The 57,671-nt window shown below is 56.2% G+C and carries 44 protein-coding genes (2 of these 44 running past the window's edge); 21 read left to right on the top strand and 23 right to left on the bottom strand.

The window, feature by feature from the left end; genetic code table 11:
• From LKO31_RS01075 to LKO31_RS01045, 7 genes are all read right to left on the bottom strand, one after another.
• Nucleotides 1-294 carry the 5' portion of a lysozyme inhibitor LprI family protein gene (locus LKO31_RS01075; protein WP_227688225.1) on the bottom strand. 108 nt of this gene lie to the left of the window's left edge, so 294 of the gene's 402 nt are visible here — the first part of the coding sequence; its start codon is at nucleotides 292-294; its stop codon lies off the left edge, out of view.
• The gene (gene bioB / locus LKO31_RS01070) at nucleotides 291-1,346 is read right to left on the bottom strand and encodes a biotin synthase BioB (RefSeq protein ID WP_227688224.1); all 1,056 of its coding nucleotides are present in this window, start codon (nucleotides 1,344-1,346) and stop codon (nucleotides 291-293) included. The genes LKO31_RS01075 and bioB overlap by 4 nt, the downstream gene beginning before the upstream one ends.
• Nucleotides 1,343-2,620, bottom strand: a complete 1,278-nt coding sequence (locus tag LKO31_RS01065; protein WP_227688223.1) for an O-acetylhomoserine aminocarboxypropyltransferase — start codon at nucleotides 2,618-2,620, stop codon at nucleotides 1,343-1,345. Before LKO31_RS01065 ends, bioB begins: the two co-directional genes overlap by 4 nt.
• A gap of 25 nt (nucleotides 2,621-2,645) precedes the next feature.
• Nucleotides 2,646-4,790 (bottom strand): methylmalonyl-CoA mutase, encoded by a 2,145-nt coding sequence (gene scpA / locus LKO31_RS01060; RefSeq protein WP_227688222.1) that lies wholly within the window; start codon nucleotides 4,788-4,790, stop codon nucleotides 2,646-2,648.
• A 1-nt stretch (nucleotide 4,791) separates the two neighbouring features.
• Entirely contained in the window at nucleotides 4,792-5,232 is a 441-nt protein-coding gene (gene mce, locus LKO31_RS01055) for a methylmalonyl-CoA epimerase (RefSeq protein ID WP_227688221.1), read from the bottom strand.
• Between the two features lie 66 nt (nucleotides 5,233-5,298).
• Entirely contained in the window at nucleotides 5,299-6,063 is a 765-nt protein-coding gene (locus LKO31_RS01050) for a hypothetical protein (protein WP_227688220.1), read from the bottom strand.
• A 21-nt stretch (nucleotides 6,064-6,084) separates the two neighbouring features.
• Nucleotides 6,085-7,617, bottom strand: coding sequence for an acyl-CoA carboxylase subunit beta (locus LKO31_RS01045; RefSeq protein WP_227688219.1), 1,533 nt, complete (start codon nucleotides 7,615-7,617; stop codon nucleotides 6,085-6,087).
• A 243-nt stretch (nucleotides 7,618-7,860) separates the two neighbouring features.
• Between LKO31_RS01045 and LKO31_RS01040 the strand changes: the two genes are divergently transcribed.
• On the top strand, nucleotides 7,861-9,270 hold the full coding sequence (locus tag LKO31_RS01040; protein ID WP_227688218.1) for a helix-turn-helix domain-containing protein: 1,410 nt from the start codon (nucleotides 7,861-7,863) through the stop codon (nucleotides 9,268-9,270).
• A 106-nt stretch (nucleotides 9,271-9,376) separates the two neighbouring features.
• Here LKO31_RS01040 and gorA read toward each other — a convergent pair whose 3' ends face one another.
• A complete protein-coding gene (gorA, locus tag LKO31_RS01035; protein WP_227688217.1) occupies nucleotides 9,377-10,723 on the bottom strand; it encodes a glutathione-disulfide reductase in 1,347 nt (448 codons plus the stop codon).
• A gap of 145 nt (nucleotides 10,724-10,868) precedes the next feature.
• Nucleotides 10,869-12,377, bottom strand: a complete 1,509-nt coding sequence (gene pgi, locus LKO31_RS01030; protein WP_227688216.1) for a glucose-6-phosphate isomerase — start codon at nucleotides 12,375-12,377, stop codon at nucleotides 10,869-10,871.
• Between the two features lie 236 nt (nucleotides 12,378-12,613).
• Here pgi and lepB point away from each other — a divergent pair, with 236 nt between their 5' ends.
• The 3 genes from lepB to era are packed head-to-tail and all read left to right on the top strand — an operon-like array spanning nucleotide 12,614 to nucleotide 15,077.
• Complete coding sequence (gene lepB / locus LKO31_RS01025; RefSeq protein ID WP_227688215.1) at nucleotides 12,614-13,507, top strand: signal peptidase I; 894 nt, start codon at nucleotides 12,614-12,616, stop codon at nucleotides 13,505-13,507.
• Nucleotides 13,504-14,187 carry a ribonuclease III gene (gene rnc, locus LKO31_RS01020; protein ID WP_227688214.1) on the top strand — a complete coding sequence of 228 codons (684 nt, stop codon included), beginning with the start codon at nucleotides 13,504-13,506 and terminating at the stop codon, nucleotides 14,185-14,187. Before lepB ends, rnc begins: the two co-directional genes overlap by 4 nt.
• Nucleotides 14,184-15,077, top strand: coding sequence for a GTPase Era (gene era, locus LKO31_RS01015; protein WP_227688213.1), 894 nt, complete (start codon nucleotides 14,184-14,186; stop codon nucleotides 15,075-15,077). The genes rnc and era overlap by 4 nt, the downstream gene beginning before the upstream one ends.
• 106 nt (nucleotides 15,078-15,183) lie before the next feature.
• Here era and topA read toward each other — a convergent pair whose 3' ends face one another.
• Together topA and LKO31_RS01005 are read right to left on the bottom strand one after the other, a co-directional pair.
• Nucleotides 15,184-17,853, bottom strand: a complete 2,670-nt coding sequence (topA, locus tag LKO31_RS01010; protein ID WP_227688212.1) for a type I DNA topoisomerase — start codon at nucleotides 17,851-17,853, stop codon at nucleotides 15,184-15,186.
• A 169-nt stretch (nucleotides 17,854-18,022) separates the two neighbouring features.
• Nucleotides 18,023-19,630: a vWA domain-containing protein gene (locus tag LKO31_RS01005; RefSeq protein ID WP_227688211.1), complete on the bottom strand. Its 1,608-nt coding sequence runs from the start codon at nucleotides 19,628-19,630 to the stop codon at nucleotides 18,023-18,025.
• 358 nt (nucleotides 19,631-19,988) lie between these two features.
• Between LKO31_RS01005 and LKO31_RS01000 the strand changes: the two genes are divergently transcribed.
• Nucleotides 19,989-21,326 carry an acetyl-CoA hydrolase/transferase family protein gene (locus LKO31_RS01000; RefSeq protein WP_227688210.1) on the top strand — a complete coding sequence of 446 codons (1,338 nt, stop codon included), beginning with the start codon at nucleotides 19,989-19,991 and terminating at the stop codon, nucleotides 21,324-21,326.
• Between the two features lie 129 nt (nucleotides 21,327-21,455).
• On the opposite strand, the gene LKO31_RS00995 is transcribed toward LKO31_RS01000, so the two are convergent.
• Together LKO31_RS00995 and LKO31_RS00990 are read right to left on the bottom strand one after the other, a co-directional pair.
• Nucleotides 21,456-22,442: a DUF6607 family protein gene (locus LKO31_RS00995; RefSeq protein ID WP_227688209.1), complete on the bottom strand. Its 987-nt coding sequence runs from the start codon at nucleotides 22,440-22,442 to the stop codon at nucleotides 21,456-21,458.
• A 16-nt stretch (nucleotides 22,443-22,458) separates the two neighbouring features.
• Nucleotides 22,459-24,708 (bottom strand): TonB-dependent hemoglobin/transferrin/lactoferrin family receptor, encoded by a 2,250-nt coding sequence (locus LKO31_RS00990; RefSeq protein ID WP_227688208.1) that lies wholly within the window; start codon nucleotides 24,706-24,708, stop codon nucleotides 22,459-22,461.
• A 230-nt stretch (nucleotides 24,709-24,938) separates the two neighbouring features.
• Between LKO31_RS00990 and LKO31_RS00985 the strand changes: the two genes are divergently transcribed.
• From LKO31_RS00985 to LKO31_RS00960, 6 genes are all read left to right on the top strand, one after another.
• Nucleotides 24,939-25,553 (top strand): ImuA family protein, encoded by a 615-nt coding sequence (locus tag LKO31_RS00985; protein ID WP_227688207.1) that lies wholly within the window; start codon nucleotides 24,939-24,941, stop codon nucleotides 25,551-25,553.
• Entirely contained in the window at nucleotides 25,540-27,045 is a 1,506-nt protein-coding gene (locus LKO31_RS00980) for a Y-family DNA polymerase (RefSeq protein ID WP_227688206.1), read from the top strand. The genes LKO31_RS00985 and LKO31_RS00980 overlap by 14 nt, the downstream gene beginning before the upstream one ends.
• Nucleotides 27,042-30,317, top strand: a complete 3,276-nt coding sequence (locus LKO31_RS00975) for an error-prone DNA polymerase (protein WP_227688205.1) — start codon at nucleotides 27,042-27,044, stop codon at nucleotides 30,315-30,317. Before LKO31_RS00980 ends, LKO31_RS00975 begins: the two co-directional genes overlap by 4 nt.
• 214 nt (nucleotides 30,318-30,531) lie before the next feature.
• Nucleotides 30,532-31,653, top strand: a complete 1,122-nt coding sequence (gene rodA, locus LKO31_RS00970; RefSeq protein WP_227688204.1) for a rod shape-determining protein RodA — start codon at nucleotides 30,532-30,534, stop codon at nucleotides 31,651-31,653.
• 145 nt (nucleotides 31,654-31,798) lie between these two features.
• Nucleotides 31,799-31,999: a hypothetical protein gene (locus LKO31_RS00965; RefSeq protein WP_227688203.1), complete on the top strand. Its 201-nt coding sequence runs from the start codon at nucleotides 31,799-31,801 to the stop codon at nucleotides 31,997-31,999.
• A gap of 175 nt (nucleotides 32,000-32,174) precedes the next feature.
• Nucleotides 32,175-34,253: an alpha/beta hydrolase family protein gene (locus LKO31_RS00960; RefSeq protein WP_227688202.1), complete on the top strand. Its 2,079-nt coding sequence runs from the start codon at nucleotides 32,175-32,177 to the stop codon at nucleotides 34,251-34,253.
• Nucleotides 34,254-34,303: 50 nt separating this feature from the next.
• Here LKO31_RS00960 and LKO31_RS00955 read toward each other — a convergent pair whose 3' ends face one another.
• Entirely contained in the window at nucleotides 34,304-35,050 is a 747-nt protein-coding gene (locus LKO31_RS00955; protein WP_227688201.1) for a hypothetical protein, read from the bottom strand.
• Nucleotides 35,051-35,475: 425 nt separating this feature from the next.
• On the opposite strand from LKO31_RS00955, the gene LKO31_RS00950 reads away from it, so the two are divergent.
• Nucleotides 35,476-36,315, top strand: coding sequence for a thioesterase family protein (locus LKO31_RS00950; protein ID WP_227688200.1), 840 nt, complete (start codon nucleotides 35,476-35,478; stop codon nucleotides 36,313-36,315).
• A gap of 90 nt (nucleotides 36,316-36,405) precedes the next feature.
• Here the strand turns inward: LKO31_RS00950 and LKO31_RS00945 are convergent, their stop codons facing one another.
• Together LKO31_RS00945 and LKO31_RS00940 are read right to left on the bottom strand one after the other, a co-directional pair.
• Nucleotides 36,406-37,509 (bottom strand): flavin reductase, encoded by a 1,104-nt coding sequence (locus tag LKO31_RS00945; RefSeq protein ID WP_227688199.1) that lies wholly within the window; start codon nucleotides 37,507-37,509, stop codon nucleotides 36,406-36,408.
• Between the two features lie 171 nt (nucleotides 37,510-37,680).
• A complete protein-coding gene (locus tag LKO31_RS00940; protein WP_227688198.1) occupies nucleotides 37,681-38,661 on the bottom strand; it encodes an NAD(P)H-dependent flavin oxidoreductase in 981 nt (326 codons plus the stop codon).
• Nucleotides 38,662-38,880: 219 nt separating this feature from the next.
• Here LKO31_RS00940 and LKO31_RS00935 point away from each other — a divergent pair, with 219 nt between their 5' ends.
• The 5 genes from LKO31_RS00935 (at nucleotide 38,881) to LKO31_RS00915 (ending at nucleotide 44,620) form a co-directional block, all read left to right on the top strand.
• Nucleotides 38,881-40,041 carry an acyl-CoA dehydrogenase family protein gene (locus LKO31_RS00935; RefSeq protein WP_227688293.1) on the top strand — a complete coding sequence of 387 codons (1,161 nt, stop codon included), beginning with the start codon at nucleotides 38,881-38,883 and terminating at the stop codon, nucleotides 40,039-40,041.
• Nucleotides 40,042-40,255: 214 nt separating this feature from the next.
• Nucleotides 40,256-41,350, top strand: a complete 1,095-nt coding sequence (locus tag LKO31_RS00930; protein WP_227688197.1) for an acyl-CoA dehydrogenase family protein — start codon at nucleotides 40,256-40,258, stop codon at nucleotides 41,348-41,350.
• Complete coding sequence (locus LKO31_RS00925) at nucleotides 41,347-42,555, top strand: acyl-CoA dehydrogenase family protein (RefSeq protein WP_227688196.1); 1,209 nt, start codon at nucleotides 41,347-41,349, stop codon at nucleotides 42,553-42,555. The genes LKO31_RS00930 and LKO31_RS00925 overlap by 4 nt, the downstream gene beginning before the upstream one ends.
• Nucleotides 42,556-42,567: 12 nt before the next feature.
• Nucleotides 42,568-43,350 (top strand): SDR family NAD(P)-dependent oxidoreductase, encoded by a 783-nt coding sequence (locus LKO31_RS00920; protein ID WP_227688195.1) that lies wholly within the window; start codon nucleotides 42,568-42,570, stop codon nucleotides 43,348-43,350.
• 22 nt (nucleotides 43,351-43,372) lie between these two features.
• Nucleotides 43,373-44,620 carry an acetyl-CoA C-acetyltransferase gene (locus LKO31_RS00915; protein WP_227688194.1) on the top strand — a complete coding sequence of 416 codons (1,248 nt, stop codon included), beginning with the start codon at nucleotides 43,373-43,375 and terminating at the stop codon, nucleotides 44,618-44,620.
• Nucleotides 44,621-44,653: 33 nt separating this feature from the next.
• On the opposite strand, the gene LKO31_RS00910 is transcribed toward LKO31_RS00915, so the two are convergent.
• The gene (locus tag LKO31_RS00910; RefSeq protein ID WP_227688193.1) at nucleotides 44,654-45,994 is read right to left on the bottom strand and encodes an alkaline phosphatase PhoX; all 1,341 of its coding nucleotides are present in this window, start codon (nucleotides 45,992-45,994) and stop codon (nucleotides 44,654-44,656) included.
• Nucleotides 45,995-46,234: 240 nt separating this feature from the next.
• Here LKO31_RS00910 and LKO31_RS00905 point away from each other — a divergent pair, with 240 nt between their 5' ends.
• The 3 genes from LKO31_RS00905 (at nucleotide 46,235) to LKO31_RS00895 (ending at nucleotide 49,027) form a co-directional block, all read left to right on the top strand.
• Nucleotides 46,235-47,365, top strand: a complete 1,131-nt coding sequence (locus LKO31_RS00905) for a CaiB/BaiF CoA transferase family protein (protein WP_227688192.1) — start codon at nucleotides 46,235-46,237, stop codon at nucleotides 47,363-47,365.
• Between the two features lie 76 nt (nucleotides 47,366-47,441).
• Nucleotides 47,442-48,245: a crotonase/enoyl-CoA hydratase family protein gene (locus tag LKO31_RS00900; RefSeq protein WP_227688191.1), complete on the top strand. Its 804-nt coding sequence runs from the start codon at nucleotides 47,442-47,444 to the stop codon at nucleotides 48,243-48,245.
• 2 nt (nucleotides 48,246-48,247) lie between these two features.
• Entirely contained in the window at nucleotides 48,248-49,027 is a 780-nt protein-coding gene (locus tag LKO31_RS00895) for a tyrosine-protein phosphatase (protein WP_227688190.1), read from the top strand.
• A gap of 11 nt (nucleotides 49,028-49,038) precedes the next feature.
• Here LKO31_RS00895 and LKO31_RS00890 read toward each other — a convergent pair whose 3' ends face one another.
• The 3 genes from LKO31_RS00890 to LKO31_RS00880 all read right to left on the bottom strand — a co-directional run bounded on the left by LKO31_RS00890 (nucleotide 49,039) and on the right by LKO31_RS00880 (nucleotide 52,537).
• Nucleotides 49,039-49,701 (bottom strand): phosphatase PAP2 family protein, encoded by a 663-nt coding sequence (locus LKO31_RS00890; protein WP_227688189.1) that lies wholly within the window; start codon nucleotides 49,699-49,701, stop codon nucleotides 49,039-49,041.
• Nucleotides 49,702-49,836: 135 nt separating this feature from the next.
• Nucleotides 49,837-51,252 (bottom strand): dihydrolipoyl dehydrogenase, encoded by a 1,416-nt coding sequence (gene lpdA, locus LKO31_RS00885; protein WP_227688188.1) that lies wholly within the window; start codon nucleotides 51,250-51,252, stop codon nucleotides 49,837-49,839.
• Nucleotide 51,253: 1 nt separating this feature from the next.
• Nucleotides 51,254-52,537, bottom strand: coding sequence for a pyruvate dehydrogenase complex dihydrolipoamide acetyltransferase (locus LKO31_RS00880; RefSeq protein ID WP_227688187.1), 1,284 nt, complete (start codon nucleotides 52,535-52,537; stop codon nucleotides 51,254-51,256).
• A 164-nt stretch (nucleotides 52,538-52,701) separates the two neighbouring features.
• On the opposite strand from LKO31_RS00880, the gene LKO31_RS00875 reads away from it, so the two are divergent.
• A complete protein-coding gene (locus LKO31_RS00875; RefSeq protein WP_227688186.1) occupies nucleotides 52,702-53,157 on the top strand; it encodes a universal stress protein in 456 nt (151 codons plus the stop codon).
• A gap of 67 nt (nucleotides 53,158-53,224) precedes the next feature.
• Here the strand turns inward: LKO31_RS00875 and LKO31_RS00870 are convergent, their stop codons facing one another.
• The 3 genes in view from LKO31_RS00870 to phaR are tightly spaced (at most 38 nt apart) and all read right to left on the bottom strand, a layout consistent with a single transcriptional unit that may run on beyond the window.
• Nucleotides 53,225-55,588 (bottom strand): ribonuclease R family protein, encoded by a 2,364-nt coding sequence (locus tag LKO31_RS00870; RefSeq protein WP_227688185.1) that lies wholly within the window; start codon nucleotides 55,586-55,588, stop codon nucleotides 53,225-53,227.
• A gap of 1 nt (nucleotide 55,589) precedes the next feature.
• The gene (gene proS / locus LKO31_RS00865; protein ID WP_227688184.1) at nucleotides 55,590-57,125 is read right to left on the bottom strand and encodes a proline--tRNA ligase; all 1,536 of its coding nucleotides are present in this window, start codon (nucleotides 57,123-57,125) and stop codon (nucleotides 55,590-55,592) included.
• A 38-nt stretch (nucleotides 57,126-57,163) separates the two neighbouring features.
• Nucleotides 57,164-57,671: the 3' portion of a polyhydroxyalkanoate synthesis repressor PhaR gene (phaR, locus tag LKO31_RS00860; RefSeq protein ID WP_227688183.1), read on the bottom strand. Its footprint extends 41 nt past the window's final position; only the last 508 of its 549 coding nucleotides appear in the window; the start codon falls outside the window, past its right edge; it ends in the stop codon at nucleotides 57,164-57,166.

Raw genomic sequence — 57,671 nt, 5'->3', positions numbered from 1 at the left:
TCCTTCGCTGCGGCAATGTGTGTCACGATAGCTTAGCCACGCACGTTGCGCGGCCAGCAAAGTATCAAAATAGCCGGGTCGGCCATCTTTCACGACATCGGGATCCCGATCAAAACCCTTTTGGATTTCTGCGGTGATCTTCCATTGGTCGTTCAATTCGCGGTCAGCCTGACGAAAATCGCGAAAAGAACAGATGTTCATTTCCAACTGGCTGGTTGGATGTTCGCAAGAAACATCGGGTTCATTCGCCCCCGAAACAGCGGCTGCCGCCAGAAAGATGGCCGCGCCAATCATTCAGCCGCTTCCAAAACCGGAGCGGAGGCGCATCCGCCGCCACAGCCGCTTTTTTGGCGCATCGGTTCTTCGCTTTCCATCGGCTTTAAGCCCAGCTTGGCGAACAAAGCCGCGTCAGCATTTTCGCCCGCATTGCCCGTGGTCAGCAGCTTGTCGCCGGTAAAAATGCTGTTGGCCCCAGCCATGAAGCACAAGGCCTGCGTCGCATCATTCATGCTTTCGCGGCCAGCCGACAGGCGCACCATGCTGAGGGGCATGGTGATACGGGCGACCGCCACCGTGCGAACAAATTCAATCTCGTCAATTTTCGCCAGCGGCGTATCGGCCAGCATGTCGCCCAGCACCGTGCCCTTGACGGGGACTAGCGCGTTGACGGGCACGCTTTCTGGGTGCCGTTCCAAGGTCGCCAGCGCGTGAACAAAGCCCACACGGTCGCTGCGCGCCTCGCCCATGCCGACGATGCCGCCGGAACAGACATTGATGCCCGCATTCCGCACTTCGTCCAGCGTGTTGATGCGATCTTCGAAGGTTCGCGTGCTGGTGATATTGGCGTAATTTTCGGGGCTGGTGTCGATATTATGATTATAATAATCAAGGCCAGCTTCGGCCAATTGGGCCGCCTGATTTTTGGTCAACATGCCCAAAGTCATACAGGTTTCCATGCCCATTTGACGCACGCCTTTGATCATTTCGATGATCGCGGGCATATCGCGGTTTTTGGGGTTGCGCCATGCAGCGCCCATGCAGAAACGCTTGCTGCCATTGTCTTTGGCCTCGGCGGCGGATTGCAACACCGCCTGCACTTCCATCAACTTGCTTGCTTTCAGACCCGTATCCGCCGATGCCGATTGCGAGCAATAGCCGCAATCTTCGGCGCAGCCGCCGGTTTTGATGGACAAAAGGGTGCAAAGCTGAACTTCGCCATGGGAATGAAATTGACGGTGCGTGCTTTGGGCACGCCACATCAATTCATCAAATGGCAGGTCGAACAATATCGAAATTTCGTCGCGGGTCCAATCGTTGCGAACCAGCGTCTCGCCCGATGTCATCATAATGCTCCCAGCGCCTGTTCCAGATCGGCGATAATATCATCAATATGCTCGATACCCACCGACACACGGACCACATCGGGACCAGCGCCCGCTTGCAACAATTGATCCGCCGTCAATTGGCTGTGCGTCGTTGAAGCCGGATGGATGATGAGCGAGCGTGTGTCGCCGATATTCGCCAAATGGCTGAACAGTTTAACGTTAGACACCAGCTTGACGCCCGCATCATATCCGCCGGTCAACCCAAAGGTGAAGACCGCTCCGCCCTTGCCGCCCAGATATTTTTGGGCCAGCGCATGATAGGCATTGTCGGGCAAGCCCGCATAGTTAACCCAGCTAATTTGCGGATGTTTTTGCAGCCATTCGGCCAGTTTCTGCGCATTGTCACAATGGCGTTCCATCCGCAGCGCCAGCGTTTCCATGCCGGTCAGCGCCAAGAAAGCATTCATCGGGGCCATCGACGGACCCAAATCGCGCAGACCCAAGGTACGGGTGGCAAGGATGAAGGCCAGATTGCCAAAGCTTTCGGTGAATTTCATGCCATGATAGCTGGCATTTGCTTCGCTGAGCGTCGGGAATTTCCCGCTTTTCGCCCAATCGAAATTGCCTGCGTCAACAATCACGCCGCCAATGGCATTGCCATGGCCGTTCAGAAATTTGGTGGTCGAATGGACCACAATATCCGCGCCATGTTCAATAGGGCGGCACAGCAAAGGCGTCGCCAGCGTATTGTCGACGATCAACGGAATACCCGCGTCATGCGCCACTTTGGCGATGGCTTCGATGTCTTGCACCACACCGCCTGGGTTGGCGAGGCTCTCGATAAACACGGCGCGGGTTTTGTCGTTGATGGCCGCGGCGATATTGGCCGGATCATCGGCATCCACGAAATGGGTTGTCCAACCCATTTTTTTGAAGCTGTGGCTGAGTTGGTTCAGCGAACCGCCATATAATTTCTTGGCGGCCACAATTTCACAGCCTGCTTCCATCAATGTGTGGAAAGCCAGAAATTGTGCGGCATGGCCGGACGCCACGGCCAAAGCCGCCTGCCCGCCTTCGAGTGCCGCAATCTTGCCTTCCAACGCCCCATTGGTGGGATTCATGATGCGGGAATAGATATTCCCGAATTCCTGAAGGTTAAACAAACGCGACGCATGGTCCACGTCATCAAAGACATAGGATGCCGTCTGATAGATGGGCGTAATACGAGCCTTGGTTGTCGGGTCTACTTCGGTTCCGGCATGGATGGCAAGTGTTTCAGCTTTTGGGCCAGTCATTGGATAATCCCTCCGTTAAGCCGCATCAATTTTCGTTTAATGGCGGCATGTTATGGCCCAAAAGGCGCAGCACATCGGCAGCGCATTCGACCACATTGGTGCCGGGACCATAGATGCCTTGCACGCCCGCGTCGCGTAAGAAATCATAATCTTGTGGAGGGATAACCCCGCCCGCAATGACCTTGATGTCGCCGCGTCCGGCAGCCTTCAAACCGTTGATCAATTCGGGGATCAGCGTCTTGTGGCCAGCAGCAAGGCTGGACGCGCCAACGGCGTCCACATTGCTTTCCAGCGCCAACACAATGGTTTCTTCGGGGGTTTGGAACAAAGGACCCGACACCACGTCAAATCCCATGTCACCAAAGGCCGACGCAATGACGTTTGCGCCGCGATCATGACCATCTTGGCCCATTTTCGCGACCAGCAGCTTGGGTGCGCGACCAAGGCGGCGTTCCACAGCCTTGACGCCGTCCACCACCTGTGCCCAGCGCGCGTCATTTTCATAAGGCTTGGCGTAAACGCCCTTCACAGGGGTTGGCACGGTGCCATAGCGGTCAAAGCTGCTTTCCATCGCACTGGAAATTTCGCCCAAAGTGGCGCGAGCGCGGGCGGCCTCTACGGCCAAGGCCAGCAGGTTGTTTTCCAGCGTTTGCGGTGCGGCGGCACCATCGGCCAAAGCCTTCAAAGCGGCCTGACAGGCGGCTTCGTCGCGGTCGGCCTTCATCTTGTTGATGCGGGCGACTTGGGCTTCGCGAACCTTTGTGTTGTCGACTTCCAGCGTTTCCAACAGATCTTCATTGGCAAGGCGATATTTGTTCACGCCCACGATCACATCATCGCCGCGGTCCACGCGGGCCTGACGGGCCGCTGCCGCTTCTTCGATCATCGCCTTGGGCCAGCCCGCCGCCACGGCCTTGGCCATGCCGCCTTCGGATTGGACGCGATCAATAATCGCTTGCGCCTGATCGACCAATTGCTGGGTCAGGCTTTCGATATAATAGCTGCCGCCCAATGGATCGACGACATTGCACATGCCGGTTTCTTCTTGGATCACAATTTGCGTGTTGCGCGCAATACGGGCCGAGAAGTCGGTTGGCAAAGCAATGGCTTCGTCCAGCGCATTGGTGTGCAGCGATTGTGTGCCGCCCAGCATCGCCGCCATGGCTTCGATGGTGGTGCGCATCACGTTGTTATACGGATCTTGTTCGGTCAACGACACCCCGCTGGTCTGGCAGTGGGTGCGCAGCATCTTGCTACGTTCATCTTGCGCGCCCAGCGTCGTCATCGCACGGTGCCACAACACACGGGCGGCGCGCAGCTTGGCAATTTCCATGAAGAAATTCATACCAATGGCGAAGAAGAAGCTGAGGCGGCCAGCGAATTTGTCGATATCAAGGCCCGACGCCACGCCATATTTCACATATTCCATGCCGTCCGCGATGGTGAAGGCCAGTTCCTGAACCTGCGTCGCGCCCGCTTCCTGCATATGATAGCCGGAAATGGAAATGCTGTTAAATTTGGGCATTTCGCGGCTGGTATAGCCGAAAATGTCCGAAATAATCCGCATCGATGGTTCGGGCGGATAAATATAGGTGTTGCGGACCATGAATTCCTTCAGAATGTCATTCTGAATGGTGCCGTCCAACAATTTGCGGTCCACGCCTTGTTCTTCGCCAGCGACGATGAAGAAAGCAAGAATGGGAATGACGGCGCCGTTCATGGTCATGGAAACGGACATTTTGTCGAGCGGAATACCGTCGAACAAAATCTTCATATCTTCGACGCTGTCGATCGCCACGCCAGCCTTGCCAACATCGCCCACAACGCGGGGGTGATCGCTGTCATAACCACGGTGAGTGGCCAAGTCGAAGGCCACCGACAGGCCCTTTTGGCCCGCCGCCAAATTGCGGCGATAAAAAGCGTTGGATTCCTCGGCGGTCGAGAAACCGGCATATTGGCGGATGGTCCAAGGGCGGCCCGCATACATGCTGGCGCGAACGCCGCGCGTAAAGGGCGCGAAACCGGGCAGGCCGGGCTCAACCGTCACATCTTCGGCGGTATAAAGCGGCTTGACGGTGATGCCTTCGGGGGTTTCCCAATTCAGGTCCTTGCCCTTGACTTCCTTGTCAGCGGCGGCGGCCCATTGGTCCAATGTTGGCTTGTTGGTCATATCAATGGTCACCCTTTGGCGTTTCCATAATTTCGGTCAAAATTCCGCCCATATCCTTGGGATGGACGAAGAAAATCAGCGTGCCATGCGCGCCAATGCGGGGATCCCCCAGCACGCGCTTGCCCATGGCTTCAAATTCGGCCTTGGCGACGTGAATATCGGGCACTTCATAGCAAAGATGATGCTGGCCGCCCGCAGGGTTCTTTTCCAGAAAACCAGCGATAGAGGTGTTGCCGGGCAGTGGTTCCACCAATTCAATCTGCGTGCCATTCAGCGCGCCATCGGCGGTGGGCGTGTCGACAAAGCAAACTTTCACGCCCTGATCGGGCAGGTCGAAAGGCTCGCTAATTTGCGTGGCGCCCATCACATCACGATAAAAAATGATGCTATCTGCGATTGATGGCGTGGCAACGCCGATGTGATTTAGTCGACCCAATTTCATCGCAACACGTCCCTATTTCCTTGCACCGCAAGCCTTGGCTTGGGCCGCAAATCCTGCTTCAACGGCTTAACAACCGGGAATATGATCCCGACCGACAAGCTGATATTTCCCATCGCGCAGCACATAATTTTGGCGCTGCGCCTTTGTTCCTGTGTAACCGACCACAAAGCTGTGGTCCGGCTTGGCAGAGATGATTTGGCCGTCATATTCGGCATCATCTTGGCCGATGCCCGCCCCGCTGCTCATCGCGGCGGTAAAGCTGCCGCGATCCACAGGCCCATTGGGGGTCATTTCCGTTATCACCGCGATGTTCAACAAGCAGCCCTGCCACACCCCGCCGCCGGCGGAGACAAGATAGGGATTTTTGCCCAAACGCTCCGTAAAGGCCCATGACGTGGCAGCATTGCCCATAGTGCCCGTTCCGCCCACATCAAACCATTCGCCCAGACGCACCCAGCCACTGGGGCTGGACCGCAAATAGTGAATGGCGTTGATGCCGCTGGACGCGCTGCTGGCATCGGGATTGGCCCCCGTGCTGAGCAAAATAGCGCGGCCATCGTCCATGACATGCAGGGCGGCGGGCGTAAATTCATAGGCTGTGCCACCGACATCGCGCACGACCACGGCATCTTCCCCTGCCCGTTTTGCGGCGCCAAATCCGATGAAGAAGGCGCTGCGCACGGTCAGGTCCGGCTGATCGCCCAGCCGAATGGGAAAGCTGTCCTTTGCCGGATCAGCCAAGGGCGTATCCGGATCAAAGGCAGCTGCGGCACTGGCCAAGGGCATCAGCGCCGCCATGGCCAGAAAAGTCACAGTGGAACGGCGCATCATAGGCACCCCTTATAGCGAATATTACAGCGGAATATTGTCGTGCTTTTTCCACGGATTTTCGAGGGATTTATTCTTTAGCTTGCGCAGGCCCAGCGCGATGCGCTTGCGGGTGCTGTGCGGATAAATGACCTCGTCAATATAACCACGTTGCGCGGCCACAAATGGGTTCGCAAAGCGGTCTTCATATTCCTTGGTGCGTTCCGCAATCTTGGCGGGATCGTTCATATCGGCACGGAAGATGATTTCTACAGCGCCCTTTGCACCCATCACGGCGATTTCTGCCGTGGGCCATGCATAGTTTAAATCGCCGCGCAAATGCTTGGACGACATCACGTCATATGCACCGCCATAGGCCTTGCGCGTGATGACGGTGATTTTGGGAACCGTGGCTTCGGCATAAGCGAACAGCAATTTCGCGCCATGCTTGATGATGCCATTATATTCTTGGCTGGTGCCAGGCAGGAAGCCGGGAACGTCCACAAAGGTAACGATAGGAATTTCAAACGCATCGCAGAAGCGCACGAAACGCGCGGCCTTTTTCGACGAGTTGATGTCCAACACGCCCGCCAAAACCATGGGCTGGTTGGCGACGATACCGACGGTGCGGCCTTCGATACGGCCAAAACCGATGATGATATTGCCCGCATGGGCTTGTTGAACTTCGAAGAATTCGCCTTCGTCCACTGTCTTGCGGATCAGTTCATTCATATCATAAGGCTGGTTCGCGCTGGGCGGGATCAGCGTGTCAAGGCTGGGTTCGACGCGGTCATAAGGGTCGCTGGTCGGACGCACAGGCACGCCAACGCGGTTATTTTCCGGCAGATAGTCAAAGAAGTCGCGAACCGCGAGCAAGGCTTCGATATCATTTTCAAAGGCCAAGTCGGCAACCGAGCTTTTTGTGGTGTGCGTGATCGCGCCGCCCAATTCCTCTTGTGTTACGACTTCGTTCGTCACCGTCTTCACCACATCGGGACCGGTCACGAACATATAGCTGCTGTCCTTCACCATGAAGATGAAGTCGGTCATGGCGGGGCTATATACGGCGCCGCCAGCGCAGGGACCCATGATCAGGCTGATTTGCGGAACAACGCCCGATGCCAGCACATTTTTCTGGAACACGTCAGCATAGCCACCCAGCGATGCCACGCCTTCTTGAATACGTGCGCCGCCGCTGTCGTTCAGGCCGATAACCGGCGCGCCGACCAGCATCGCCTTTTCCATGACCTTGCAGATTTTTTCGGCATGGCGCTTGGACAGCGAACCACCAAATACGGTGAAATCTTGGCTGAACACATAGACCAGACGGCCATTGATCGTACCGGAACCCGTCACCACACCGTCACCAGGGATTTTCTGGCTTTCCATGCCAAAGTCGACGCAATCATGCTCGACATAGGTATCCAGTTCTTCGAACGAACCTTCATCCAGCAGCACGTTCAAACGCTCACGCGCAGTCAGCTTGCCTTTTGCATGCTGAGCATCAATGCGCTTTTGACCGCCACCCAAGGCGGCAGCAGCACGGCGGGCTTCCATTTCAGCGATATTCGCGGACACGTGGGCACTCTCCATCAAAACCAATGGGCCTTCAAATTTGATGGACCGAGCAAAAACGGAACCATCAAAACCAAGCGGGCCATTCCGAGCAATAGCCCTTTCGGGCCGATTGCCGCCATTTGCGCATAGCTATGCAATGATGCAAGTGCGAATTTGCAAAATTGCAAAGTGGTGCTTTGCAAAGTTTGGAAATTGAAATAGACCCCAAGTCCCACATGCGGCAGAAGAAAAGCGAAGAAAACTATGGCTCGCCAACGCATATTTGCCGGACCGCGCTTGAAACAATTGCGTCAAGAACGGGACATTAAACAAGCTGATTTTGCCGCAACCTTGGGGATTTCGACATCCTATCTCAGCCAGATTGAGCATGATGATCGCCCGTTGACACCCAATTTACTGGAACGATTACAAAGCTTATTTCCCATGGAATGGGAAGAAGTGACCACAGAAAGCAGCCATCGGCGCTTGGGCGCTTTGCGCGAAGCGGTGTCTGACCCCTTGTTTTCCAATCAAAATCTTAGCGCTGACCAATTGGAACGCGCCGCCTTGCAGCAACCGCAACTGGTTGATCATTTCATCACGCTGCATGCTGCCTATCGCCGTGCGGGCCAACGACTGGAGATGATTGACGAAGCCCTGACGGGCGGGACAGCCGAGGGAAGCCGCCTGCCATGGGAGGAAGTGCGCGACTGGTTTCACGATGCGGGAAATTACGTCAACAGCATTGATTGCGCGGCAGAAACTTTGTCAGCGCGGATGCGCGGGGTCCACCCCTCCCCCACAATGGCGGCGATGGAACGGCATATGAAAATCCATTTCAGCGTGTCGACGGCCTTCCGCCCGACCGCGCCCCTGCGCGAATATGACGCCACCATGCGGCATTTGATGATCGACCCCAGCCAACCCGAGGAAAGCCGCCGATTTCAGGTCGCGCATCAATTGGGGTCCTTGGCGCTGGCGCAGGAAATTGCAGCGATTGTCGAGGCGTCGCCGCTGCGTACCGCCGCTGCGCGGCAATTGCTGCATGTCGGCCTTGCCAATTATGCGGCGGGCGCGATTGTCATGCCCTATGGCCTGTTTCGCGACACGGCGCGGGCGGTTCGGCACGACATTGACCAGTTGCGGTTGATCTTTGGCGTCAGTTTTGAACAAGTTTGCCACCGCTTATCAACGCTACAACGCCCAGGGGAGCGCGGCATTCCCATGTTTTTCTGCCGCGTCGATATGGCAGGCAATATTACCAAACGTCACTCGGCAACACGGCTGCAATTTGCGCGCTTTGGCGGCGCTTGCCCCCTGTGGGTCGCCCATGAAGCCGCCGCCAGCGCGGACCGCATCCTGTTTCAATTGGCTGAAACACCCGATGGTTTACGCTATGTCGTGATGGCCAAGGGGCTGGTCAAGGCATCGTCCAGCTATGGCCAGACACCGCGCCGCTATGCTGTTAGCTTGGGCTGCGAAGCCCAATATGCCAGCGATTTCATTTATGCCGATGGCGTGGACGTGAAAGCAGGACATAGCGCCGCACGAATAGGCTTGTCGTGCCGCATTTGCCCGCGCGATGATTGCGATCAGCGCGCCTTTCCGCCCAGCGACCGCCCGATTTTGGTGGACCCCGACCGCAGAGGCTATGTACCCTATAAAATTGGGTAATTTTACCGGAGAGCCTCGCCGGCATGTTGGTACAGCCACCACGGTGGGCGGGGATATGAATGCAGGCGTGGGCGAGGCGAAAAACCGGCCCCGCCCACAGACCCTCTTATTTCATCAACACCAATTCCTCGGCCATGCTGGGATGCAGGGCGATGGTGGCATCAAAATCTGCCTTGGTCAGACCAGCCTTCACCGCAATGGCGGCTGCCTGCAGAATTTCCGGCGATTCCGGCCCAATCATGTGCAATCCAACGACCTTGTCCGTCGCGCCATCGACAATCATTTTATAGAGCGCGCGTTCGCTATTGCCGACAAAGGCATTTTTCATCGCGCGAAAATCGCTGGTATAAATTTGAACATCCAGCCCCTGTTCCCGCGCCTCTGCCTCCGTCAGGCCGACGGCGCCGATGGGTGGGTTGCTGAAGACCGCGCTGGGAATATTGCTATAATCCACGCGGATATTTTTTCCGCCAAATCGGTTGTCAGCAAAAGCATGGCCTTCACGAATGGCAACCGGCGTCAGTTGCACGCGGTCGGTCACATCACCCACGGCAAAAATGCTATCGACCGATGTTTGCCATTGGTCATCCACAATGACCGCGCCGTGCGCATCCAGCTTTACGCCAGCCTCGGCAAGGCCTAGCCCCGTGGTATTGGGCACGCGGCCCGCAGCGACCAAGACGCTGTCTACGTCTATGGGGTCACCCGAGGTCAAATGGACGCGCAGCGAAGCGTCCGCCAGTTTCTCAATCGATTGAATTTCCGTATGAAACAGGAAATCTATGCCTTTTTCCGTCGAGATTTGCAGCAAACGCTGGGCGATTTGGTCATCATAGCCGCGCAAAATGCGATCACCGCGATTGATAACCGTGACATCGCTGCCCAAAGCACAGAAAACGCCTGAAAATTCATTGGCAATATACCCCCCACCGGCGATCAAGATGCGGCGGGGCAGTTCGGGCAAATGGAACATTTCATTCGATGTCAGCGCATGTTCGCGGCCCGCAAAATCAGGGACATGAGGCCAGCCGCCAGTGGCGATCAAAATGGTACCCGCAGTGACTTCCTTCCCGCTGGCGAGGCGCACGATATGGGGCTCCGCAATGCTGGCGCGTTCGGCAAATAAAGTGACTTTGTTGTTGGCCAAGGTTTGCCCATATAATCCCTCTAGCCGTGTGACTTCATTGGCGACATTGTCCCGCAATGTGGCCCAGTCAAAGGTCGATGCAGATATGTCCCAGCCAAAGCTTGTGGCATCGTGCAAATCGTCAGAAAATTGTGCCGCATAGACCAGCAATTTCTTGGGCACGCAGCCGCGAATAACGCAAGTTCCGCCAACCCGATGATCCTCCGCAATGGCGACCCGCGCACCATGTGATGCGGCGACCCGCGATGCCCGCACACCGCCCGAACCTGCGCCAATGATGAACAGATCGAAATCAAATTCGGGCATGTAAACAACCTTCTTCTTGGGAATTTCCACATTTTGGGGCGGGCAATGCCCCCTGCTGTTCCCTATGTGGTGTGACGAATGGAGAATGCCAAGCATTTGTTCGTGGCGATACTAGCATGCCCTTATGTTGCCATGGGCTGGCGTCCTATTCCGTCTGTGTCGCGGCCGCCAGCAGGGCCAGCGTTGCGGCGTCAAAATGCGCCGTCCCCGCTGTCAGGCCGCTGGCCAATTCCTTGCCCAATTGCACGCCAAATTGATCAAAGGGGTTGATGCCCAGCAACACCGCATTGGAAAAAGTGCGGTGTTCGTAAAAGGCAATTAAGGCACCCAAGCTACGCGGCGTAACATTTTCCAGCAAAATCGTCGTGGATGGCCGATCGCCGGGGTAACGGCGGGCGGGGTTTTCGCTGGACCGCCCTGTCATCAAGGCCGCGCCTTGGGCAATGCAATTGGCCACCAAAATTTCATGATGGGTGTCATCCAAGCCATGGTCGGGATAACGCGCCACGATGAATTCCACCGGCACCAAATGCGTGCCTTGGTGCAACAATTGAAATACCGCATGTTGCGCGTCCGTCCCCACGCCGCCCCATGTGACCGGCGCGCTTTTCAACGTCAAAGCATCGCCGTCAGCGGTTACGGACTTGCCGTTGGATTCCATTTCCAATTGCTGCAAATAGCTGGGCAGCAACCGCAAACGTTCATCATAGGCGAAAATAGCACGGCTTTGCGCGCCCAGTCGGTTGGCATAAAGTTGGTCAACAAAGGCCGCCAGCAAACAAATATTGTCGGTCCCATCCGCCAGTCGGAAATGACGGTCCATTTCGGCCGCCCCCTCTAGCAATTCGGAAAAACCTTCCCAACCCAGCGCCAAAGCGACGGGAAAACCAATGGATGACCATAAGGAATAGCGGCCCCCAACGGTTTCGCTGAACGGCAGGACACGCGTTTCGTCAATACCCCATTCCAACGCCTTTTCCGGTTCGGACGTCATGGCGATGAAACGGCCAATGGGGTCCTCCACGCCATGATCGGTCAGCCATTGCAAGGCCGAAACGGCATTCACCATCGTTTCAGACGTGGCAAAGCTTTTTGACGCCACCGCGACCAAAGTATGGGCGGGGTCAAAACGCTTGAACACTTCTTCTAAGGCTGCGCCATCGACATTGGAAACCACCGCTACATCATACCGTCCGGCATCGCGCGCCAAAGCGTCGATCATCAGACTGGGGCCCAGCGCCGAACCACCAATGCCAATATGCAAAATATGGCGAATTTCGCCAAAAGCTTCGGCTTCGATGACGTCAACCAACATCCGCATGCGGTGTTGCAGCATCTGGGCATGATATACGCTGTCCGGCGCACCATCGCCACGTTCGGCCATATGTTCGGCGGGGCGTTGCTCGCTGATATTGACAATATCACCCGCAAATAACGCACGGCGATGGTCGGAAAAATTTTGCTGCGCCGCGATATTGGCGAACAATTGCAATGCGGCGTCGTCCATATGGGTTTTGGTAAAGTCAAAGCGGATATCCGCGACATATTTTACCATCTGCTCGATGCGCGCAACAGCGTTGCCGTCAATCAGGCTTTTGATCTGTTGCGGCTGCCATTGTTGTAACGCCTGCCACTGCTGATCCGCGCGCATCATTTCAATTCCCTTTTCTATCACACTCTATCGACGTCCTATTTCGACAAAATGCAAATCGGGATACGCTGCATGATGTAAAGATGGGCATGTAACGCCACTCTTATGCCACATCCCATCAAAAACCAAGTCAGACCCCGTATCAATTTGACGCAAGATTACGCCAGCTATGCCCACGAATCCAGCGAACAAAGCGCATATTTGCTTGACGTGCAGACCTATTCAACGCCAATGACCCCATGACCGAAATCCGCACTGCACCGCCTCAGCCCGCTGCACCCAGCCCCCCCCCCCCGCCGTCAGCGCCTGTACAGGCGTCTGCCAAGGAAGAAGCGGTTGATACCATCCGCTTTTTGGCCATGCTGGCCATTGCGGTGCTGATTTTTCGCAGCTTCTTCTTGTCGCCGTTCAATATCCCCTCGGAGTCGATGCAGCCACGTTTGTTGATTGGGGATTATCTGTTGGTCAACAAAATGGCCTATGGCTATACAAAACATAGCCTCCCGCTGAGCTTGCCGATCATTCCGGGCCGCATTTTCCCCGCTACGCCGCAGCGCGGTGATGTGGCGGTGTTCAAAGCGCCGCCCAGCGTGAAAAATGATTATATCAAGCGCGTTATTGGCATTCCGGGCGACAGTATACAGTTGATTGACGGCGTAGTTTGGTTGAACGGCCAGCCGTTGAAGCGCGAAGCCATGGATGATTTCGTCATTCCGGTGACGCAAAATATGATCGATGCCGCGCAGCTGACGGGCACCCTGCCCTGCTATGCGCCAGAATTTGAAGATGTCGCCGCCGATGGTTCGCGCCTGTGCCGTTACAAGCAATTTCGCGAAACCTTGCCCAATGGCCGCAGCTATCCGATCTTGGACATCACCACCATTGCCGAAGATAATACGCCATTGATCATTGTGCCCGAAGGCCATTTGTTCATGATGGGCGACAACCGCGACCGCAGCGCCGACAGTCGTTTTCCGGCGGTGGACAACCAAGGCATTGGCTTGGTTCCCGAAGAAAATCTGGTCGGTAAAGCATTGGTCGGCATGTTTTCGACCGATGGATCGGCAAGCTGGTTCAACCCAATTAGCTGGCTGACCGCCACTCGCTGGGACCGTATTGGGGAAGGCTTTTGACCCCCAATCTGACCGCAGAAGCTATTTTTGAGATTACCGGCTTTCAGCCCCAAAAATTGGACATATATCGGCAAGCCTTCACCCATGGCAGCAGCGGCGTTGGCGATTACCAACGGCTGGAATTTTTGGGCGATCGGGTGCTGGGCATTGTGTTGGCGTCCGAACTTTATCGCCGCTACCCCACTGCCGCCGAAGGGGAGTTATCGTCGCGCCTTCATGCTTTGGCGTCGGGCGAAACCTGTGCGCGTATTGCGCATGGCCTGAAATTGCCGGCCCTTATTCATTTCGGCGCACAGGCGATTGGCGATGGCGGACGGCATAGCGACAATATTGCCGCTGACGTCATGGAAGCCGTGATTGGTGCTTTGTGGCTGGATTTGGGCGATGATGCAGCGCGGCAGTTTATCGTGCGTTTATGGGGGGATATGATTGCAGGGCAAGTCGCCGCCCCCAAACATCCCAAAGCCGCCTTGCAAGAATGGGCCGCAGCCCGTAAACGCCGCCCGCCGGAATATCGCATCTTGTCGCGCGATGGACCGGACCATGCCCCCCATTTTCGGATCGGCGTTTCCATCGGCAAATTGGCCGAAGCGGAAGGCGAAGGTTCGTCGAAACAGGCCGCCGAGAAAGCGGCCGCTGCTGCGCTGTTGGCGCGGCTGACCGAGGAAGAAAAGAAATGACGCAGCGCTGCGGTTTTGTAGCGGTTGTCGGCGCCCCCAATGCTGGCAAATCCACCCTTGTCAACGCGCTGGTGGGCCAAAAGGTCGCCATTGTCAGCGCCAAAGCCCAAACCACCCGCACCCGATTAATGGGCGTGGCGATGGAGGGTGACACCCAGATCGTCCTGATCGACACCCCTGGCATCTTTGCCCCGACCCGCCGCTTGGACCGCGCTATGGTGGCCGCCGCTTGGGGCAGCTTGGAAGATTCCGAAGCCATTTTGGTGATTGTTGATGCCGCCGCCAAATTGACGGGCCGTGTCGAACGCGTGCTGGAAGGCGTCGCCAATCGTCCCGAAAAGAAGTTTCTGGTGTTGAACAAGGTCGATTTGGTCCGCAAGGACAAGCTGTTGACCATCGCCACCGAATTGAATGAACGCTTGGCCTTTGATGAAACCTTCTTCATCTCTGCCGCCAATGATGATGGCGTGGCACAGTTAAAGACCCTGCTGGCGGGTATGATGCCCGAAGGGATATGGCATTTTCCCGAAGACGAAGTCAGCGACGCGCCCGAACGCACCTTGGCCGCGGAAATTACGCGCGAGCAGCTGTACCGCCAATTGCATGAAGAACTGCCTTATCAATCAACGGTTGAGACGGAATTATTCAAGTCACGCCCCGATGGCAGCGCCGAAATCCACCAGCAAATTTTGGTCGCTCGTGACAATCAGCGCGCCATTGTATTGGGCAAGCGCGGTGCGCGGATTAAAGAAATTGGATCGCGCGCGCGGCTGGAAATTGAACAAGCACTGGACCGCAAAGTGCATCTTTATCTGCACGTCAAGGTCAAGCCCGATTGGGACGAAGATCGTGGTGTGTACCGCGACATGGGCCTTGATTGGGTCGATTAAGCGCCCATTGACCAATGGCAAAAAGAGCCGGTGGATTGATCCACCGGCCCTTTTTACATCTGCTTATTGTCGGCACTTTCGCGTCGGGCCTTGGTTGGCCCGCGCCTTAATCCGCATCAAAGGGTGCGTTGCTTTCGCTTTCTGCCACAACAGCAGCCGCTTTTTTCTTTGACGCAGCCTTGGGCTTTGCAGCAGTCTTGGGTTTGGCGGTCGCTTTGGGTTTGGCCGCAGCCTTGCTCTCGCCATCCGCTTTCTTGGGCGCGGCTTTCTTCGCCGGAGCCTTTTTGACAGCGGCTTTTTTCTTGGGCTTGGCGGGAGCTTTGGCAGCCTTGGCGTCAATCAGCGCCACCGCTTCCTCGGTGGTCAGCGCGTCCGGCTCCATCGACTTGGGAATGGTGGCGTTGGTGGTACCGTCGGTCACATAGGGACCAAAACGACCCGCAAGCAGCTTCATTTCGCCGCCGCTCGTGGGGTGCGGGCCAAAGACTTTGAGCGGTTCCACCTTGGCACGTCCGCCGCGCCCGCCACCATTGGCGGCGTCCGCGATGCGGGCGACAGCGGCGTTCATGCCGATTTCAAATACTTCGGCGGTGCCGGTCAGCTTGGCATATTTGCCGTCGTGCAGCAGATATGGCCCATAGCGGCCAAGGCCCGCCATGATTGGCTTGCTGCTTTCAGGGTGAATGCCCACTTCGCGCGGCAAGGCCAGCAATTTGCAGGCATATTCCAAATCCAGTTGTTCGCTCGGCACATCCTTGGGGATGGACGCGCGCTTGGCTTCTTTGCCTTCGCCAAGCTGGATATAGGGGCCGAAACGACCGCTGCGGCGCGAGATCTCTTCACCGCTGTCGGGGTCGACGCCCAAAACCTCTGGCCCATTATCCACTTCGCCGTCGCTGCCACCTGGCTGGGCGAATTTGCGGGTAAATTTGCACTCGGGATAGTTGCTGCACGCAATGAATGGCCCAAAGCGGCCACCGCGCAGCGCCAAGCGGCCCACAGTGCAGGCCGGACAAGCGCGGGGGTCATGACCGTCACCCTTGTCAGGGAACAGATATTCACCCAAAAATTCGTCCAAAGCCGCTGTAATTTCGGACGGTTTTTGCTCCATCACCTCGCCCGTGCGTGGTTTGAAGTCGCGCCAGAAACGTTCCAGCACCTCTTGCCATTGGGCGCGGCCACCCGAAACATCGTCCAATTCGTCTTCAAGGCCAGCGGTAAAGTCATATTCGACATAGCGGCCAAAGAAGCGCTCTAGAAACGCTGTTAAAAGACGCCCGCTTTCCTCGGGGATGAAACGATTTTTTTCTACGCGCACATAGGCGCGGTCTTTCAGCACTTGCAAAATCGACGCATAGGTTGATGGGCGACCAATGCCCAATTCTTCCATCTTTTTGACAAGGCTGGCTTCGGAATAGCGCGGCGGCGGCTGGGTTTCATGCCCTTCCACTTCGACGCCCGTTTTGGCCGGTGCATCACCCTTGTTCATGGCGGGCAGCAAGCGACCATCTTCATCGTCGGCGCTATCGTCGCGGCTTTCGTCATAAAGCGCCAAGAAACCGGGGAATTTCACCACCTGCCCCGTGGCGCGCATCACGGTTTTACCGGTACCGTCCGACAAATCCACACTGGTCCGTTCCAAACGGGCAGAGGCCATTTGGCTGGCCAAGGCGCGCTTCCAAATCAGTTCATACAGCCGCGCATGATCGCCGCTGCCGACCTTGTCCTTGGAAAAGTCAGTGGGACGAATGGCTTCGTGCGCTTCTTGGGCGTTTTTCGCTTTGGTTTGATATTGGCGTGGCTTTTCGGGGACATATCCGCCGTCGTAGCGGTCCGATATCGCCTTGCGGGCGGCGCTGATCGCGCTGCCGTCCATTTGCACACCGTCGGTACGCATATAGGTGATCGCGCCGTCTTCATACAGGCCCTGCGCCACGCGCATCGTGTGGCTGGCCGAAAAGCCCAGCTTGCGCGCGGCTTCTTGTTGCAGGGTCGATGTGGTGAAGGGCGGCGGCGGATTGCGGGTCAGCGGCTTGGTTTCGACGCCGTCCACCGTGAACAAGCCAGCTTTGACGTCGGCCTCTGCAGCGCGGGCATCGGCTTCGGTCTTGATCGACAAACGGTCAATCTTGTCACCGCGCCAGCGCGACAGGCGCGCTTTGAACAGGGTGCCGCCCATTTCAAACAGGCCGGTTACCGACCAATATTGTTGGGGGAAAAAGGCTTCGATTTCGCGTTCACGCTCGACGACCAAGCGTAGCGAGACCGATTGCACGCGGCCCGCCGACTTGGCACCCGGCAATTTGCGCCACAAGACGGGCGACAAGGTGAAGCCGACCAGATAGTCAAGCGCACGGCGCGCGCGATAGGCGTCGATCAAATCATCGTCCAAATCGCGTGGTTGGGCCATCGCCTGCGTCACCGCTTGCTTGGTGATGGCGTTAAAGGTCACGCGCTGGACATTGTCCGGCAAGGCTTTTTTGGACCGCAGCAATTCGCGCACATGCCAGCTAATCGCTTCTCCTTCGCGATCAGGGTCAGTCGCGAGGATCAATCGATCGGCCTTTTTGGCCGCATCCTGAATTTCCTTCAGCCGCTTGGCTTTGTCGGGATATAGCTGCCATTCCATGGCAAAGCCGTCATCAGGATTAACCGAGCCATCCTTGGGCGGCAGGTCGCGAACATGGCCATAGGATGCCAAAACTTTGAAATCGCTGCCAAGATATTTTTCAATTGTCTTCGCCTTAGCGGGCGATTCCACGATAACCAATTGCATTGAAATTCCGTTCCCCGGGAACTTGTGGGCCTTATGCGCGATGTTGCCGACCCCACCACCGTCCCGTCAAGCAGGATTTACGCACAGATTGCGCGGTAACAAGGTCTGGCAACAGAAACCGCGCCGAAACGCGGTCCCTATTTACGGGGCTTGATGGCAGTGTTGGACGCTACTGCCAACGGAAATCATTCGGCAAGGCACATTTTCCCTTATTATATTGGCCAACCGTGCGAATAACCTCTCCCTGATCGGGTTCGATACGCTGTCCGCTGAGTTGGCTGTCGATCACACGGCGCAGCAAAGCATCCAAGCGCGTAACCAGATAACAGGCGACCGCTGGCGGCGCATGGGGATTGCCCACGCCGCTGTCGTCGGTCAGGAACAAATAGCGCGACTGGGTGGCCGCCGCCATCGCGCGCATGACATATTCCGCTTTGTCGCCCACACCCGAAGCCGCCAAGGGCGTGATGTGAATATTTTTGGCGCGCGCCGCTTCGGCGGCCAACCATGTGCGGCCAAATTTATCGTCATGCGGAGGCGCATCGGCCACCAGCACCAGCGATTTCACACTGTCCGGCCGCCATGATACCCCCACGGCGCGGATCAGGGCTTGATCCATCGCTTCGGGATAATCGCCGCCGCCATTGGCGCGTTGTTGGCCCAATATCTGGTTTGCTTTGGCAATATCCCGTCCAAAATCAATGGTGCGGGTGACATATTGATCGCCAATATCCCGGTAAAATACAAAGCCAACGCGGACATCCAAGTTGCGATGACGTTCCTTAAGGTCATCCACGATGGATGTCAGTTCCGCCTGCAAATATCGAATTTCGTCTGACATGCTGCCAGTGGTGTCGATGACCAACATCAAGTCCAAGGCACGGGCTTTTTCTGCGCCGCTTTGCTGAGAGCGCAAGGTCAGACTTTGGCCGCCATCGGCGTTGCTAAGGCGCAGATTTTGAGCACTGGCCAGTGAACGGCCATTTTTCACGGCCTCTATGCGGATATCGGGGCTGAGCCGGTCGAGCGCGGGAAAGAAGGTCACGCGCCCATCCATTTGTGTGGTGAGGCTGAGGCTGTTGCCGTCCGAACAATGGACCTTCACCTCGGCGAATGGGATAGCGCGCCCTGCCCTGTCTTGCACCGTAACGCTCAGCATGCGGCGCGTATCGACATAGGGCAAATCGGGCAGCATTTGCCCCAAATTGCTGGACCGCACATAAGCCGCGTAAAGCTGGGAGTTTAAGATATCGTCATGTTCCCCTGCCGTTAGCAAGCCCGTTTGCACGGGCGGCTGCGGGCGGCGGGGCGGATATGGGGGACGCACGCCCGGATGGACGGGCGATGTCGCGCTGGTCCCCATGGACGCTGCGGCATGATCAGCCGCCGGTGCCGCCCGCGACATTTCGGATGATCGCCCCGATGCTGTCGTTACGATAGGCGCGGACATTTCCTTCGCGGATGGCGGAACATAGGATGCGGGCGGCGGCGGCGGCGGCGGCGGCGGCGGAGGTGGAGCCGGTGCGACGGCATAGGGCGCAGCATGGGCATATTCATCGTCCATTCGGCCTTGCTGGGGCTGCCATGCTGGTTCTGGTTCCAATATCGGCAAAGGCTCGGCGCGCCGACAAAAGCCCGTGGCGGGGTGATGACCCGTTGATCCCTGCGCCTGCTGGGAAGCGGTCGGGGGCGCGGCATAGCCCATGGATGTCATGGCGAGACCGCTGCCACAGAGCAGCACCGCCAATGCTGCGCCCGCCCGAACTGAATATGTCATATGCTGCCTCCGCTGCCCGTCTACCCATATTGACCCACGGTGAAGTCATGGGGCTGAATAGCAGGTGAACCTTTGATTTGATTTTTGAACGTGGTTTCGCAAGGCTTGGTCATGGCATGGAACGAAATCGATACTCTGTCATATGAATGAAGGCCAGATGAGGGAAGCAATCGACGAAAGGCAATTGAACACCCGATTTGCGTCAAAAAAACCGGCCCATAAAATGCACTAGACGCCCCACTTTTTGCTGGTAAATTATGATTTATAAAATACGGATAATTAAAAATAATATCTTATTATATTGAATCACTTTCCGGAACAATATTTGCTGAAATCTTCTACCAAGGAAGAGGAGTATATGACGCTTACCCCCCTGCAAAAAGCCTATGATGAACGCTTGCTTAGTGCCGAACAAGCGGCGGGCCTGATAGCATCAGGCGCCAAAGTTGCGCTGGCGCTGGGCGCTGGTCAACCGCCGGCCTTGCTGGCTGCCTTGGCCGAGCGCGCGCGGCGCGGAGAGGTAGAGAATGTCCGCCTTCATTATTTGCTTTGCACCGGGGTCGCTGGCTCGACGGTGTTGGACTATGATCTGACGGACCGCTTGATACCCTTCAGCTATTTCCACGGCGGTGTGGAGCGCGCGTTGGATAAACGTCGCCGCACAGAGGGGCTTCCTGCGCTGGAAATCATCCCCTGCCACTTCAGCCAAGTGCCCCGTTCCTTGGTGGAGCATGTCGGTGTGGACACGTTGCTTGCCACGGTTTCGCCGATGGATGCGGACGGCAATTTCAGCTTGGGCGTCAGCGCGGATTATTCCGTTGCCGTGGCCCGTAAAAAGGGCATTCGCCTGATTTTGGAAGTGAACCCGAACATGCCGCATGTTCGTGGTGATTGTATGATCCCCTTGTCCGATGTGACCGCATTGGTCGAACATCGCGCCGATTTGCCGATTTTGGCGGCCGCTACGCGCACGGAAACCGATGATAAAATTGGTGAGATTATTGCCGGATTGGTGCAAGATGGCGATTGCCTGCAAATGGGCATAGGCGCACTGCCCGACGCGGTTTGCGCTGGGTTGGCGCATCACAAAAATCTGGGCATTCACACTGAAATGATGACGGGGGGTTTGGCCAATCTGATCAAAGCCGGTGTGGTGGATAACAGCCGCAAGCAAATTCATACGGGCCGCAGCATCTTCACCTTTGCGATGGGTGATGCGTGGTTATATGATTATTTGAACGACAATCCGCTGGTCGAGACATATCCGGTGGAATATGTGAACAACCCCTTTGTCATCGCGCAAAATGACAATATGGTATCGGTCAATGCCACGTTGCAAATTGACCTGAACGGGGCGTGTAATTCCGAATTTATGAATGGTCGCCAGTTCAGCGCGACGGGCGGACAAGTCGACTTTGTACGCGGGGCCTATGCGTCGCGTGGGGGGCGTTCGATCATCGCCTGCCACTCGACAGCCGTAAAAGGCACGGTTTCGCGCATCACCCCGATGCTGGATGGCCCAGTGACAACGGGCCGAACCGACACCCATTTGGTGGTGACGGAATTTGGCTGGGTGGATTTGAAGGGCAAATCCGTCGCGGAACGCGCCAAGGCGTTGATCAGCATTGCCCACCCCAATTTCCAAGAAGAGCTTGATCGTTCAGCCTTTGAGGCTGGATTGTTCGCGGCTGGATAATCGGAAAAGACTTGCCGGACCAGCCTGATAGCCGCGCGGGTCCGGCCGTAAAAAAACCTCCCGCCGCGCAAATGCGGCGGGAGGTTTTTTCATTGGACCAACTGACACAAAGCTGGGACAATGCGGGACTTATAGCGCCTTGGTATTGCCGTCGATCAACCGCTTGGCCTCGGTGATGGCGGCGGCGGTTGTCAGTTTTTTGTCGTGAATGTCGTCACCCATTTCCAGCAATCGGGCGCTGATCACCGTGCCCGTATCGGCCTGTTCGGCAATGGCAATGCCGCCCTTGGCCTTGGCAACACGGTCCCATTCGGCGCGCACGGCGGCCCAATAGTCTTTGGTCGATGCCCAATAGGCGTCAGCGGCCTTGGTGTCATATTGATCATATTTAATATAGTTGTTCAGCACATATTCCTGAACAATCGGCACCAATTTGCCGTCCTTCAGCCCCAGCTTGATATTGTCCTGCCAATGGATCCACCCATCAGGCGATGGTTGGTGGCGGTTGATGCTGTAATAACGATCATAGGCTGGGTTTCGCACCGCATCACGGCGCGCCAAGGGGCGCCATGTCCAATCCGACCGCCAACGCCGCACGCCGCCTTGGGTTTGGAACGCCCCCCAACTACCATAGCGCGGGCTGTCGTCGACCTGCCAGACGGTTTGCGACCATGATCCGCTGCGCCGCGCGGCGGGCACATCTTGCCATGTCCAATGATTGCGGTCGGAATAGACCAGCACCTTGGCGGGTTCAAATTCCCAATCTTGCCGCCAATGTTTGATGATATGCGATTTTCCGGCATCGTCCGTCATCACCAACATATGTTGCAAGCTGATGCGGCGGCCCGTGTCCTCGATAACGCGGACGACTTCGTTGCCGCCCGAACGCTTGGGCTCCAGAACATCGTAATTTGGGTCCCAGCGCGTGCTTTCCTGCATATTGAAGCTGACACGGTAATTGCCCGCCATCGCCAAAATATCGGCGCGATCTTGTTCAAAATTGGCGGCGGTTTGCACCATTTGGAACGGCGGATGAGCATTGGCCGTGCCGGACAGGCTGGTTCCCAAGGCCAGCAAAGCGGCCAAGGACCAAGATCGGATATGAAAATATGTCATAAGACAAACCCCTAAATTAGAAACGATAGCTAACGGAAATGCTGGCGTTGCGGCCCGGCTGGGTGAAGGCATCGGCCAATTGCGGCGCCGCGGCGCTGGTCATGCTGGCAAGGCTTTGGCCGCGCACATCGCTCCACCAACTATATTTTTTGTCCAAAATATTGAACACGCCAGCTCGCAGCGTCAGCGCCTCGGTCAGCTTGGCAAAGGCTGTGGCGTCCAAAATGGTGAAACCATCGGGGCGGTAGCATTCGCCGCCAGAACAGCTCCCCTCGGCACGATTGGGTTCCTTGCGCTGGCTGTGGGTCATGATGATCTGGCCACCAAAGCGGCCCGATGGCGCGCGATAGCCCACCCCCCCGACCAGCTTGAGCGGGTCAACGCTGTCCAGCGGCGTTTTGGCTCCGCTGCCATCCAGCACATTGCCATGCGCATAAGCCAGCGACACGGTGCCATAAAGGCCCGACGATGCCCGTGCTTCAAACCGCGCTTCGGCGCCCTTGATGCGCACACGGTCCAGATTGATAAATTGATAGATTAGCGGGTCGGCGGGTAGCCCCGTTCCGCCCACTTCCTCTTGACTGATAAAATCTTGATAACGAGCAGAGAATCCTGTGATGTCCAAACTGACGGCATCGCTATTATATCGCAGCCCGCCTTCAAAACTGGTGCTGCGCTCTGGTTTTAAATTGGGGTTCGCTATGGTGCGATAGGCAAAATATGGCGAGGTGAGATTTTCAAAAAACTGGTTCACTTGCCCAGGTTCTGGGGCCTTGAATCCCGTGCCATAATTGGCAAAAAACCGCAGTTCGTCCGTGACTTTCCAAACAGCGCCAAATTTGGGCGACAAGCGCGATCCATCCTGCGCAGCTGCTTGGAAATTCCCCAGCAAGGCATCGTCGCGGGGTGACAGGTCATACCAGTCGAAACGCAGCGCAGGATATAACAGCAATTGCCCGTTCATCAGCGATATTTCATCGCCCACAAATAAACCGGCCCGCGTAAAGTCCGTGACGGGAAAGGCGCGGGTGGGATAGACTTCACCGGCTGGCGGCGTGACACCATCCCGCAGGCCGCGCTGGCGGGTTTTACTGAAATCCCCACCAAAGGTGACGGCATGATGGATGGGGCCGCTGTCAAATTCCAACCGCGCGTCGGCGGCCATGCCAAAGACGCGGTTTTCAAAAATGTTCAGACGCTCGCGATCCGCCAAAGATGTGCGATCTTCGTCGGTGAACTGGCGGTCCTCGCCATCCTGCCAATAGGTGGCGACACGTGCAAAGCGTAATGTTCCGTCGCCTTCCCATGTCCAATCCAGCGACAATCGCTTACGATCGCTATTATCCTTGGCCTGCAGCAAGTCGACGGAGGAACTGATGTTGGAAATCCCGTCGGTGAACAAATAATTGTCCATATATTCGCCGGTCAGGCGCAACTTATGGCCATTGGACGGGTCATAGACGAGGCGAGCCAACGCCGCATCGCTGTGGCCATCTTGGGGATTGGCTTTGGTCCGCGTGGCACCCGTGCCGCCAATGCGGCCTTTATTTTTCAACTCATTCATATCGCGGCGCGTATAAGCGGCCATTGCCGACCAATCGCCGCTGCGGCCCGCCAATATGGCGGATTGGGTGAATTCATTGTCGGCGCTGGCATAGGATGTGCGCAGAACCCCGCCAAAATCGCGCCCTTGGGTCAGGAAATCTTGCGGATCTGCGGTAACAAAGCTGACCGCGCCAGCCAAACCATCGCTGCCATAAAGGGCAGAGGATGGGCCGCGCAAAATTTCGACCGATTTGATCAGGCCCAAATCAACATAATCGCCGCGTCCCGCCGATTGCGCGCCAAAGCTGAAACCATCGGGCACGCGAATGCCGTCCACCTGTATCAGCACGCGATTGCCGCCAATGCCGCGAATATTAAAGCCTTCATTGCCTGCACGGCCAAGCGCGCTGCCCGCGGCATTAAAGCGCGCTGGCGCACGGCGGACACTGACGCCTGGTTCAAAGCGAATGAGATCCCGAATGTCCGTCGCCAGTTCGTCGGCAATTTTTTCGGCGCCAATCACAGATATGGTGACTGGAACATCCGCCGCCAGAACGGGCGCTCCGCGTGTCGCGCTCACCACAATTTGGTTTTTGCGCGCCAGCCAATATTGGCCATCATTGTCCTGTGCGAAGGCTGGAACGGCGTGCATGGGCACGGTGCCGAGCAATGCGACTGCCAAGCTTCGGCGGGCCACAGCTTGTGGTGAAAACAACGTCAAAATCCTTACCCCTTGTTGCGAACGATTCGCAGACAGCAACTAGGCTCGCCATCTCAAAGGGTCAATATATTTAATAATGATTCTTAGTTGCAATATCGCGATGATTTTGGAGCCTGTGGATATAGGGTATAAATTATGCCCTTTCTTCCCATAGCTTTGCTCTGGACGCGGCATTAGCGCCCGACAATTTTCTTCCTCTGCCCCTTTGGACATGATAAAAAGAACAAACCATGATCAAATCTATTTTCAAAGAAGCAGAACCTCCTCCCACCCCCTTCCCCCTACGCCTGTCCCGCGTGCATGAAGTCATGGGCCCAGCGGCTTATAGCTTTGGCTTGATAGGCGCCCAAAGCGCGGGCCTGCCCCTGTTGTGGATCCGCAAGGCAGGCTTGGCACCGAATCTGTTTCCCCAAGGCATTGCGGCCTTTCTGCCCCCCGACCAAATCTTGCTGGCCCGCCCCGCCGATCAGAAAGACAGTCTGGCCGTTGCCGAAGAGGCGTTGAAGGACAAGGCGCTGAAATCTGTGGTGCTGGAAAGTCAGGCCCCGTTGAATTTGCGCGAAGGGCGACGGTTGCAATTGGCGGCGCAAACCGGCGGCGGCTTGGGGCTGTGCCTGATCCGCGATGGCATGGGGTCGAATGCCGCAGAAACGCGCTGGATATGCTCGCCGCTTTATGACCCTGCACCGGACAGGATATGTCAGGACTCGACATTGATGCGCTGGGAATGCATAAAGAACAAATCAGGAACAATTGGAGCATGGCATGTTCGCTGGGACCGGACGGCGCATCGTCTGCATATGGTGCCCGCGCCTTCCCACGGAACGGGCCTTGCGCACATATAGACGCACAGAAAAGGACGGCTCTGCCCACGTCAATGGCAGCCCCAATACCCATGCTCATATTGGTATGGGAACGGGTGCCCGCCCCTTTGCTTTGGTGAACAAGCAGGGGCAGCATGAACGGCTGTATTGCGTGAACCATGCGGCTGAACAGGCCGGCCTTTATATTGGCATGGCGGTGACCCAAGCCCGTGCGCTTTGCCGCAACCTGACCCTATGGCCCGCCGCGCCCGATGATGACACCCAATTTTTGCGCCACCTGCGCCGCTGGACCCAGCGCTATACGCCATGGGCCAGCATAGATGGCACGGATGGCCTATTGCTGGACATAACGGGGGCGGCCCATTTGTTCGGCGGCGAAATGATGATGCTGACCGATATCCGCCGCCGATTGGACGCCATGGGTTTATCCTGTCGCTTGGGCTTGGCCGACACACGCGGCGCGGCATGGGCTTTAGCCCATTATCACGAAGCCATTGCGCCGGTGGGCGAAACGGAAACCGCCATAGAACATCTGCCAGTCGCGGCCCTGCGACTGGAGCCTGATATGGTGGTCGCGCTGCAACGATTGGGCCTGCGCCGTATCGCTGATTTGCAAGCCACGGCCCGCGCCCCGCTGGCTCGCCGTTTTGGGCCGGATCTGCTCGCCAAATTGGATCAGGCGATGGGGTTTCGGTCCGAACCATTGTCCCCCGATGCCGATCCGCCTTATTATGCCGCTAGCATGACCTTGGCCGAACCCATTGGCTTGCTGGACGATCTGTGGCGGGGGTTGGACGAACTGCTCAGCCGGCTGTGCGTCACATTAACGAACCAACATATGGGAATGCGCGCCATGGAATTGGTGCTGCGCCGCGTGGACAAAGCCTCCCTCACTCTGCCCTTGCGCTTGGCGGCCCCGATGCGGGACAAAGACCGGATATTGCCCCTTTTTTCACGGCAATTGGAAATGGTCGATAGCGGCTTTGGCATTGACCAATTGCGCCTGCGCGCCCTGCAAGTCGAACCTTTGGCGATGGAACAAATGGGCGCAGAGGTGGTGCCAGATCTGAATGATCTGATCACCCGCATTGGCACCCGTATTGGGTTGAACAATATTCAGCGCTTCACCCCCCATGACAGCCATTGGCCGGAACGCAGCTTTGCTTTGGCACCCGCCACATCGCATCAGGGCGCGCGAAATTGGGGGCCACAAGATTGGGGACGCAGCCCCTTGCGCCCCACCTGTCTATTCCCCCCCGAACCCATTTACGCCCACCATGATGGCCGACGCGAACCGCCCCATGAATTTCAGTGGCGGCGTGATATCTTCACCATTGCCAAGGCCAGCGGGCCAGAACGTATTGCGCCAGAATGGTGGAACAGCACGCAATCTTTGCGGGATTATTGGTATGTTCAAACATCCCAAGGCCGTCGATTGTGGATATTCCACACCCCACAGGACAAAGGATATGCCCAAGGATCAGGCTGGTTTGTGCAGGGGGAATTTGCATGACCCGCTATACGGATACGCCCCGCTATGCCGAATTGTGCGTGACCAGCAATTTCACCTTTTTGACCGGCGCATCCCACCCCGAAGAATATATGCTGAAGGCCCAGATATTGGGCTTGGCGGCGGTGGCCATTACCGATGTCAATTCTTTGGCGGGGGTGGTGCGCGCATGGTCCACCCGCAAATCTTTGCAAGCACAGCATCCCGATGCCAGCTTGCCGCAATTGATTGTCGGCAGCCGGTTAATTTTACAAGATTGCGCCGTGCAATGGGTCGCCTTGCCCACCAACAAAAGCGCATGGCAGCAATTGTCGCGGCTGATCAGTCTGGGCAAAAGGCGCAGCGAAAAGGGGCAATGCACCCTATATTTGGATGATCTGGTGCAGGCCGCACGGGGGATGATTTTGATCGCCATTCCCCCGCACCATGGCTGGCCGCATGATTTAGAGCCTGCATTTGGGCCGATCAGCGATATGCAGCGGCGCTTTCCAGGCTTTGTCTATACGGGCGCTGCGCCGCGCTATGATGGCACGGACCAACCTTGGTTTCAGGCCTGCGCCGATCTGGCGCTTCGAACATCGGCGCCCATGGTGGCGATTGGTGATGTGATGATGCACAGCGCCGCCCGCCGTCCGTTGGCCGATATATTGACCTGTATTCGCAAAGGCGTGTCGATTGACCACATCGGCACCCGCGCCCTGCCCAACAGCGAACGCCGCCTGAAGGGGGCGGATGATATGGCCCGCCTCTTTCGTCACCACCCCGCCGCCATTCGGCGCAGCTTGGACATCGCTAACCGCTGCGCCTTTGATTTGGGGGAATTACGTTACCAATATCCCAGTGAAAATTCCGATGGCGAAACTGCACAGCAACGCCTTGAGCGGCTAACCCAAATGGGCCTTGGCCAACGATGCGCAGCCGATATCCCGCCGCGTTATCAAAACTTGTTGGACAAGGAATTATCGGTGATCGGGGAATTGGGCTATGCGCCTTATTTCCTGACCGTCCATGACATTGTTCAAGAAGCCAAATCGCGGGGCATTTTGTGCCAAGGCCGTGGGTCGGCCGCCAACAGCATCATTTGCTGGGCTTTGGGTATCACCGATGTCAGCCCCGACATGATTGGCATGGTATTTGAACGCTTTATTTCCCGACATCGCGGCGAACCGCCCGATATTGACGTGGATTTTGAACATGAACGTCGGGAAGAAATCTTCCAATGGATTTATGAACGCTATGGCCGTGATCGGGCCGGATTATGCGCGACGGTTATTCATTTTCGCTCGCGCGCGGCGATTGCCGAAGTCGGCAAGGCGATGGGCCTGCCCCGCGAAGTGACATCCGGCCTGTCCAGCGCCATTTGGGGGCAAAGCGATGATGGCGTGCGGGCCGATGCCTTGACCGCCATGGGCTTAAACCCCAACGATCGGCGGCTGCGCCAGATGATCCATTTGGTTCAGGAAATCATCGGTTTCCCACGCCACCTCAGCCAGCATGTCGGTGGCTTTGTAATCACCCAAGATCATTTGGATGCCCTGTGCCCCATTGGCAATGCCGCGATGGAGGATCGCACTTTCATTGAATGGGACAAGGATGACATTGACGCGCTGAAAATTTTGAAAATCGATATTTTATCGCTGGGAATGCTGACTTGCATTCGAAAATCTCTAGATTTGTTAAAATATCATGAAGGGATAGATCATAAACTTTCCACCATTCCTCAAGAAGATCATGCAACTTATGATATGTTGCAAGTGGCGGACGCCATTGGGGTTTTTCAGGTGGAAAGCCGTGCGCAGATGAATTTTCTGCCACGCATGAAGCCTGCGACCTTTTATGATTTGGTGATTGAGGTGGCGATTGTGCGCCCCGGCCCCATTCAGGGCGGCATGGTGAAACCCTATATCCGCCGCCGACAAGGGCTGGATGCACCCGAACCTTTTGGCCCCGCCTTGGCCGCCATTACGGCCAAAACCCTTGGTGTTCCGCTATTTCAAGAACAAGCCATGCAAATCGCCCAAGTCGGCGCAGGCTATAGCGCAGAGGAAGCCGACCATTTGCGTCGGTCGCTGGCATCCTTTCGCCGTATGGGGACCATTGGCGCGCATAAAGAGCGGTTTATCAAAGGCATGTTGTCTAATGGCTATGATGCTTCGATTGCCGAGGCTTGCTTTGCCCAAATCGAAGGCTTTGCGGATTATGGCTTCCCCGAAAGCCATGCCGCCGCCTTTGCCATGCTAACTTATATATCCTCTTGGCTGAAATGCCACCATCCGGCCATTTTCACTTGCGCTTTGTTGAACAGCCAGCCGATGGGATTTTACGCCCCTGCCCAATTGATTAGGGATGCCCGTGACCATGGTGTCGAGGTTCGGCCCATTTGTGTCAACGCATCCCAATGGGACAATCATTTGGAACGACGCGGTGATGGCCGCTTGGCGTTAAGGCTGGGTATGCGGCAAATAAAATCCTTCAGCCAAATGGACGCCGAAACCATAGTGAACCAGCGCCGCAATGGCTATTTTGACCCCGAAAGCCTGTGGCTGCGCACGGGTGTATCGCCCGCCATTTTGTCGCGACTGGCAGAGGCGGACGCCTTTGCCTCTATGGGGTTGACGCGGCGCGATGCTTTGTGGGCGGTCAAAGCCATTCGCACCTCAAAACCTTTGCCTTTATTTTCCAATCCTTTGGACGGGGAGTCTGTGCGCGAACCCATTATCACCCTGCCCCCCATGCATTTGGGCGAAGAGGTGGTGGATGATTATGTCACCACCCGTATGACCCTGCGCGCCCACCCCATGGAATTGCTGCGCCATCAATTGACGCAAAGTCCCCTGGGCCAAAAACATCCGATCACCGCGCATGATCAATTGCTACATGTGACAGAGGGGGAGTATAGCGTGTGCGGCTTGGTGATCACCCGCCAGCGCCCCGGCACAGCGTCCGGCGTGGTGTTTTTGACGCTGGAGGATGAAACGGGCGTCGCCAATATTGTCGTCTGGCCGGATTTGCTGGAAGCCAATCGCGCGGCGGTGATGGGCGGACGCCTGTTACGGGTGACGGGGGAATTGCAAAAAGAAGGCATCGTCACCCACATTATTGCCCAGAAAATTGAGGATTTATCATCGGCCTTGTCGTGGCTGGGCCACCCGATGGATGAGGTGATCGGGCAAACCATTCCCCAAGCCGACGAAGCCCCCCGCCCCCGCAAAATCAGCGCCCGCCACCCTCGCGAACAAGCCAAGCATCTATTTCCCAGCCGCGATTTTCATTAGTAACATTCAATTACGCCTCACCGGAAACGGACAAGTGATGGTCACAGGAAAGTCACCGCAAAACATACCAAAATATCGCAAGACGCTTGCGGTTCGCGCCGCATGGGATATGAAATAATTTATGATTTGCGGTTCATGCCGTGGGCTTTGCCGCAAGGCTGCTTCCGTGTCCTGTACGTATAATCTTTGTGCGTAGACGGAGCCATAATTTCGCGTGTTTGTTCGAGTTCCCAAACCCATTGCGGACCAAAGTTGGGTCGCCATATTCACCGTAACCGCACTGGCGCTGATTGGCGCGGTGGCGATGTATTCTGTGGCCGGTGCATCTCTGTCGCCATGGGCCATGAACCATATGGTCCGCTTTGCTCTATTTTTGGCACTGGCGATCGGCATTTCCTATATTCCTGTCAGCCTTTATAAACCCTTGGCCTATCCTGCTTTGGGTCTCAGCCTGCTTTTGCTCATTGGGGTTTTGGCGCTCGGCGCGATTAAGGGCGGCGCAAGAAGTTGGTTGGATTTGGGCTTTATCCAACTTCAACCATCAGAATTTGTTCGAATTTCCTTGATTTGCGTTTTGGCGCGTTACTTTGAACGCTTGCCCCCTGTCGATACAAATGGGTGGAATGCCGTCTGGCCGCCTTTGCTGATGACTGGCGTTCCCTTTTTGCTCATTTCTGCTCAGCCTGATTTGGGTACGGGCATGTTGTTATTGCTCAGCGCGATTATGCTGTGTTTTTTTGCGGGCTTGCCCATGAAATGGTTTTTGGGTGCAGGCGCTACGGTTATGGCCGTTCTCCCCTTGATCTTCACCTTCTTGATGCAGCCCCACCAGCAACGCCGCGTGACAATTTTCTTGAACCCCCAAGACGACCCATTGGGCGCTGGCTATCATATTTCGCAATCGCTTATCGCTTTGGGTTCCGGCGGAATCTTTGGGAAAGGATTTTTGCAGGGCACTCAATCGCATCTCAATTACCTGCCTGAAAATCATACCGACTTCATCTATTCTGCCATTGTCGAAGAATGGGGCTTGGTTGGCGGGGTGGTGGTTATTGGCCTATTTGCGCTTTTGATCCGTTGGGGTACAAAAGTTGCCAATCGCGCCCACAGCCGCTTTGAAAAACTCTTTGCCGCGGGTCTGACATGCAGCCTGTTTCTTTATATTTCGATCAATTTGATGATGGTCGTGGGCCTCGCCCCTGTGGTGGGCATTCCTTTGCCCTTGGTGTCCTATGGCGGGTCGGCCATGCTAGCGGCCATGATCACCATTGGCGCGATTATGGGAATTGACCGTGAAAATCGCAAATCATCGCGGGACTATTCCTATTATCGTTAACAGCATTGCGCCATAAATTATTTAAATTTCATCCTTTATTGATGATGGATGGGAAAAGAGTGCATATTGTCGCCAATGGCTATAGGCTTGCGCGATGGGCGAAGCGCTTCTAAAGCCGCCGCTTTTTGCAGGAGCAGCCAATCTTATGGCCGAGAATATGAATTTGTCGTTCACCGAGGACGAACTGGAAATGATCGTCGATGCGCTCGAAGCCGATATGGAAGGCTATATCGAAGCATCGAAGGAAGCCCGTGACGCTGGCAATAAAGAAGATGTCGACACATTTTCCGAAGCCGCTGAACGCATTCAATCTTTGCTGACCCGCCTGCAACCATTGGTTGGTTAAGCATCAGCCAAGATATAATCATATCGCGTCGTTATATTTTATAACGCCGCGATATGATTGCCCATCATCACTTTCATTAACATTAAGGTTGATTTTTCATTTCACCCCGATAGCGTTTTAGCTTGGATGACACGTTGCATAGCAGCGCGCCACCATCAATGGGGGGGGGAAATATATGGGTAGCCGCGCGGCAAAATTACCGCTTAGGGCAAAGTCTTGGCGGTCCCTGCTGCTGCTCAGCGGCACGATATGGCTGCATGGCGGCGTGCAGGCACAAAATATGCCGGACACTGCGTCACCGAGCATGATGTCGCTGCAAACCGCAACAGAAGCGGCGACGATCTCCGACAACAATCCTTCTCAAAATAAATCGGCTCCTCAGAAGCCTCTTCCTCAAAGCCCAGCTATTGCCACGCAAGTCTTTGCCTCCCTGCCCTTTGTCGAGGAAGCGACTTTATCGCCCGATGGCCATTCCATCGCTGGCTTGTTTGGTGTCGGCGGTGTGCAGAATGTCGTCGTTGCAGAAATATTTGGGAAAAACCCCAAGAGGGTGAATTTCCAAATTCCCGACATGAACGAGGTCGATTGGATCCGATGGGTCGGGAATGACAATATCATCGTCGGCCTTCGCGCTTTGCACTATGTCGAAGGCGGGAATTGGTATGTTCAGCGCATGATCGCGATCAACCATAGCACCCGCAAAGTGACCCGCCTGCTCTGGGATTCTGGCGGGCAAATGGCGTCCAATGTGATCTATATTCCCACCGATGGCAGCCCGCATATTTTGGTATCTGCCCAAGACAGTATTTATACCAATCATCCCGATTTTTGGCCGTCCGTTTACCGCGTCGACATTAGCACGGGCAGGAAAAGCATCATCCAGCGCGGGCGAGCCAATTTATTATGGTGGGGAGCGGATGATATGGGGCGGGTCCGCACCGGCCGCGCCTTTCAAGATGGCGGCTTGAAATCCAGCCTCTTATATCGCCCCGATGATAGCAGCGCCCTAAGAGCGGTCGAGCGCGCCAATTTGGCGAACGACGAACAACTCAGCATTCCCTTTCACTTTATCGCGGGGACCGATCGCGCCTATATTTTGAACAGCGGAGTCGATGGACGAAATGCTATTGTCGAGATGGACATGCTGACCGGCGAAACCGTCCGTACCATCTATGATACTCACCCAGTCACCAGCGTCATCATGGGGCCCAATGGGTCGAAATTATTGGGGGCCCATATCCTCAATCGCGATACACCGATCCACTGGTTTAACCCCGAATTGGCAAGGCACCAAAAAAATTTGCAGGCTGCATCACCTGCATCGGATGTCTCGATTATCAGTATGAACGCTGATCAAAGCAAAATGCTGGTGCGCTTCAGCACGCCCGACAATCCGGGCCTCATCTATCATTATGACGCGCATAGCGAGGCGTTGAACATGCTGGCGTCGATGAATGAGCAATTGGGCGCCAAGCGCCTGTCTCGTTCCAGCTACATCCAATATAAAGCCCGCGACGGATTGGACATAGAAGCGGTGCTGACCATGCCGCGCGGCCGTAGCGCGACCAACCTGCCGATGATTATTTTCCCCCACGGCGGGCCTTGGGCGCATGATCAATTGGGCTATCACTATATCGTTCAATTTCTGGCGGAGCGTGGCTATGCGGTCCTGCAACCCAATTTTCGCGGGTCGACGGGCTATGGTGACAATTTTGAACGGGCCGGACGCGGGCAATTGGGTCTGGCGATGCAGGATGACCTGACCGACGCTGTCAGATGGGCGGTGAAAGAAGGCATTGCCGACCCCAAACGCCTGTGCATCGCTGGGGCGTCCTATGGCGGATATGCCGCCATGTGGGGCATTGCCAAAGACCCTGATCTGTATCGCTGCGCCATTTCCATCAGCGGTGTATCCGCGCTGCGGCGCGAAGTGAATGATTTTGGCGGGGCCATCCATTCCCGCCTTTATCGTCAACAATGGGAAAAAATGTCGGACAATTTTGACGCCATATCCCCGATCAACGCGATCGACCGCATTTCGGTCCCCTTATTATTGATACATGGCAAAAAGGATGTGACGGTCGACCATAGTCAATCATCGCGTATGCACAGCGCCATGATGCGCGCTGGCAAGCGGTCGCGCTTCACATCGGTGCCGCTGGCGGACCATTATTTTACCCGCGAAGCCGACCGGTTAACGCTGTTAACGGCAATGGAAGATTTTCTGAACGAGCATAATCCTGCTCACCCCTAAATTGGCTTTGCGCAAACAAAATTTCCGCAAAGCCAATCGGGGTGATGCATTCAGGCGCTGGGCTGGACCTTTGAGGCGCGATACATAGCCTCGGCAAGCCAACCGAACAGCAAGGGCCGCGTGATGGTCATTTCACGACCTTGTGACAGGCATGGCCCCAAGTGGGGCGTGACTTGCACCAAGGCATCGGCTTCACTTTTCCCCAATTCGCGGGAGAATAGCATCTCTGCAACCTGTTGCGGGGCAGCTAGCACCACACATTGGGCAAAGCTGCGGGTTCCGATATAATGTTGCCCTTCGGGATGATTGGGGTCCGTCAAAGTGGCATAGTCAATGGCATGAAGCGTGGGGACATTTTCTGCTCGCAAATAGGTCAACCGCAGCATCGCCAAGAAGCCAGCGCCCGACATAAGCTCTGCCGTCAGGGTCAAATCTGAATCAAAAAGACAATTTTGTGCGCTGTTATCCTTGATGAATTTCCAATAGGCGTCATGGCTTAGTTTCGGAACAGGATTGGCCGCGACCAAGGCTTCGAATTCCGGGCGGTCATCCGATATACGACATAAGGCAAAACCATTCAGCGCTACGCGCGCGCGCTCGCCTGGCGATGCATTTGGCAAGTTTAGGGTGCGCATCGGGGCTTGCTTGGCAATCCGGCTGGCCCGCACATGGGTGTTGCTGGGGTCAATCGCGCCTTTTTTATTGTCCCAGCGCTGTGCATCGGCGCTATTCGGCAGTGCCGCCACGCCCGCCAACAAGACCGCTGCCATCGCAAACCGCCCCAATATTTTCATCATCAACCTTGCCGCCCCAAACAAACAATCATTCAACAATATGTTCGATATCGGTATTATATAATAGTATCTAGCAGGCAAGGCTCCTGACGCCCGTTGCGTCATAAATCTGCGGCCAAGAATATTTTGCCGCCTCCCTCCCCATCACTATTGGTCACGGGGTGCGAGGCAGCCCATCCCAAATTTATCGCCGGCGGGTTCAGCTTTGGAAAATATAAAATATATAAAAGACAATATCCTATATATTGAAGCTAAAGCAACGCCATTGCCCCCATGTCTTTTTGTAGAAAGAGACTTGCAAAAGCAGCCATCATAGGCTCCAAAACCAACTGAAAACCATAAGCTATGCTGGAGAGTGCAGGCCGAAACAAAAAATTCGGCTCTATCTGTTCACGCAGATCATCCTTTGTGAAGTCAAAAGACCGTCTATGAGCACCGAAAAAGTCCACGACCACCCACCCCATTTTTTTGAGTTAAAGTCCGGAGATTATTGGCCAACAGGTTTGGCTCGCAGCCCATGGGATCGCCAATCCATTGCGGGTGGACCGATCAGCGCGATTTTGGCCCATGGCGGCATGAACAGCGAATTGGATAATGATTTCAATATTGCTAGATTAACCGTCGATATTTTTGGAAAAGTCCCCTTCGCGCCATTGCATATGCGCGTCGATGTGCTGCGCGATGGACGGCAAACAAAGTTACACCGCGTAACATTATTCGCCGCGAACAAGCCTGTGGCCCAAGCCCATTTGCTGCGCGTGCGCAAATATGAAACCCCTGTGGTCGCGCCCGAGATGCCATATCCTTTGCCCAACGAGGCGGGCGGTCATCAAAATACCACGTCATTTGGTATGCTGGGTGCGTTCCAGATTAAATTTATCGAAGGAGCGGCGGGTGTCCCAGGGCGCGCCGTGGCGTGGACGTCCATGGAAGCGGACATCGTGCTGCATCATCCGGTGACAGCCTTTGAACGGGCCGCGATGTTCAGCGATTATGGCAATGGCTTTGGCAACGCAACCGATGCACGGGAATGGAGCTTTGCCAATTTGGACATCACCATGCAATTTTTGCGGATGCCGGTGGGGAAATGGATGTTGATCGACGCCGAAACCCACATGGCCGGCGATGGTCATGGCACGGCGCGAAATATTTTCGCCGATGAACAAGGAATATTTGCGCGCGGTTTTCAAACCATCTTTGTCGCACCAGGTTATTTATCTGAAGGGATTCCAGCCAGTTTTACCAGTGATGGTGTCATCAAACGCTGATCAGCTCGCCATCCTGAACCGCCAGCATAGCAGGGCCGACCCAATATATGGGGCGGCCCTGTTTGCTGTTCGCAAGTGGTACGTGCCAGATCAGGCGAAATGCAGCCGCCGATATTTTCCACGGAAAAACAGCAATGGGTCACGGTGCGGTTCAAATTGGGCCCGCATCACATGCCCCACCAAAATAAAATGATCGCCAGCATCGTGCAAAGTTTGGCGTTCGCATTCAAAGGACACCAAAGACCCATCAAGCAATGGAACGCCCGTTTCCCCCATCGTCCAGTCGATACCAGCAAATCTATCCTCGACCTTGGAAGCGAAACGGTTGGACGCGGGTTGCTGGCCAATTTGCAGGACGTTCACACCAAATTTTGTCGTCGACTGAAGATGCGGAGCCGAGCCCGCGCTTTTGGCGATACAGACCAACAGCAAAGGCGGGTCCAAGGATACAGAGGTAAAGCTGTTTGCCGTCATGCCAATGGCGTCACCATTGTCGCCCACTGCCGTGACAATGGTCACGCCCGTTGCAAACAGTCCCATGGCATCGCGCAATGTTCTTGGGTCCGAACCTGAACGAAATTCGCGCGCATCACGCGGATGATATAGTTCCAAAAACTCCAGCAGTTGTCCCAGCAAAGCTTCATGGACATCATCTGGTTCGGCGGCGTCCAATTGCACGAATTTTGCCAGCGGAACATCAGAAATCAGGGACGAAACCAATGTCCCGTCATGCCGAGGCACGGCATCCAATCCGGTCAACCCGCCCGCGATATAAAGCGAAGGGATATGGCCCATATTTTGGCCATCCAGCCCATCATCGGCGTGCAAATCAACGCTGATCAAACCAGCCGCCAAATGCGCACCGTCTTGCTGCAAAGCCCGTAGCGCAATGGCCGCGCCGCGTCCGGCGGCCATGATCACGGGACGCGAGAGCATTTGCGCCAATATAGCGCGCATATCATCAACATGGGGGAAATAGTCGCTGGCAGCGTCCATAGCGCCCGATGTCCGCAAATATAGCATCACGACATGACGGCCAGACAAGAGCAAAGCATCCGCAATGCGGCGCCATTCCGCCACGTTCGACGCGGCATCCAGGATCATCAAAACAGCGGGGTTTTTCGCGTCGCCCAAAAGCTCGGCTTGCAGCGTCTGTCCGGCAAAGGCTTTAAATTGGATTGACGTCACACTCACACCCACTCACTTCATATATCGAAAATGCTGATCCCCTTTATCCGACCAATTTTACACATGTCGATAGGAGCCAACGGTAAAATCGGACCCTATCGACGATTGTTTGCTGATACCAGCATGGGGGATGGGAAATTCATTCCCATATCATGTCCCCCACAGCGGAAATTGAAATTATACGCGGAAGCTTTTCAGGCGCTGGTCCATCAGATCTTCGGCGTCCTTGATCATACGGTCGATCAATTGTTGGCATGTGGGAATGTCGTGAATCAAACCCTGAACCATGCCAGCCCAGAACACGCCCTTGGTCAGGTCGCCCGTTTGCAGCAATTCACGGCCTGCTGCGCCAGCAACCAATTCTTGCACGTCGCTAAATTGGGCATTGGGCTGGGACAAGCGGCGGACCACTTCTTCGCTGACCGGGCTGCGGCCAACCCGCGCGGTGTTTTTGAAATTGCGGAAAATCAAGAAGCTGCCACGTTCGTCATTTTCAACATAGGCTTGTTTGACATTGTCGTGGATCGGGGCTTCGACCGTTGCACAGAAGCGCGTGCCCATATTCACGCCCTCTGCGCCCAGCGTCAGCGCGGCCAACAAACCGCGACCATCGCCAAAGCCGCCCGATGCCAGCATCGGAATTTTCACCTTGTCCGCCGCAGCGGGGATCAAGATCAGGCCAGGAATATCGTCTTCGCCAGGGTGGCCGGCGCATTCAAAACCGTCGATCGAGATAATGTCACAGCCCGCTTTTTCTGCGGACAAAGCGTGACGAACGGCGGTGCATTTGTGCAAAATGGTGATGCCATGCGGCTTCAACATTTCCCAAATTTCGCGCACAGCCTGTGTGCCAGCGGTTTCCACGACCTTGACGCCGCCGTCGATGATGGCCTGTGCATAGCCCTTGTAATCAGGCGGATTAATGGTCGGGAACACGGTGATGTTAACGCCAAAAGGCTTGTCCGTCATGGCGCGGCAACGCTCAATTTCTTCGCGCAAGGCTTGTGGGCTGGGCTGGGTCAGCGCCGTCAATATTCCCAAACCACCAGCGTTGGACACCGCGCTGGCCAATTCGGCATAACCCACGCTTTGCATACCGCCTTGAACAATCGGATGCTCAATTTCCAACATTTCGGTGATGCGTGTCTTAAATGCCATCTAAACCTCTCCCGTTCCATTGTCCCATAATTGCCGCGTCGGCAAACACAAGACGGGCCATGAATTAACTTGACGCTTACGTCAACGTCCGCAATTTGCTGTTGGACCGAACCCGTAAGGGAATCATCCAGCCAGACTTTGGAAATTGGCCAAAAATGGCAGGATCAGACAATAATCATAACTTTCGGAGATAGACTGGTGAGCGCAAATATCCCCCCCATGGATCGAGCCGACATCATCGCGCAAAAGGTAGAGGATTTCGTCCGCACCGTCGTGATTCCTTATGAACAGGACCCGCGCCGCGACCATCATGGTGCGCCGACGGACGAACTGGTTCAGGAAATGCGGGAAAAAGCCCGCGCCGCGGGCGTGTTAACCCCGCATATTCTGGGCGATGGCGACCATCTGACCCAGCGGGAAACAGCCACGGTTTTGATCAAAAGCGGCCTGTCGCCTCTTGGTCCGTTGGCGGTCAACACCATGGCCCCCGACGAAGGCAATATGTATTTGTTGGGCAAGGTCGGCAGCGACCATTTGAAAGATCATTTTCTGACCAAATTGGTCGATGGTTCAACACGGTCGGCGTTTTTCATGACCGAACCCGCCGAGGAGGATGGCGCCGGGTCCGACCCATCGATGATGAAAACGACCTGCCATTTGGATGGCAATCATTGGGTGATCAACGGCCGGAAAGCCTTTATTACCGGAGCAGAGGGCGCTGGTGTCGGCATTGTCATGGCCAAAGCCACCGAGGGGGCCTGCATGTTCTTGGTCGACCTGCCGAACCCCGCGATTCGCATTGAACATGTGCCGAACACCATCGATAACAGCATGCCCGGTGGCCACGCGACGGTGATCATCGACAATTTGCGCGTCCCCGCCGACCAGATGTTGGGCCAAGCGGGTGAAGGGTTTAAATATGCACAAATCCGCCTGTCCCCTGCCCGCCTATCGCATTGTATGCGGTGGCTGGGGTGCTGCATCCGCGCCCATGAAATCGCCAGCAATTATGCCAACCGCCGCTCGGCCTTTGGCAAACCGTTGATCGAACATGAAGGCGTCGGCTTCATGCTGGCGGAAAATATGATCGACCTGCAACAGGCCGAATTGATGATCAACTGGTGCGCGGATGTGCTGGATACGGGTTCTTTGGGCACCGTCGAAAGCTCCATGGCCAAGGTCGCTGTATCCGAAGCCTTGATGCGCATTGCGGATCGCTGTGTGCAAGTGATGGGCGGCACGGGTGTGACCGATAAAACCATTGTCGAGCAAGTGTTTCGCGAAGTCCGCGCTTTCCGCATTTATGACGGCCCCACCGAGGTTCATAAATGGAGCCTTGCCAAGAAAATTCGCCGCGACTGGAAAGCACAACAAAGCTGATCAACGCTATTTGTGACTTGTGTCAGCTTTGATCTGATGGTGGCCAGTCTATGGTGACCATCAAAATATAGCGTGTGCGCTGGTTCCTGCCTTTGGTTCCTGCCTTTCAGGGGCCAGCGCATAATGGGTTTGACAATAAAAATTGCAAAACCACTTGACGTTTACGTTAACGTCCGGCTTTTTACGACGGATCTTGGGAGAGAGGGCTGATGGAATGACCATCCTGTACGACGAAGGACAGCAAGCAATAGCGACGGAATCCCGCCGCATATTGGAAGCGCGGATCAGCAAAGATGATTTGCTTCCCCTGCTGGAACAACAAGGCAAATATCACCAAGGCTTTTGGGATATCGCCAAAGAACAGGGCTGGACCGCCCTTGCGATGCCCGAAAGCTTTGGCGGCTTGGAACTGACGCTGGTCGAATTGGGGCTGATCGCCCATCAAGCGGGCCGTTCGATTAGCGGCGCACCCTTTCTAACCAGCAATTTCGGCGCGGCCAAAGCGATTGAAACCTATGGCGATGACGCAGCAAAATCGCGATATTTGCCCGCATTGGCCAGCGGTGAGATGATCGGCAGCGTGGCTTTTGCGGCCGGGGCCGATCCCCTGCCCATCCAGTCGCCCCTGAGCTTTGCCGATGGGCAAGTCCGTGGCCGCCTCGACGGGGTGGTTGGCGGTCTTTATGCTGATGTCGTCATTGTGCTGGCCGAAGCGGCCGATGGCGCAAAATTGCTGGCGGTTGACACGGCAGGCGCCGAAAAATCCTTTATCGACAGCTTTGATAACAGCCGCGCCTTTGCCGCGCTGAGCTTCAGCGGCCAATCTGCGATTGTGCTGGCCAGCGGCCCCGCCGCCCGGGATGCGGCTTTGCATATTTTGGCGCTGCAATCGGTTGTCACCGCCCATGAACAAACCGGCGGAGCCGAGGCGTTGATGGAAATCGCGCGTGATTATGCCAATACGCGCAAAGCATTTGGCCAACCGATTGGCGCTTTCCAATCGGTGAAGCACCGCATTGCCGAACTCTATAGCTATGTCGAACTGGCCCGCGCCAACTGCATTCGCGCGGCCGCAGCCTATGGCACGGACGGATTTTTATTGGCCGCTGCCGCAGCGCGCCTGTCCGCCACCGAAGCCTATGACACCGCAGCGCGCGATTGTGTGCAAATTCATGGCGGCATTGGCGTCACATGGGAACTTGGCTTGCACCTTCATATGCGCCGCGCCCGCAGTTTGGCCATCGAACAAGGCAGCACCCTGTTTTGGGAAGATATTTTGGTCGACGAATTGGCAGGAGAAGCGGCATGAACCATGAAACAGACGCCTATCGCGCCAAAGCTGTCGCGTGGTTGGACAGCATCGCCCCCAAATATGGCCGCGATGTTCGCGAAGGTTTAACCGTCGAGGAAGATTTGGCGCTGGGCCGCCAATATCAGGCCGATAAATATGCCGCAGGCTATGCTGGCATTAACTGGCCCACCGAATTGGGCGGCCAAGGCTTGACCCATATCGAAAAGGTCACCTTTGAAGCCGAAGAAATGAAATATGGCCTGCCCAATGTCTATTTTGGCATTTCGCTGGGTATGCCTGTTCCGGTCTTGATGCAATTTGGCCAAGATCGTGAATTCGTCAAAGAAAGGGTCGTTAAGGCCCTGAAAGGCGAAGAAATTTGGTGTCAGCTATTTTCCGAACCATCGGGCGGAACGGATTTGGCGGGCCTGCGCACACGGGCGGAACCAGACGGCAATGGCTGGAAAATCAACGGCCAAAAAGTGTGGACCAGTTGGGCACAATATAGCGATTATGGCGTGATTGTTGTTCGCACGGACCCGAATGTCGTCAAGCATAAGGGCCTGACCTATTTTTGGGTCGATATGAAGGCCCCCGGTGTGACTGTACGCCCCATTCGCCTTGCTGGCGGGGACAGCCACGTCAATGAAGTGTTTTTTGACGATGTGCGGATCACCGATGATCACCGCATGTCGCCCGTTGGCGGCGGTTTTGCCGTGGCCATCGCCACATTGATGATCGAACGCTATGTCGCCACCGACAGCGCCGGCTTTGGCCCACCGATCGATGAATTTGTGTCCTTGGCAAAATCCGTCAAAATGAACGGCAAGCCCGCGATTGAAGATGGCCGCATTCGCCAACAAATTGCGCGTAACTATGCCATGCGGTCGGGATTGGACAGCATCACCACGCGGGCGATGTTGATGATGCGCGCTGGCATGACGCCGGGTGCAGAAGGATCGCTCAACAAGCTGGTGGCCGTGCGTTCGCGTCAGAAATTGTCTGAACTGGCGCTGGATTTGCAGGGTACAGATGCTTTGCCATTTAACGAACATGCATCGCAAAAATCCGATTGGGCATCCAGCTGGATTAACGCCCCGACGGGACGCATTGCGGGCGGATCGGACGAGACACTGCTGAACACCATCGCCGAAAAAATCCTTGGTCTGCCGCAGGACCACCGCCCCGACAAGGGCGTCCCATTCAACCAAATTCCAGCATGAGGGGCTTAAACAATGAAAATTGAACAAAATTTCTCGGCTGTGGTGACAGGCGGCGCATCGGGTCTAGGCCGCGCGACCGCCGAGGCATTGGCCGCATCCGGCGTGAAAGTTGCCATTTTCGATATTAACGAAGAATTGGGCAATGAAGTCGCAAATAGCATCGGCGGGCTGTTTTGCCGCGTGGACATTACCGACGAACAATCGGTGCTGGATGGTTTCGCCAAGGCCCGTGCGGCCCATGGTCAAGAACGTATCTGTGTGCATTGCGCCATGACGTCACGCCGCGGTAAAACCTTAGCATTCAACAAGGAAATCGGCGAGTTTCGCCGCACGCCAACCGAGGATTATGCAGCGGGCGTCGAAGGGATTTTGGTCGCCAGCTATCGTATCGGTTCGATTTCCGCCGAAGGCATGGCCAAGCTGCCAGAAATGGAAGATGGCGAACGCGGCGTGATTATTTTCACCGCTTCGGTTGCCGCCCAAGACGCGCAAATTGGTCAGGTCATTTATGGATCGGCCAAGGCGGGCGTCAATGGTCTGGTCCTGCCGATGGCGCGCGACATGATGGACCTTGGTATTCGCGTAAACTCCATCATGCCCGGTGTTTTCGGCACGCCGTTGCTGGGCAAGATGAACCCCCAAGTTAAGGCTTCCCTAGAAGCCTCCGTGCCATTCCCCAAACGCTTGGGCAAAGCCGAAGAATTTGGCAGCTTGGCGATGGAAATGGTTCGCAACACCTATTTCAACGGCCAGACGGTGCGTCTTGATGGCGCTATCCGCATGGCCCCCCGTTAATCGCTAAAGAGAGGATAAGTTCATGGCAGAAGCCTATATTATCGACGCAGTTCGTACGCCGCGTGGCATCGGCAAACCCGGTAAGGGCGCCTTGTCGCACCTGCACCCGCAACATTTGGCCGCTACCGTTTTGGCCGCCATTCGGGACCGTAACAATTTGGACACCGCGACCGTAGACGACATCGTCTGGTCCACGTCCAGCCAAGTGGGCAAGCAAGGCGGCGATTTGGGCCGTATGGCTGCCCTGTCGGCAGGGTATGACATTAAGGCCAGCGGCACCACCTTGGATCGTTTCTGCGGCGGCGGCATCAGCTCCGTCAACTTTGCAGCCGCCAGCGTGATGAGCGGCATGGAAGACTGCGTAATTGCAGGCGGCACCGAAATGATGAGCTATACCGCTGCCCATGCGGCCGCAGAAGCCAATGCTGGAATGCCGCCGCGCCTGATGGGTTCGGGCCATGAAGCCTTGGACGAACTGCACCCGCAATCGCACCAAGGCATTTGCGGTGACGCCATCGCCACCATGGAAGGCATCAGCCGCGAAGCCTTGGATGGTCTGGCTCTGGTCAGCCAACAACGCGCCGATGTCGCGATTAAGGAAGGCCGCTTTAACAAGTCCGTCGTGCCCGTGCTGAACCCAGATGGCAGCGTGGCATTGGACCGCGAAGAATTTCCGCGTCCCGAAACCACCGCCGAAGGTCTGGCTGCACTGCAACCCAGCTTTGCCAAATTGGCAGACTTTGATGTTGGCGGCACCACCTTCCGCAAGCAAATTAACCGCCGCTATCCAGATCTGGAAATCCAGCATTTCCACCATGCCGGAAACTCTTCGGGTGTTGTGGATGGTGCAGCCGCTATCCTGCTGACATCGAAAGAATATGCTGACAAAAATGGTCTGAAACCACGGGGCCGTATTGTGGCTTATTGCAACCAAGGTGATGATCCGACCTTGATGTTGAACGCCCCTGTTCCTGCCGCCAAGAAGGTGTTGGCCAAGGCTGGTTTGAACAAGGACGATATCGACGTTTGGGAAATCAACGAAGCCTTTGCCGTGGTTGCCGAAAAATTCATCCGCGATCTGGATCTGGACCGCGCCAAGGTGAACATCAACGGCGGCGCGATGGCGCTGGGTCACCCCATTGGGGCGACCGGTTCCATTTTGATCGGTACGGCTTTGGACGAATTGGAACGTTCTGGCGGTCGCTATGGTCTGGTGACCATGTGTGCGGCTGGCGGCATGGCGCCTGCGATCATCATTGAACGTATCTGATCGATCATTTGATCACAGGCGCATAATATGACCTTAAAACGGCCCCGTAATGGCAAGAGTCTTTGTGGGGCTGTACAGGTTCAAGAACATGGTCTGGCCGTCGGGCGAAAAACAAACGCCCGCCGGCTCGGTCTGCACCCTGATGCGACCAAAGGGATAAACCGCGCCCTGCGGCGTTACCCCGCGCAAATAATTGTCAACGACATCATGATATTGATCTTCGCAAACCATCAAATGTCCATTGGGAGCGACGGTCAAATTGTCGCCAAAACTATATTGGCGCGCATCACTGGATTCCAAAAACAATTGCACATGGCCGCCCGCTTCGCGTCGCGGCCCCTGCCCTTCATAGGGCGACGGGCGATAGCGCATAATCTGCCCCTCTTTGATTGCGCCGCCATTGGTGCAGGTGAAATACAATTCATCCTCACCCCAATGAACGCCTTCTCCGCGTGCGAAAATAACCGCGCCATCCGCCGCGCCGCGCGTGCGCAAGTCATCCTTGGGGCTTTCTACATCGTCCAGATCAACCCAGCGCGTGATATACCATTCGCGTGCTTGCCAATGGTGGCCGGACCAATTTCGGCTGTCCTGCGCACCGTTCAACAGCGCAAGAGCCTGCAACCGTCCACCTTGGTCCAACTGCCCCGCCACATGGGGCAGAAAACGGTAGAACAAGCTGTCGTCGCGGTCCTCGGTCATGTAAACAATGCCCGTGCGCGGATCGACTGCGGCGGCTTCGCGCATGAAACGGCCCATGGATTTCAACGGCTTGGCCAGAACCAAAGCGCCCGCATCGGCTGGCACTTCAAACATCCAGCCATGATCGGAACCGACGCCCTGCGCCGGCCCGTCCACGCTTTCTTCACAGGTCAGCCAACTGCCCCATGGCGTCACGCCGCCAGCACAGTTGCGAATGGTGCCAACCAGCGACAAATATTGATCCTCGACCGCCAAAGTCTTGAGGTTCAGTACCAAAGTAGTCGTCCCACCGGGCAAGGCTTCTCCGCCGATGCTATCAAAGCTTTCGCTTGGGCAAGCAAGCCCACGCGCCAAGGGGCCATCGGCCAGATGCTTGGGCTGCAATTCATGGTTACGAACCAAGGCGATGCGCCCGTCTTTCAAGGCAATGCACCCCATACCATCGGCTCGGTCAGGGACTTTGTGTCCATCGCGCATCGCATCGCCCAGCTGCGAAATCATGCGGTAGGAAAAGCCCGACGGCAAATCCAACAATCCCGCTGGGTCCGCAACCAACGGACCATAGCCAGCGGCGCTCGCCATAACGCCTTGGGCGACAGCGCGGCTTTGCGCAGAGAGCCCCATAAAGGCCATGGCCGTCATGCTTCCCGAAAATTGGCGGCGGTTCAGCATAAAATGATCGTCCCTTTTCGTCCGGTGGCGGCACAAAGGGTCCGCCCAAATTTTTGGCGCGGGGGCGATAATATGGTGCGCCCCTATGCATCGCCCCATATGACCCCAATGTTACAATGCTGCGGCATCGCCAATATAGGGCGGCGGTAACGTCAGGCTTTTGATATTTGACGGATTTTGGACATATTTCGACATAGTGACAATGAAGATATAGTGACAGTGAAAGAGAGGAAGAAGTAAATGGCAGGTCCCCTTAGCGGCATTCGGATCATTGAATTTGCGGGCATTGGCCCTGGGCCCTATTGCGCGATGATGCTGGCCGACCATGGCGCAGAGGTCATCCGTATCGACCGCCCCGGCAGCCAGTTGGACCCGCGCGATCCTTTGTCGCGCAACCGCACGTCCATCGCGCTCAACATGAAAGACCCCGAAGCCCTGCAAATCGCCAAAGATTTGTGCAAAGGCGCGCATGGCATCATCGAAGGCTATCGCCCCGGCGTGATGGAACGCCTTGGTTTGGGGCCAGATGTGTTGCTGGCCGACAATCCCAAGCTGGTCTATGGTCGGATGACCGGTTGGGGCCAATATGGCCCTTATGCGCCTTATGCGGGCCATGACATCAACTATATCTCTCTTTCGGGCGTTCTGCATACCGTTGGCATCGGCGGACAAAAGCCTGTGCCCCCGGTCAACTATGTCGGCGATTTTGGCGGTGGCGGCATGATGCTGGCCTTTGGTATGGTCAGCGCCTTGTTGCATGCCGCGCAAAGCGGCCAAGGTCAGGTGATCGACTGTGCGATGACCGATGGGTCGGCGTTGCTGGCGGGCATGACATGGGGCTTTCGCAACATGGGCCGCTGGCAAGACGCGCCCGGCGTCAATATGTTGGACGGCGGCGCCCATTTCTATGACAGCTATACCTGCAAGGATGGCAAGTTTATCTCCATCGGGTCGATTGAGCCGCAATTCTACGCCTTGCTGCGCGAAAAAACGGGCCTGAGCGATGATCCAGCCTTTGACGCCCAGCATGACATTTCCAAATGGGGTGAATTAAAAACGCGCCTGACCGAATTATTCGCGACCAAAACCCGCGACGAATGGTGCGAAATTATGGAAATGACGGATATTTGCTTCGCGCCCATCCTGTCCTTGGACGAAGCGCCCAAGCACCCACATAATATCGAGCGCAAGACCTTTGTGGATGTGGGCGGTTCGGTGCAACCCGCGCCTGCCCCGCGCTATTCGGCAACCGTCAATGACACGCCCCGCCCCGCCCCTGTGGTTGGCGCAGACAGCGATGCCTTGCTGGCGTCCTTGGGCTATGACAGCGATAAAATCGCGGCGTTACGCGGAAATAAAGCGGTCGCCTAAGCGGCGTGAGCAGCCAAATATTGGCATGCCCCTTTGCCCATGGCATAGGGGCATGCCATTTGAGAGGATGTCCATCATGAGTGACTTTTTGCAGCTAGAGCGCCGTGGCCCAATCGCTATCTTGACCATGGACCGCCAAGAAAGCTTGAACGCCATTGGCACCCACGAAGATTGTCAAAATATCATCGCCACCTTTGAACGTATTCGGGACAATCGCGGCATCAGCGCGGTGATCCTGACTGGCAAAGGCAAAGCCTTTAGCGCGGGTGGAAATTTGAAGGGCATGAAGGATCGCACCGGCATTGGCGTGCTGGATCAACCCGACTCCACCCGCAGCAATTACCGCGAGGGCGTGCAGGCCGTCATCCGCGCCATGATGGACTGTGAAGTTCCGATGATTGCGGCAATTAACGGTCATGCTATTGGGCTGGGCTGCGACTTGGCCTGTACCGCCGACATCCGCATTGCGGGCGAAAGCGCGCAATTTGCATGTAGTTTCATCAAGGTCGGCATTGTCCCGGGCGATGGCGGCGCTTGGCTGCTGCAAAAGGTGTTGGGCTATCCGCGTGCTGCCGAATTATTCCTGACCGGCGACCGCTTTGATGCGAAATATGCCAAGGAAATTGGGCTGGTCAACGACGTGGTTCCTGACGACGAATTGCTGGACCGTGCCATCGCCATGGCGGAACGCATCACATGCAACCCGCCGCGCGCACTGCGCCTGACCAAACGCCTGCTACGCGAAGCTCAGCATGGCCGTCTGTCCGACATATTGGAATTAAGCGCCGCTTATCAGGCGATTATCCACGAAACCGCAGACAATCGCGAAGCGATCAACGCTTTTGTTGAAAAGCGCAAACCTGTGTTCACCGGAGATTGAATATGACTTTCCCACGCGTCCTCCCCCTCAGCGGTGTGCATAATTTCCGCGATTATGGCGGCTATGCCGTGTCGGGTGGGGGTCAGGTAAAACAGGGCCTGTTGTGGCGCTCTGCCCATCATGAAGGGGCGAGCGACGATGATTTGCAACAAATTGACGCTTTGGGTCTAGAAACGGTAGTGGATTTGCGCGGGGATGATGAACGGGCAACCCACCCTTGCCGCCGTTCGTCCGCCTTTCGCGCCAAGGTGCTGTTTGCTGGCGGCACAACCGCTGGATTGGCCCCGCATTTGGCGGCGGCCAGCGGCGGTATTGACGCGGCAACAGCGCGGGCACGGTTGACGGAAACCTATCGCGCCATGCCTTGGCGTCCGGCATTGGTCGGCACGATGCAGCTCTATTTCACCGCCTTGGCAGATAGCGCGACGCCCAGCTTGATCCACTGCGTCGCCGGAAAGGATCGTACGGGCCTGAGCGTGGCGGTGCTGCATATATTATTGGGCGTTCATGACGATGATATCATGCAGGATTATCTGCTGACCAACGAAGCGGGTAATATTGACGCCCGCATCGCCCAAGGCGGCGCACATCTGCGTCAACGTTATGAAGGGACGATCAGCGATGACGCCATTCGCACGCTAATGGGTGTTGATGCCGATTATCTGAACACAGCTTTGGCAGAAATCCGCAAAAAACATGGCAGTGTTTCGGAATATGCCGAGGCTGTGCTGGGCGTCAACGCTGCCAAGCGTCAGGCCTTGGTTCAAAATTTTATTCAGTAAGTTTTGCCGTCTTAGGCCGTTCTGGCCCGCCATTGAATGAAGGGGCGGGCCAGCAACGCAAAGCCAAGGCCAATGGCCAGCCCACCGATAATATCGGTCAGCCAATGAACGCCCAGCGCCAGCCGAGAAATCGACATCAATCCGACCCACAGCAACGCAATCACCCATGCAAGGCTGCGAAATCGCGGCGGCACGATCGTCGCCAACATAACCATGATTACCATCGCCCCTGCGGCATGGCCGCTGGGGTAAGATGCGCTGCTGACATGATCCAAATGAACAATAATATCCGGGCGTTCGCGATCAAAAATGGCCTTGAGCAACGAACTATATCCGCTGGCCGCAAAGAAACAGCCAAGCAGCACCGCCGCGCCGACAGCGCCGCGTATCCGATAGACATAATAAGCCAAGATCAACGCCATCGCGGTGCGCGGCCCAAAATGCCCCAACCATGTCACCGCTATCAACAATTTGGCCCATGCGCCATGGGCCGCATCACCATGCAAACTCAGCAATTGGGAAACGAGCCAGTCCATCTGGCCGCCCAATCCGCGCGAAATCAACCAGCCGAAAATTGGCGCAAACAGCAATAAAGCCATGATCAGCGCAATGTGTTGGTGGCCATAATGGGCTGTACCAAGGCTGGGGGGCGGTTCCATTTTCATGCTGGTCATCACCCTCTCCTGCTATGCTGCTTGGCCTGCTATGCTGCTTGGCCGCCAATGAAATGGCCCCACATGATATGTTCGCTGGGCAAAGCATATCATGTGGGGCCGAATTTCGCTATATTTCAACGGTCGGGATGGACCTTAGATGTGCAGAGCCCGTCCATAGGCGCTCAGCACGCTTTCATGAATGGCCTCGCTCATCGTCGGATGGGCGAAGACGGTGTGCATGAAATCTTCTTCCACCAACTCGGCGGTTTTGCCGATGGTAAAGCCTTGGATCATTTCCGTGACTTCGGCGCCGACCATATGCGCGCCCAGCAATTCGCCGCTTTTTGCGTCGAACACGGTTTTGATAAAGCCTTCGGCTTCACCCAGCGCGATGGCCTTGCCATTGCCGATGAAGGGGAAATTGCCAACGCGAACCTCATGACCCGCTTCCTTGGCTTTGGCTTCCGTCAAGCCGACCGAGGCAATTTGTGGGTGGCAATAGGTGCAGCCCGGAATATTTTGGGCGTCCATCGGGTGCGGATGCGCATCCTTATGGCCCAATTCCTTGGCAATGGCTTCGGCGGCAATCACACCTTCATGGCTGGCTTTATGCGCCAACCATGGCGGCGCGGTCACATCACCAATCGCCCACAGACCCTTTACATTGGTCCGGCAATAAGGGTCGGTGTTAATATGCCCCTTGGTGGTTTCGACCTTCAGGGTTTCCAAACCGATATTTTCGGTGTTGGGCACGATGCCAATGGCGACGATGGCATGGGTGAATTCCGATGCTTCAACCTTGCCGTCCTTGGTCTTGATTTTGGCCGACACGCCATTGGCACTGGCTTTTAATTCCTCGACCCCTGCTCCGGTCAAGATCTTCATGCCTTGTTTTTTCAAGGCTTTTTCAAGGAAGGTCGAAATGTCCGCATCTTCGACCGGAACGACGCGGTCCAACATTTCCACGACGGTCACGTCTGCGCCCATGTCATTATAGAAGCTGGCAAATTCGATGCCGATCGCGCCGGAACCAATCACCAGCAACTTCTTGGGCATTTCGCTGGGCGTCATGGCATGGCGGTAGGTCCAGATGCGCTTGCCATCTGCAGGCGCAAAGGGCAAATCCCGTGCCCGTGCACCCGTTGCGACGATGATGTGCTTGGCGGTCAGCGTTTCCACGCCTTTCTCGCCCGTCACTTCCAGCTTGCCCGCAGCGACCAGCTTGCCATCACCCATATGTACGGTGATTTTATTCTTTTTCATCAGGTGGGTTACGCCCTGATTCAGCTGTTTCGCCACGCCGCGTGAGCGCTTTACCACGGCGTCCAAGTCCGCCGTGATATTTTGTGCTGCCAAGCCATAATCTTTGGCATGTTGCATATAGTGAAAGATTTCCGCCGAACGCAGCAAAGCTTTGGTTGGAATACAGCCCCAATTCAGGCAGATGCCACCCAAATTTTCGCGTTCCACAATCGCCGTTTTCAGGCCTAATTGCGCGCTGCGGATCGCGGCGACATAACCGCCAGGACCGCTGCCCAGCACAATGACGTCATAGTTGGTGTCGGCCATGTTATGCCACCAGTCCCAAGGGGTTTTCGATGATATTTTTGAACGCCTGCATCAACTGCGCACCGTCTGCGCCGTCGATGGCGCGGTGATCAAAGCTGCCAGTTGCCGACATCACCGTTGCAATGCCCAAGGCTCCGTCGACAATCCATGGACGCTGCGCGCCCGCACCAATGGCCATGATCATCGCCTGCGGTGGGTTAATCACCGCGTCAAATTGCGTGATACCGAACATGCCCATGTTGCTCAGGCTGGCCGTTCCGCCCTGATATTCATGGGGTTGCAATTTGCCGTCCTTGGCACGCGCTGCCAATTCCTTGATTTCCGTCGCAATCGCGCTGATCGACTTATTACCCGCATCCGCAACAATTGGCGTGATCAATCCGCCTGGAATGGACACAGCCACGCTGATATCGGCACGCGCGTAACGGATTAACTGGTCGCCCGCAAAGCTGACGTTGCAGTTAGGCACTTGCACCAATGCCTTGGCCAGCGCCTTGATCAACAGATCATTGACCGACAATTTAACGCCTTGGGGCTCCAACGCCTTGTTCAAATCACCACGCAGTTTCAGCAGCTTATCTAGCTGAATATCGACCGTCAGGTAAATATGCGGAATGCTTTGCTTGGCTTCGGTCAAGCGGCGCGCAATCGTCTTGCGCATATTGCTGAGCTTTTCGGCGCTATGCGGAATGTCCGTCTGGAACGGCGTCGCCGCAGCAGCGGGTGCCGCATTGGTTGCGGGGGTGGCAGCGACTTGCGGCGCAGCGACCGCAGCCGATGCAGCGCCAGCCAAGTCGGCCTTAACGATACGGCCACCAGGTCCGGTTCCCGTCAATTTGGACACGTCAAGGCCCTGCTCTGCGGCCAAGCGGCGCGCCAAGGGGCTGATTTTAATTCGTTCACCATCCGCGCTGACCGGCGCTGCTGTGGCTGCCGGAGTCGAAGCGGCGGCAGCGGGCGCAGCAGCGGCGGCGCTGGCGCTTTCCTTTGCGGGGGCTTGCTGAGCCTTGGCGGCGGGTGCCTTGACAGCGTCAGCATCCTCATCTTCGCTGGCGATCATCGCGATCACGGTGCCCACTTTGACGCCGTCCGTCCCTTCGGCAACGAGAATTTTTGCAATGACACCTTCATCCACCGCTTCAAACTCCATCGTCGCTTTGTCCGTCTCAATCTCTGCCAACAGGTCGCCGGACTGAACCGTGTCGCCCTCTTTCACGAGCCATTTTGCCAAGGTGCCCTCTTCCATGGTCGGGGAGAGAGCGGGCATTTTGAGTTCGATGGCCATATTTTTCTTTTGGTCCTTATCAATCAACCTGGGGATTATGCCGCTAGGGCATTTTGCTTATTCTTAGCAGCTAATTGGCCCGCGTCCATCAGATGAACTTGCCTTTCTGACGTTCCTGCCGCAATTTATCGCTAAGAAGTGCTATTCTATGGGGGTTGATTGCCGTGCGGACATATTTGGTCGTCGTTGACGAAAGTCCTGAAAGCTCTCTGGCCCTCAGATTTGCGGCTCGGCGTGCGGCACGGACATCAGGCGGCCTGATGTTGCTGGGCATTATCGAACCGCAAGATTTTATCGCCTTTGGCGGCGCCCAAGCCACAATGGAGGCCGAGGCACGCGAACATATCGAAGCCTTGGTATCGGCCTCGGTCGCCGAAGCCAGCAAAGAAGGCGATGTGAACCCCCAAATTTTGATCAAGTCGGGAAAACCCGCCGAAGTGGTCCGCAGCGTTATCGCGTCCAACGAAGAAGTCGCGGCGCTTGTTCTGGGCACCGCGCCATCGGGCGCGCCGGGGCCATTGGTCGCGCATTTCACCGGACTGGACGCGGGCAATCTGCCCTGCCCCGTCATGGTCATTCCCGGCGGTATCGATATCGAACGCCTTGATGCGCTAAGCTGATGCGCGGAAGGCAGGAACGGGTTGCGGAAGGGCATCGCCACGCCCAACCGCAACCCCGAACATGGATTTAACGCTTGCGCCCTTGGTGGCGGATATTTTTGGGTCGGCCACGTGGCCCCACCAAATGCTTCCCCTTGCCATCCTTTCGACCCCCACCATCGCGGCGGATGTCGCGGCGCGGGCCGCGGCGTTGAGGTTGGCCCGCTTCGGGGGCATCGGGCAATTCAAAGCGCAAACCGCCGCTGATCGGATTGGCTTCCACCAACCGCAGGTCCAGCCGCTGCCCCACCCAATAGCTGACGCGGCCCAATTCGCTGTCCAACGTGCGGGCGGCTTCGTCATAATGGAAACGTTCGCGCCCCAGCGTGGACACCGGCACCAAACCGTCGCCGCCCAAGCCGTCAACCGTCGCGAAAAAGCCGAAATTCTGAACGCCGGTTATCCGCGCAGCGACGATTTCACCCACTTTGGTGGCCAGCCATGCCGCCACATAGCGGTCAATGGTTTCACGCTCTGCGTCCATGGCGCGGCGTTCCAAGCGGCTGATCACCTCACCGATATGGGCCAAGCCCTTGCGGTCTTGTTCGCCCAATCCGGTGCGCTCAGGCAAGCCCTTGGGCTTGTGCGGTACGTCCAGATGATAGGCATCAACCAAGCTGCGATGCACGATCAAGTCGGCATAGCGGCGAATGGGCGATGTGAAATGCCCATAGCTGCCCAATGACAAACCAAAATGCCCTGCGTTCACTGGCCCATAATAGGCCTGTGTTTGGGTACGCAGGATCGCTTCCATAACCTCTTGGGCATTGTCTTGGCCCTGAAAGGCGTCGATAATATGGTTAAAGGTGGCGGGCGTAATCACCTGTCCCAGCGCGAAACTTTGGCTGAAGGTTTCCAGGTAATCCTTCAGACTAAGCAGCTTTTCACGGCTGGGCACTTCATGGACGCGGTACATGACGGGGGCCTTTTTGGCCTCCAACGCTTTGGCCGCCGCGACATTGGCCGCGATCATATAATCTTCGATCAAACGGTGCGCATCCAACCGTTCGCGCACGCGGATTTCCGCGATATTGCCCGCCTCGTCCAGTATGACCTGTCGTTCGGGCAAGTCCAAATTCAGCGGCTTACGGGCATCGCGGGCTTTGGCCAGTGCCAGCCAGCAACCCCACAAATCCTTTAAAGTCGGCAGAACATCCGCGTCCCACCCATCATCGGCTTGGTCCGCATCATAGGCCGCCTGCGCCCGTTCATAGGCAATATTGGCGCGCAATTTCACCAAGGCGCGGGTAAAGCGCCAAGACGTCACCTTGCCATGTTTGTCGATGACCAAATGGCACGCCATCGCGGCGCGATCTTCGCCCTGTTTCAAAGAACAGAAGCCCGACGACAAAATATGGGGCAACATGGGTACGACTTGGTCGGGGAAATAGACGCTGTTGCCGCGCCGCCGTGCTTCGCGGTCCAGCGCACCGTCGCTGCGCACATAATAGCTAACGTCGGCAATCGCCACAATGGCCTTCCAGCCGCCCGCATTGCCCGCGTCATCATCCGGCTCGGCCCAAACGGCATCGTCATGGTCGCGTGCATCAGCGGGGTCGATCGCCAAAATCGGCAAATGGCGCAAATCTTCGCGGCCATCGGTGGTCAGCGGTAGTTGGCTGGCCTTTTCCGCCTCGGCAATCACGTCATTGCTGAAGATATGCGGAATTTCATGCTTTGCGATGGCAATCATGCTGAGCGAACGCGGCGCGAAGGGGTCGCCCAGCACATCCAGCACCTTGGCCTTGATGTTGCTGCCACGGCCCGACAATTCTGCCCGCACCAAATCGCCAATTTGGGCATCGCCCATATCAGAAATCGGGTGGTCAAAACGGGCGCGTTTGTCAGCGGGGCGCAGCCAGTTCATGGGCTTGCCATTGGGTCCGGTGTCGCTGACCAGAACGCCGACGATGGTTTCGCCGCCCGCCTGCAACCGCTTCATCGGATGGGCGATATGGCCCTTGCCCCGTTCCTCGGTACGGGCCAAAATCCGGTCGCCTACGCCCAAGGCGCTGCGTTTGCCTTTTTCCATCACCCGCACACGCGGCGGCGGATTAGGGCTTTCCCAGCGGTCTGGCACCGCCCACAATGCGTCGCCTTCGATCGCAGCAATGCGCAGCACGGTCACCCGCGGCAGGCCGCCATGTTTGTGAAACGCACGGCCAGGCGCTGCGTCGATCAGACCCTCGTCGGTCATGTCCTTCAGCAGCGCCTTTAACGCGATTTTCTCCGCCCCATGCAGGCCGAAATATTTGGCGATTTCTCGCTTGCCGACCGCAGCCGAACTTTCCTCAATATATTTCAGGATTTGCTCAGACGTCGGCAGTCCTGCGGGTTTTTGGCCAGCAGCTTTTTGGCCAGCAGGTTTCGGTTTCTTGGGGCTCTTTGCCAAATTAATATGTCCGTCCAATCAGCACGCGTTCGACCGCCGCGCCGCCCGTAAAGAAACAGGCTCCGTCCACGGGGGCCGCATCCATCGGGCTGTTGCGCATCGTCAGCTTCAACGCTTTCAACTGCTCAACGATCCGTTCCAAATCATCGGCGGTTGGACGCGACCATTGCACTTCGACCCAGCCCGCATTTTTATTGCTGTCGGCGAAATGCGCGGCGAGGCCCGCCATGTCCGTCACGTCGCGGCGGATATTGGCCTGCATACGTGTTTGGGCTTGTTCAAACAGGTTCGTTTGAATATCGACCAAATTGGCAACCACATCGGCTAAAAATGCGTCCTTTTCCAGAAACGCCGTGTTCAACTTGCCATCATCTTTGTACAAATTGTCGCGGCGGATCATCGCTACCTTGCCATTGGCCACGTCGCGCGGGCCGATTTCCAAGATAATCGGCGCACCCTTTTTGACCCAGCCCCAACGCTTGGTTTGGGCCTTGACGGGCGAAGCATCGAACAACACGCGAACGGGTTCACGGAAAGCGTCCAAGCCCTTCAGCTTTTGTTCCAAATCGCGGCAATAATCGATCACCGCCTGATCTTCGTCATTGTCGCGCAGCATGGGCACAATGACGATTTGGTGGGGCGCGATGCGGGGCGGACAGCGCAAGCCGTCATCATCGCCATGCGTCATGATCACGCCGCCAATCATGCGTGTCGACACACCCCAACTGGTGGTGTGGCACAGCGTATGGCCGCCATCCTTGTCCTGATAGCGAATGCCCGCCGCCTCGGCAAAGCCGGTGCCCAAATAGTGGGATGTGCCCGCTTGCAAGGCTTTGCCGTCCTGCATCATCGCTTCGATGCTATAGGTCGCGACCGCGCCGGGGAAGCGTTCATGTTCCGGCTTTTCGCCCGCCACCACGGGCATCGCCAGCGCGCCTTCGGCAAAATTGCGATACATTTCCAAAGCGCGCAAAGTTTCGTCCATCGCGCATTCGCGGGTAGCGTGGGCGGTATGGCCTTCTTGCCACAAAAATTCGCTGGTACGCAGGAACATACGGGTGCGCATTTCCCAGCGCACGACATTCGCCCATTGGTTGACCTTCAACGGCAAATCGCGCCAGCTTTGGACCCAGCGGCTCATAGCAGCGCCGATCACCGTTTCCGATGTCGGGCGAACGATCAGCGGCTCTTCCAGCTTGGCTTCGGGGTCTGGCGTCAAGCCGCCCTTGCCGTCCGCAATCAGGCGGTGGTGCGTAACAACCGCCATTTCCTTGGCGAAACCATCAACATGGTCCGCCTCTTTCGAAAAGAAGGACAGCGGAATGAATAAAGGGAAATAGCAATTTTGCACGCCAGCATTTTTAATGTCCGCATCCATGATGGTCTGGATACGTTCCCAAATGCCATAGCCCCAAGGCTTGATGACCATGCAGCCGCGTACACCCGATTCCTCTGCCATATCGGCTTCGGCAATCACCTCTTGATACCAAGCGGCAAAGTCGGCCTGCCGCGTCACGCTCAGCGCATGTTTAACCATAAATGATCCGATTTCTGTAAATTGGGGAATGCCCCCATTTAATTTTTCTGTGCTAATTCGGCCTTTAACACCGCAATTTCACGCTTCAAGGCCGCAATCTCATCCTCTTTGGAACGGGTGGGCATGGCCGCCATCATTCCTGGCATAAACGCGCCTGCGGCTTGTTGGAAAATTTCCAGATTGCGGCGGGTCAACTCGGCCAACGGATTGTCACCCAAAGCCCCGTCAAAGGCGGCGCGCACATCCTGTTGGTTTTTGCGAAAAGCCAGCATAGATTGTTCCAAATATTGCGGAACCATCGATTGCATATTGTCGCCATACATGCCGATCAATTGCCGCAAGAAGTTCACCGGCAACAAGGTTTCGCCCCGCGTTTCGGACTCCATAATAATCTGGGTCAGAACATTGTGGGTGATATCGTCGCCTGTTTTGGCTTCGACAACGCGAAATTCGCGCCCTTCGCGCACCATCACACCCAAGTCGTCCAGCGTGATGTAACAGCTACGCTCTGTGTCATAGAGGCGGCGATTGGCATATTTTTTGATC

This window comes from Sphingopyxis yananensis (assembly GCF_020687785.1).
Classification (GTDB): domain Bacteria; phylum Pseudomonadota; class Alphaproteobacteria; order Sphingomonadales; family Sphingomonadaceae; genus Sphingopyxis; species Sphingopyxis yananensis.
The sequence above is the reverse complement of the archived record's forward strand: the minus strand, read 5'-3'. Positions and strand labels throughout refer to the sequence as shown.

Excerpts from the sequence above, each read along its gene's own strand:
- bioB (WP_227688224.1), bottom strand. The coding sequence starts at position 1,346 with ATGATGACATCGGGCGAGACGCTGGTTCGCAACGATTGGACCCGCGAC.
- LKO31_RS01065 (WP_227688223.1), bottom strand. The coding sequence starts at position 2,620 with ATGACTGGCCCAAAAGCTGAAACACTTGCCATCCATGCCGGAACCGAA.
- scpA (WP_227688222.1), bottom strand. The coding sequence starts at position 4,790 with ATGACCAACAAGCCAACATTGGACCAATGGGCCGCCGCCGCTGACAAG.
- mce (WP_227688221.1), bottom strand. The coding sequence starts at position 5,232 with ATGAAATTGGGTCGACTAAATCACATCGGCGTTGCCACGCCATCAATC.
- LKO31_RS01050 (WP_227688220.1), bottom strand. The coding sequence starts at position 6,063 with ATGATGCGCCGTTCCACTGTGACTTTTCTGGCCATGGCGGCGCTGATG.
- LKO31_RS01040 (WP_227688218.1), top strand. The coding sequence starts at position 7,861 with ATGGCTCGCCAACGCATATTTGCCGGACCGCGCTTGAAACAATTGCGT.
- gorA (WP_227688217.1), bottom strand. The coding sequence starts at position 10,723 with ATGCCCGAATTTGATTTCGATCTGTTCATCATTGGCGCAGGTTCGGGC.
- pgi (WP_227688216.1), bottom strand. The coding sequence starts at position 12,377 with ATGATGCGCGCGGATCAGCAGTGGCAGGCGTTACAACAATGGCAGCCG.
- lepB (WP_227688215.1), top strand. The coding sequence starts at position 12,614 with ATGACCGAAATCCGCACTGCACCGCCTCAGCCCGCTGCACCCAGCCCC.
- era (WP_227688213.1), top strand. The coding sequence starts at position 14,184 with ATGACGCAGCGCTGCGGTTTTGTAGCGGTTGTCGGCGCCCCCAATGCT.
- topA (WP_227688212.1), bottom strand. The coding sequence starts at position 17,853 with ATGCAATTGGTTATCGTGGAATCGCCCGCTAAGGCGAAGACAATTGAA.
- LKO31_RS01005 (WP_227688211.1), bottom strand. The coding sequence starts at position 19,630 with ATGACATATTCAGTTCGGGCGGGCGCAGCATTGGCGGTGCTGCTCTGT.
- LKO31_RS01000 (WP_227688210.1), top strand. The coding sequence starts at position 19,989 with ATGACGCTTACCCCCCTGCAAAAAGCCTATGATGAACGCTTGCTTAGT.
- LKO31_RS00995 (WP_227688209.1), bottom strand. The coding sequence starts at position 22,442 with ATGACATATTTTCATATCCGATCTTGGTCCTTGGCCGCTTTGCTGGCC.
- LKO31_RS00985 (WP_227688207.1), top strand. The coding sequence starts at position 24,939 with ATGATCAAATCTATTTTCAAAGAAGCAGAACCTCCTCCCACCCCCTTC.
- LKO31_RS00975 (WP_227688205.1), top strand. The coding sequence starts at position 27,042 with ATGACCCGCTATACGGATACGCCCCGCTATGCCGAATTGTGCGTGACC.
- LKO31_RS00965 (WP_227688203.1), top strand. The coding sequence starts at position 31,799 with ATGGCCGAGAATATGAATTTGTCGTTCACCGAGGACGAACTGGAAATG.
- LKO31_RS00960 (WP_227688202.1), top strand. The coding sequence starts at position 32,175 with ATGGGTAGCCGCGCGGCAAAATTACCGCTTAGGGCAAAGTCTTGGCGG.
- LKO31_RS00955 (WP_227688201.1), bottom strand. The coding sequence starts at position 35,050 with ATGATGAAAATATTGGGGCGGTTTGCGATGGCAGCGGTCTTGTTGGCG.
- LKO31_RS00950 (WP_227688200.1), top strand. The coding sequence starts at position 35,476 with ATGAGCACCGAAAAAGTCCACGACCACCCACCCCATTTTTTTGAGTTA.
- LKO31_RS00940 (WP_227688198.1), bottom strand. The coding sequence starts at position 38,661 with ATGGCATTTAAGACACGCATCACCGAAATGTTGGAAATTGAGCATCCG.
- LKO31_RS00935 (WP_227688293.1), top strand. The coding sequence starts at position 38,881 with ATGGATCGAGCCGACATCATCGCGCAAAAGGTAGAGGATTTCGTCCGC.
- LKO31_RS00930 (WP_227688197.1), top strand. The coding sequence starts at position 40,256 with ATGACCATCCTGTACGACGAAGGACAGCAAGCAATAGCGACGGAATCC.
- LKO31_RS00925 (WP_227688196.1), top strand. The coding sequence starts at position 41,347 with ATGAACCATGAAACAGACGCCTATCGCGCCAAAGCTGTCGCGTGGTTG.
- LKO31_RS00920 (WP_227688195.1), top strand. The coding sequence starts at position 42,568 with ATGAAAATTGAACAAAATTTCTCGGCTGTGGTGACAGGCGGCGCATCG.
- LKO31_RS00915 (WP_227688194.1), top strand. The coding sequence starts at position 43,373 with ATGGCAGAAGCCTATATTATCGACGCAGTTCGTACGCCGCGTGGCATC.
- LKO31_RS00910 (WP_227688193.1), bottom strand. The coding sequence starts at position 45,994 with ATGCTGAACCGCCGCCAATTTTCGGGAAGCATGACGGCCATGGCCTTT.
- LKO31_RS00905 (WP_227688192.1), top strand. The coding sequence starts at position 46,235 with ATGGCAGGTCCCCTTAGCGGCATTCGGATCATTGAATTTGCGGGCATT.
- LKO31_RS00900 (WP_227688191.1), top strand. The coding sequence starts at position 47,442 with ATGAGTGACTTTTTGCAGCTAGAGCGCCGTGGCCCAATCGCTATCTTG.
- LKO31_RS00895 (WP_227688190.1), top strand. The coding sequence starts at position 48,248 with ATGACTTTCCCACGCGTCCTCCCCCTCAGCGGTGTGCATAATTTCCGC.
- LKO31_RS00890 (WP_227688189.1), bottom strand. The coding sequence starts at position 49,701 with ATGACCAGCATGAAAATGGAACCGCCCCCCAGCCTTGGTACAGCCCAT.
- lpdA (WP_227688188.1), bottom strand. The coding sequence starts at position 51,252 with ATGGCCGACACCAACTATGACGTCATTGTGCTGGGCAGCGGTCCTGGC.
- LKO31_RS00880 (WP_227688187.1), bottom strand. The coding sequence starts at position 52,537 with ATGGCCATCGAACTCAAAATGCCCGCTCTCTCCCCGACCATGGAAGAG.
- proS (WP_227688184.1), bottom strand. The coding sequence starts at position 57,125 with ATGGTTAAACATGCGCTGAGCGTGACGCGGCAGGCCGACTTTGCCGCT.